This is a genomic window from Chryseobacterium sp. UF-81 (assembly GCF_058245105.1).
The window spans coordinates 115,344-173,014 of the sequence record NZ_JBSIBX010000002.1 but is presented as its reverse complement, the minus strand read 5'-3'; the positions used below and the strand labels follow the sequence as shown (position 1 = coordinate 173,014).

49 protein-coding genes (2 of these 49 cut by a window edge) are annotated in these 57,671 nt (G+C 38.5%); 30 read left to right on the top strand and 19 right to left on the bottom strand.

The genetic code is table 11. The features are described 5' to 3' along the window. Both AC4IFE_RS03845 and AC4IFE_RS03840 read left to right on the top strand, forming a co-directional pair. A protein-coding gene (locus tag AC4IFE_RS03845) for a glycosyltransferase family 2 protein (protein WP_490755039.1) crosses the window boundary here: on the top strand, window positions 1–262 show its 3' portion. 674 nt of this gene lie to the left of the window's left edge; the window shows 262 of its 936 coding nt (coding positions 675–936); its start codon lies beyond the left edge, outside the window; the stop codon is at window positions 260–262. 2 nt (window positions 263–264) lie between these two features. Then, a complete protein-coding gene (locus AC4IFE_RS03840; RefSeq protein WP_490755038.1) occupies window positions 265–1,203 on the top strand; it encodes a glycosyltransferase family 2 protein in 939 nt (312 codons plus the stop codon). Here AC4IFE_RS03840 and AC4IFE_RS03835 read toward each other — a convergent pair. The 9 genes from AC4IFE_RS03835 to AC4IFE_RS03795 form a co-directional block, all read right to left on the bottom strand. Beyond that, complete coding sequence (locus tag AC4IFE_RS03835; protein ID WP_490755036.1) at window positions 1,195–2,121, bottom strand: SGNH/GDSL hydrolase family protein; 927 nt, start codon at window positions 2,119–2,121, stop codon at window positions 1,195–1,197. The two genes, AC4IFE_RS03840 and AC4IFE_RS03835, sit on opposite strands and share 9 nt — an antisense overlap. A gap of 6 nt (window positions 2,122–2,127) precedes the next feature. Continuing rightward, window positions 2,128–3,156 carry an MBOAT family O-acyltransferase gene (locus AC4IFE_RS03830; protein ID WP_490755035.1) on the bottom strand — a complete coding sequence of 343 codons (1,029 nt, stop codon included), beginning with the start codon at window positions 3,154–3,156 and terminating at the stop codon, window positions 2,128–2,130. Window positions 3,157–3,548: 392 nt separating this feature from the next. Further along, a complete protein-coding gene (locus tag AC4IFE_RS03825) occupies window positions 3,549–3,926 on the bottom strand; it encodes a VOC family protein (RefSeq protein WP_490755033.1) in 378 nt (125 codons plus the stop codon). Beyond that, window positions 3,926–4,165, bottom strand: a complete 240-nt coding sequence (locus tag AC4IFE_RS03820) for an acyl carrier protein (RefSeq protein ID WP_490755032.1) — start codon at window positions 4,163–4,165, stop codon at window positions 3,926–3,928. Before AC4IFE_RS03820 ends, AC4IFE_RS03825 begins: the two co-directional genes overlap by 1 nt. Before the next feature lie 5 nt (window positions 4,166–4,170). Then, entirely contained in the window at window positions 4,171–5,079 is a 909-nt protein-coding gene (locus AC4IFE_RS03815; RefSeq protein WP_490755030.1) for a class I SAM-dependent methyltransferase, read from the bottom strand. Further along, entirely contained in the window at window positions 5,076–6,803 is a 1,728-nt protein-coding gene (locus AC4IFE_RS03810; protein ID WP_490755028.1) for an HAD-IIIC family phosphatase, read from the bottom strand. The genes AC4IFE_RS03815 and AC4IFE_RS03810 overlap by 4 nt, the downstream gene beginning before the upstream one ends. Window positions 6,804–6,812: 9 nt before the next feature. Continuing rightward, window positions 6,813–6,953 (bottom strand): hypothetical protein, encoded by a 141-nt coding sequence (locus AC4IFE_RS03805; protein ID WP_490755027.1) that lies wholly within the window; start codon window positions 6,951–6,953, stop codon window positions 6,813–6,815. 29 nt (window positions 6,954–6,982) lie between these two features. Beyond that, window positions 6,983–8,011, bottom strand: coding sequence for an acyltransferase family protein (locus AC4IFE_RS03800; protein WP_490755025.1), 1,029 nt, complete (start codon window positions 8,009–8,011; stop codon window positions 6,983–6,985). A gap of 97 nt (window positions 8,012–8,108) precedes the next feature. After that, window positions 8,109–8,879, bottom strand: coding sequence for a class I SAM-dependent methyltransferase (locus AC4IFE_RS03795; protein WP_490755023.1), 771 nt, complete (start codon window positions 8,877–8,879; stop codon window positions 8,109–8,111). Between the two features lie 105 nt (window positions 8,880–8,984). On the opposite strand from AC4IFE_RS03795, the gene AC4IFE_RS03790 reads away from it, so the two are divergent. Genes AC4IFE_RS03790 through AC4IFE_RS03780 form a run of 3 tightly spaced genes read left to right on the top strand, consistent with a single transcriptional unit; the run spans window position 8,985 to window position 11,539 of the window. After that, window positions 8,985–9,527 carry an acyltransferase gene (locus AC4IFE_RS03790; protein WP_490755021.1) on the top strand — a complete coding sequence of 181 codons (543 nt, stop codon included), beginning with the start codon at window positions 8,985–8,987 and terminating at the stop codon, window positions 9,525–9,527. 6 nt (window positions 9,528–9,533) lie between these two features. Further along, a complete protein-coding gene (locus AC4IFE_RS03785) occupies window positions 9,534–10,373 on the top strand; it encodes a glycosyltransferase family 2 protein (RefSeq protein WP_490755020.1) in 840 nt (279 codons plus the stop codon). Next, window positions 10,373–11,539 (top strand): glycosyltransferase, encoded by a 1,167-nt coding sequence (locus AC4IFE_RS03780; protein WP_490755018.1) that lies wholly within the window; start codon window positions 10,373–10,375, stop codon window positions 11,537–11,539. The genes AC4IFE_RS03785 and AC4IFE_RS03780 overlap by 1 nt, the downstream gene beginning before the upstream one ends. On the opposite strand, the gene AC4IFE_RS03775 is transcribed toward AC4IFE_RS03780, so the two are convergent. Genes AC4IFE_RS03775 through AC4IFE_RS03765 form a run of 3 tightly spaced genes read right to left on the bottom strand, consistent with a single transcriptional unit; the run spans window position 11,536 to window position 13,532 of the window. After that, window positions 11,536–12,294 (bottom strand): SDR family NAD(P)-dependent oxidoreductase, encoded by a 759-nt coding sequence (locus AC4IFE_RS03775; RefSeq protein WP_490755016.1) that lies wholly within the window; start codon window positions 12,292–12,294, stop codon window positions 11,536–11,538. The genes AC4IFE_RS03780 and AC4IFE_RS03775 overlap by 4 nt on opposite strands. Then, a complete protein-coding gene (locus AC4IFE_RS03770; RefSeq protein ID WP_490755015.1) occupies window positions 12,294–12,527 on the bottom strand; it encodes a hypothetical protein in 234 nt (77 codons plus the stop codon). The genes AC4IFE_RS03775 and AC4IFE_RS03770 overlap by 1 nt, the downstream gene beginning before the upstream one ends. A gap of 30 nt (window positions 12,528–12,557) precedes the next feature. Further along, window positions 12,558–13,532 carry a ketoacyl-ACP synthase III gene (locus tag AC4IFE_RS03765; protein WP_490755013.1) on the bottom strand — a complete coding sequence of 325 codons (975 nt, stop codon included), beginning with the start codon at window positions 13,530–13,532 and terminating at the stop codon, window positions 12,558–12,560. A gap of 44 nt (window positions 13,533–13,576) precedes the next feature. Between AC4IFE_RS03765 and AC4IFE_RS03760 the strand changes: the two genes are divergently transcribed. The 8 genes from AC4IFE_RS03760 to AC4IFE_RS03725 all read left to right on the top strand — a co-directional run bounded on the left by AC4IFE_RS03760 (window position 13,577) and on the right by AC4IFE_RS03725 (window position 24,896). Next, window positions 13,577–14,140 carry a DapH/DapD/GlmU-related protein gene (locus AC4IFE_RS03760; protein ID WP_490755011.1) on the top strand — a complete coding sequence of 188 codons (564 nt, stop codon included), beginning with the start codon at window positions 13,577–13,579 and terminating at the stop codon, window positions 14,138–14,140. After that, window positions 14,141–15,292 carry a glycosyltransferase gene (locus AC4IFE_RS03755; protein WP_490755009.1) on the top strand — a complete coding sequence of 384 codons (1,152 nt, stop codon included), beginning with the start codon at window positions 14,141–14,143 and terminating at the stop codon, window positions 15,290–15,292. Between the two features lie 10 nt (window positions 15,293–15,302). Further along, window positions 15,303–15,854, top strand: coding sequence for a serine O-acetyltransferase (locus AC4IFE_RS03750; protein ID WP_490755008.1), 552 nt, complete (start codon window positions 15,303–15,305; stop codon window positions 15,852–15,854). Between the two features lie 374 nt (window positions 15,855–16,228). Beyond that, entirely contained in the window at window positions 16,229–21,160 is a 4,932-nt protein-coding gene (locus AC4IFE_RS03745) for a T9SS type A sorting domain-containing protein (protein ID WP_490755007.1), read from the top strand. Window positions 21,161–21,490: 330 nt separating this feature from the next. After that, window positions 21,491–22,159 carry a carbonic anhydrase gene (locus tag AC4IFE_RS03740; protein ID WP_490755006.1) on the top strand — a complete coding sequence of 223 codons (669 nt, stop codon included), beginning with the start codon at window positions 21,491–21,493 and terminating at the stop codon, window positions 22,157–22,159. A 26-nt stretch (window positions 22,160–22,185) separates the two neighbouring features. After that, a complete protein-coding gene (locus AC4IFE_RS03735; RefSeq protein ID WP_490755004.1) occupies window positions 22,186–22,485 on the top strand; it encodes a hypothetical protein in 300 nt (99 codons plus the stop codon). Between the two features lie 138 nt (window positions 22,486–22,623). Then, complete coding sequence (locus AC4IFE_RS03730; protein WP_490755003.1) at window positions 22,624–24,216, top strand: SulP family inorganic anion transporter; 1,593 nt, start codon at window positions 22,624–22,626, stop codon at window positions 24,214–24,216. A gap of 44 nt (window positions 24,217–24,260) precedes the next feature. Next, the gene (locus tag AC4IFE_RS03725; RefSeq protein WP_490755001.1) at window positions 24,261–24,896 is read left to right on the top strand and encodes a carbonic anhydrase; all 636 of its coding nucleotides are present in this window, start codon (window positions 24,261–24,263) and stop codon (window positions 24,894–24,896) included. A 165-nt stretch (window positions 24,897–25,061) separates the two neighbouring features. Here the strand turns inward: AC4IFE_RS03725 and pth are convergent, their stop codons facing one another. From pth to mfd, 7 genes are all read right to left on the bottom strand, one after another. Next, window positions 25,062–25,625 carry an aminoacyl-tRNA hydrolase gene (gene pth / locus AC4IFE_RS03720; protein ID WP_490754999.1) on the bottom strand — a complete coding sequence of 188 codons (564 nt, stop codon included), beginning with the start codon at window positions 25,623–25,625 and terminating at the stop codon, window positions 25,062–25,064. Window positions 25,626–25,710: 85 nt separating this feature from the next. Next, the gene (locus AC4IFE_RS03715; protein WP_490754997.1) at window positions 25,711–26,643 is read right to left on the bottom strand and encodes a hypothetical protein; all 933 of its coding nucleotides are present in this window, start codon (window positions 26,641–26,643) and stop codon (window positions 25,711–25,713) included. 98 nt (window positions 26,644–26,741) lie between these two features. Beyond that, the gene (locus AC4IFE_RS03710; protein WP_490754996.1) at window positions 26,742–27,614 is read right to left on the bottom strand and encodes a hypothetical protein; all 873 of its coding nucleotides are present in this window, start codon (window positions 27,612–27,614) and stop codon (window positions 26,742–26,744) included. Window positions 27,615–27,766: 152 nt separating this feature from the next. Beyond that, on the bottom strand, window positions 27,767–28,510 hold the full coding sequence (locus tag AC4IFE_RS03705; RefSeq protein WP_490754994.1) for a hypothetical protein: 744 nt from the start codon (window positions 28,508–28,510) through the stop codon (window positions 27,767–27,769). Window positions 28,511–28,517: 7 nt separating this feature from the next. Next, complete coding sequence (locus AC4IFE_RS03700) at window positions 28,518–29,333, bottom strand: hypothetical protein (protein WP_490754992.1); 816 nt, start codon at window positions 29,331–29,333, stop codon at window positions 28,518–28,520. 3 nt (window positions 29,334–29,336) lie between these two features. After that, entirely contained in the window at window positions 29,337–30,158 is an 822-nt protein-coding gene (locus AC4IFE_RS03695; protein ID WP_490754990.1) for a hypothetical protein, read from the bottom strand. Window positions 30,159–30,513: 355 nt separating this feature from the next. Continuing rightward, a complete protein-coding gene (gene mfd, locus AC4IFE_RS03690; RefSeq protein WP_490754988.1) occupies window positions 30,514–33,882 on the bottom strand; it encodes a transcription-repair coupling factor in 3,369 nt (1,122 codons plus the stop codon). 256 nt (window positions 33,883–34,138) lie between these two features. Here mfd and AC4IFE_RS03685 point away from each other — a divergent pair, with 256 nt between their 5' ends. The 17 genes from AC4IFE_RS03685 to AC4IFE_RS03605 form a co-directional block, all read left to right on the top strand. Beyond that, window positions 34,139–34,531 carry a hypothetical protein gene (locus AC4IFE_RS03685; protein ID WP_490754986.1) on the top strand — a complete coding sequence of 131 codons (393 nt, stop codon included), beginning with the start codon at window positions 34,139–34,141 and terminating at the stop codon, window positions 34,529–34,531. A gap of 172 nt (window positions 34,532–34,703) precedes the next feature. Beyond that, on the top strand, window positions 34,704–34,952 hold the full coding sequence (locus AC4IFE_RS03680) for a hypothetical protein (protein ID WP_490754984.1): 249 nt from the start codon (window positions 34,704–34,706) through the stop codon (window positions 34,950–34,952). 131 nt (window positions 34,953–35,083) lie between these two features. Further along, complete coding sequence (locus tag AC4IFE_RS03675) at window positions 35,084–36,583, top strand: GH3 auxin-responsive promoter family protein (protein WP_490754982.1); 1,500 nt, start codon at window positions 35,084–35,086, stop codon at window positions 36,581–36,583. Window positions 36,584–36,651: 68 nt separating this feature from the next. Next, window positions 36,652–37,014 carry a hypothetical protein gene (locus AC4IFE_RS03670; protein ID WP_490754980.1) on the top strand — a complete coding sequence of 121 codons (363 nt, stop codon included), beginning with the start codon at window positions 36,652–36,654 and terminating at the stop codon, window positions 37,012–37,014. Between the two features lie 93 nt (window positions 37,015–37,107). Then, window positions 37,108–38,343 (top strand): MFS transporter, encoded by a 1,236-nt coding sequence (locus tag AC4IFE_RS03665; protein WP_490754978.1) that lies wholly within the window; start codon window positions 37,108–37,110, stop codon window positions 38,341–38,343. 91 nt (window positions 38,344–38,434) lie between these two features. Then, the gene (locus tag AC4IFE_RS03660; protein ID WP_490754977.1) at window positions 38,435–40,573 is read left to right on the top strand and encodes a T9SS type B sorting domain-containing protein; all 2,139 of its coding nucleotides are present in this window, start codon (window positions 38,435–38,437) and stop codon (window positions 40,571–40,573) included. Between the two features lie 101 nt (window positions 40,574–40,674). Then, complete coding sequence (locus tag AC4IFE_RS03655; RefSeq protein WP_490754975.1) at window positions 40,675–42,804, top strand: T9SS type B sorting domain-containing protein; 2,130 nt, start codon at window positions 40,675–40,677, stop codon at window positions 42,802–42,804. Window positions 42,805–43,073: 269 nt separating this feature from the next. Beyond that, window positions 43,074–44,663 (top strand): replicative DNA helicase, encoded by a 1,590-nt coding sequence (gene dnaB / locus AC4IFE_RS03650; protein ID WP_490754973.1) that lies wholly within the window; start codon window positions 43,074–43,076, stop codon window positions 44,661–44,663. Window positions 44,664–44,746: 83 nt separating this feature from the next. Beyond that, window positions 44,747–45,223: a ribonuclease HI gene (rnhA, locus tag AC4IFE_RS03645; RefSeq protein ID WP_490754971.1), complete on the top strand. Its 477-nt coding sequence runs from the start codon at window positions 44,747–44,749 to the stop codon at window positions 45,221–45,223. A gap of 158 nt (window positions 45,224–45,381) precedes the next feature. Beyond that, a complete protein-coding gene (locus tag AC4IFE_RS03640; protein ID WP_490754969.1) occupies window positions 45,382–47,634 on the top strand; it encodes a T9SS type B sorting domain-containing protein in 2,253 nt (750 codons plus the stop codon). 249 nt (window positions 47,635–47,883) lie between these two features. Beyond that, complete coding sequence (locus AC4IFE_RS03635; protein WP_490754967.1) at window positions 47,884–50,145, top strand: T9SS type B sorting domain-containing protein; 2,262 nt, start codon at window positions 47,884–47,886, stop codon at window positions 50,143–50,145. 126 nt (window positions 50,146–50,271) lie between these two features. Then, entirely contained in the window at window positions 50,272–50,898 is a 627-nt protein-coding gene (locus AC4IFE_RS03630; protein WP_490754965.1) for an NAD(P)H-dependent oxidoreductase, read from the top strand. Between the two features lie 29 nt (window positions 50,899–50,927). Next, complete coding sequence (nadB, locus tag AC4IFE_RS03625; protein ID WP_490754963.1) at window positions 50,928–52,499, top strand: L-aspartate oxidase; 1,572 nt, start codon at window positions 50,928–50,930, stop codon at window positions 52,497–52,499. A 10-nt stretch (window positions 52,500–52,509) separates the two neighbouring features. Then, window positions 52,510–53,370 carry a carboxylating nicotinate-nucleotide diphosphorylase gene (nadC, locus tag AC4IFE_RS03620; protein ID WP_490754961.1) on the top strand — a complete coding sequence of 287 codons (861 nt, stop codon included), beginning with the start codon at window positions 52,510–52,512 and terminating at the stop codon, window positions 53,368–53,370. A 209-nt stretch (window positions 53,371–53,579) separates the two neighbouring features. Next, complete coding sequence (locus AC4IFE_RS03615; RefSeq protein WP_490754960.1) at window positions 53,580–56,156, top strand: TonB-dependent receptor; 2,577 nt, start codon at window positions 53,580–53,582, stop codon at window positions 56,154–56,156. Window positions 56,157–56,240: 84 nt separating this feature from the next. After that, the gene (locus AC4IFE_RS03610) at window positions 56,241–56,681 is read left to right on the top strand and encodes a hypothetical protein (protein WP_490754958.1); all 441 of its coding nucleotides are present in this window, start codon (window positions 56,241–56,243) and stop codon (window positions 56,679–56,681) included. Window positions 56,682–56,747: 66 nt separating this feature from the next. Beyond that, window positions 56,748–57,671: the 5' portion of an aspartate-semialdehyde dehydrogenase gene (locus AC4IFE_RS03605; protein ID WP_490754956.1), read on the top strand. It continues 69 nt past the right edge of the window; only the first 924 of its 993 coding nucleotides appear in the window; its start codon is at window positions 56,748–56,750; its stop codon lies off the right edge, out of view.

Genomic DNA, 57,671 nt, shown 5'->3' with positions numbered 1-57,671 from the left:
TGATAATAACAGGATTACAAAAATTATAAGATATTCACCGCAATATAATCAGAGACAGTTTCTTTTATGGAAATCCTTATATGACTGGTCAGATGTCAATCCACTGCCTTCAGACTGTAAAAAAAAGATTTATTTAACTTATAAATCTTTTGATTTATCCTTAAAAACAGGATTAAATAAATATTTTTGTATCTTATTAGAGGTAATCAAAAACCCTCAAATATTAAAAACACAATATCGTTTTACGTATCTTAACCGATAATAATGAAAATATCCGTAATCATTCCCGTTTATAATGCCGAAGAATATGTCTCGCAGGCTGTAGAATCAGCTCTTCAGTTCGAAGAAGTATATGAAGTTGTTTTAGTTGAAGATAAGTCTCCGGATAATGCCCTGCAGGTTTGCCGGGAACTCGCTGCAAAATATGACAGGATTAAGCTTTATCAGCACCCTGACAAAGGAAATCACGGCGCGGGAGCTTCCAGAAATTTAGGAATGGAAAAAGCGACAGGAGATTTTATCGCATTTCTTGATGCAGACGATTATTATTTGCCCAACAGATTTGATGCGGAAAGAGAACTTTTTAAAAATCCTGATGTAGAAGGCGTTTATGGGGCAATCGGGGTAAAATATTATTCGGAGAAGGCCAGAGAACAGTATTATCCTATTTATAAAGATAAACTGGATACAGTCTATAAAAAAACCAATCCTGAAGATGTTTATCAGGGGCTGATAAGTTTACGCGGAACTTTCGGACTTATCCATTTAGATACTTTAACTCTAAGGAAATCCTCTTTGTCTAAAATGGACAGGTTTTTCGAAACCTCCCTCCGGCTCCACCAGGACTCGGAGATTGTGATCAGGTTCGCTTATTATCTTAAGCTCTATACGGGTATTAATGATAAAGCGATTGCCTTAAGAGGTGTACATGAGAATAACAGGATCACCAAAGTAGATTCAGGGAAAATAAATCCTGCAAAAACACGTGTTATGCTTTGGAGAGAATTAAATAAATGGGCTGAAAATGAGAAAACCGTTCCACAGAATGTAAAACTTCATATCAACAGAATGCTTCGCAGTTTTGAGATCGCTGTTGCTCCTCCAATCAAAAAATGGGGAATGATCGCTAAATATCTGATTACGGATTATCCAAGTATCCGCTCGGGCCTGTTCAATATTAATTTCAGGAAGAACTTATTTTAATATTTTCTTGTCCAGAAGAATAGAATCCGCTATCTGGGCAGTAAATACTTTCCCGGACTCTTTGTACATATGATTTCCGTCTGTAAAGATATATTGATCGGATTGCTTAGAAAAATCGAAGAATTTCACTCCTTTTTTTTGAGCAATTGATTCTATTCTTTTGCTGAAATCCGGAGAATATTTGTTCTCTATTTCCATAATTCCCTTAAAACCAGGAATTCTTACAATATAAACGGTTCCTTTAGTTTTAAGGTATTCAATGATATCTTCAAATGCATCCAGTCTATACTGGGATATTTTCTGGGTCTTTACAAATTCTATATAATCCTTTACCTTCTGGGTTTGCCTTCTCCTTAAAGTATCAGGCTCTACATTTACATTAACTTCCATCCATCCGTTTTTATGCAAATACGTATTGGATCTTGCTACTGCCTCCCGGTCTCTGTAAATATTAAACCAGCTATCAGGATAATGCTTCAGAAGATATTCATAATTAGGTTTTACATCATAAAAAATCATATCTGCCAAACCGGAAGCGTTTTCTGACAAATCTTTTGCTTCTTTCACGTTTTTATCTATAGATAAGTTCCAGGGATCAACAGTAAGAATAAAAATCCCGTCCTTTGTATCAGGATTAAGCTTTTTCTTTATGGCTTCAAAATAAATCTGTCCGTAAGGGGAATCCGTAATATTCAGGGAAAAATTGTTGAATTCCCTACCTTTCAGTTTATCATCTAAAATATTGGGGTTAACAGCCTGGGAGCCTCTGGAATCTCCCATAATCATATCAGAAGGTTTCGGGCCTGTAAAGTGTAAATAATTATCATCCGTATTGCCATCTGCATACGTTCCTAAAAACAGTAAAATGGCAATAATTCCAATAATGTAAAACGATATTTTGAATAAAAATTTTTTCATACCAGGTTAGAATTGTTGATAAATAAAGCTGCTATCTCCAAAAACTCCAAAATACATAATCATAAAAATAAGGAAAATGTAAAATGCTCTTCTTACTAAAGGTTTAAATCTGCTGATCTCTAATCCATGCTCCTGATCCTTATTAATCCAGTCAATCAGAATTACAATTCCTATCAGACCTAAGATTTTAATTTTCATAAACTGCGGAACGGAGAAAAGTGAAAGACTGAAAATTTTCCCATACATTCCGAAAGCGTCTTTTAGGCTTGGAGCTACAAACAAAACCAATGCAAAGCACACTAAGGTCATTGTATAGATAATATTTCCCAATTCTCTAAATGTAGGAATGGTTTTAGACAGTTTTTTCTTTTTATTGATCTGGTTATTAACGACTAAAGGAACATAGTAGATCCCCTGCAGGCATCCATATACTATAAATGTCCAGTTGGCACCATGCCAGAAACCAATGATCACAAAATTAAGAAAAACAGCAAGCATTAAGCCTTTTTTATCATAATCACGAAAAGCAATGACAAGGGGTGTAAATACATATTCTGTAAGCCATGATGTGAGAGAAATATGCCATTTCCGCCAATAATCTGCAATATTCTGAGCAAAAAGCGGAAAAGCAAAGTTCTTGGTGGTTTTAAAGCCTAAAAGCTTTGCAAACCCGATTGCCATATCAGAGTATCCCGAAAAATCTGCATACATCTGGAATAAAAACAATATAACTCCAAAAGCTATGGTACTTCCTGAAAGGTGCTCATATCCCTGGAATATATTTTCTGTAACAGGAGAAATAGTATTAGCGACCACCAGTTTTTTAAATGCTCCCAGAAGAATTTGCCTGGCTGCATCAGAACCATTTTCCAGCGTAAAACCCCTTTCTTTTTTCAGCTGTGGAAGCAATAAGCCTCCTTTATCAATCGGGCCTGATGTCATACTCGGAAAGAAGGTAATATAGTTGAAGAATGCCACTACATCTATTTCAGCCTTCAACTTATTATTCTTTATATCAAGCAGATAGCTAACCATTCTAAATGTATAAAAGCTTATACCGAGAGGTAAAATTATATTTAGAGTCAGATTATTTTTAATTCCAAACAAATCTGTAAAGGATTGAATGAAGAAATTAAAATATTTAAAATAGAGCAGTGTACCAACGGAAAAAATCAGCCCTAAATTCAGCCAGATTTTTTTTTCCGAACTCTCACTTCTGGAAATTTTTAATCCTAAATAATAAATAATCGCTGAACTTCCGATCAAAAGTATTAATAACCTCCAATCCCAATATGCATAGAATACGTAGCTGCCTAATAATAAAAATATATTCTGGGCTTTAAGATTTTTCCGGAGAAACCAGTAGACAGCAAAAAAAACAGAGAAGAAAAGTATAAATACCAATGATGTGAACTGCATATGATAACTTATTTATTTAAAAGTTCGACAATTCCATAGGAAAGCATTAAAAAAGCAACCTTTCTGTTGTTGAAAAGTATGGCTTCTTTGGGAGGGGAAATAAGCATTCCCCCATTTTCGATAAGGTTTTCAATTGACTGGTCAATATCATCCACTTCATAACAGATATGATAGTAAGATATTCTTTTTTTCAAAAGATTCTCCACGGGTGCACCTGAAACAAGTTCTATATTCAAGCCGTCTTCTACAGTGATCATGCAAAGTTCTGCCCGTTGATTTTCATCAAAGACAACAGGAGTTTCCTCAATGATCTTATGGAGCTTTCTTATATTTTGGAGTTCTGCCTGTATGTCCTTACAGGCAACTCCTACATGATGAAATTTCATTATAGCTTTGAAGCGATAGATTCTGCCATTTCACCTACATTGTTCCAGCTCTGAATTTCGGAAGAGGTAAAACGTATGCCAAAAGCTTTTTCCACAGCTACAATTAACTGGATATGAGAAAGAGAATCCCATTCTTCAACATCATTTGCCGTAGTTTCTTCAGTTAAAGTAATTTCTTCGTTATCCAGCTCTTCACGGAAAATTTCTGATAATTTTGATAAAATTTCGTTTTTGTTCATAATATTTATATGTTTTTTATTTTTAAAAATGATGCATACATTGTGGCAACTTTCCTTTTTTCTGCTTTCTCCAGTTCTATGTCTTCACTTACAAAATACCTTTCATCAACAATTTCAAGCCCTGCCTGATGAATTAAATCTCTGATTTCCTGGATATTATTAAAGAGATAAATATGATCCATAGAAGGTGCATTGGTGGGTGTGGTAATGAAGATTGTTCCGTCCGGCTTTATCAGACTTTTGATTTTATTCAGCAGTGATAGCGGATCTTCCACATGCTCCAGCACTTCTCCCATCGTAATAAAATCTTTCTTCTCATCTTCATCTGTATAATCGAACACGTTTTTAAGGTGATAAACAACCTTTTCACTTTTAATTAAACTTTTGGTAAGTTCAAGGGAAGATTCGCTGATATCAAGTGCCTCAAACGTACAGTTTTCTCCAATTTTCTCCATCGCGGCCTCAAGATATAAGCCATGTCCTGCGCCTATTTCAAGATAGGATTTCACGGGAAGACACTGTTGGATAGTAGTTTTAAAGTATTGATATACTTCATAATGATGCTTCCATAAAAACTGTGAAAGCAATAAGCCATGCATATGGGAAACCATTACATCAGGATTATTATACATTGCCTGATTTACCTCATCAAATGACGTATTTCTGTATTTATTGGTTCTTATAAAATCCAGCATTTCATCATTAAAATCACCGATCATTTTAAGATAATAATTAATAGAATCATTAAATGTCAGATCCTTTTTCTCAAGTATTACTTTGTATTTGCTGATGAAGGCATTATAATCTTTTACGTAATTTTCATCTTCTGAGAGAGAGGCAAAATTTTTCTGGAGCTTTTTACCATGAATAGCATTTTTTGCGGAAATACTTTCAATAAGGTGTTCTATTTTCATATTTTGGTGTTTATGTAGACTTCTTTTAGCTGGTAATCGTCAACATTCAACATCCATTTATCATTCTCGTTTACAAATCCTAATCTTTCATAATGATCTTTTACCATCTGGTTTTTTGCCGTAGGAAGGTATTCTCCCACAATCTTTTTAAATCTATGCTTTTTTGCGGTTTCCACAATAGTATTGAGCGTAAAATCTTCCATTCCTCTTTTCAATACACGACAGCTCATCAGCCAGGTATCTATGAAAAGGGTTTCGGAATCTTTCTTTTCAAGCACAATTACGCAGATCAATCCATTATCGCCATATTTATCCTCCAGGGTGAAAGAAATAGTGTGGTGCTCTTCGGAATTGATCAAGCGGTCAACATCCTGTTCCGTGTATCTCACCGTTCTTAAATTAAATTGGTTGGAACGTTGTGTGAGCTGTGAAACTCTAGGTTTTGAAAAGCTGTTGAAAGATTTCACATCTGAAACCATATTCATGCTTTTCAGGAAGTCTTTCACATTGGTAAAGCTGTCCAGATCAACTGCTCGCTGTGCCTCAACCTGGTATTGTTTGGTTCGTTCCGCATCATTCTCCGAGAAGCTGGATGTTTCAAAAAGATTCAGTCCATATAAATATTCCAGATATTCTGCCGGATCTTCAGGCAATTCGGGAACGCAGACTTCAGGAAGGTTTTCACGAACGATATTTCTTTCAAACGGGTTGTCATCAAGAAACACCATGGAATCAAATCCGATATTAAGAATACTTTGGATCTTTCTGATATTATCCGCTTTATTATCCCAGTTAGCTACAAAAACAGCAATATCATCCAGTTTAAGGACCATATCCGGATGCTTTTCGAAAGGCTCTTTAGCCTTATCTTCATCATTTTTGCTGCAAACAGCGAGGATTACACCTCTTCTCTGAAGTGCCTTGATCCAGTACTGAAACTCGGTGAACGCTTTTCCTATTCCCAGACTCCCTATCTGAATCTTTTCCAGTCCATCATCGCCAATGATTCCGCCCCATGTGGTATTATCCAGATCCAGAATCAGACATTTCTTAAACTTACCTTCCAAAGAAGAAATAATACCGGTGATATGGTGGGCAACAATCGGGAGAGCATCCAGTGAAAGCACCATTTCTGTGTTCACATAGATGTTTGGAGAGAACATAAAGTCTCTTCCCCATTTATTCTGGATTGAAAGAAGATCTGCAATAAAAAAGTTATCATTCTTAATCGCCAGCTCCGCCGAAAGCAGATAATTCAGCTTATTCAACTGGAAAACGAAGGATGACTCTACCTTATTGGAAAAGTTTCCGAAAATCTGATTGTTGATCGCCGGAAAATTACAGTAAATTACCCTGCTTTTGGTTCTGTTCTGAATGGTACGGTAAAGGTCCTGAATATAGGAAATTTTGGTTTCCGCAAAAGCAGTCTGCGTATCGTAAGATTTATAATACTGGCTTAATAATTTATGAGAAGATTCAAAGATGATGGTATAATCTGCATTGAACTCATAATATTCTGAGGCAGGATCCAGGATCTGCCGGGAAATCTGTCCGAAATCAGCTTCAAAGATTTCTAGTTCAAAGCCTTCATTCATAGCAGTTCCCTTCAAAGCAACATTGAGAAACTGTGTAGCAGTGTCGCCCAGTAATGCCACCTTGATCTTTTTAAGATGAGGAATGTCTCTGCGGAGCCCTTTTTTCAGTTCTGAAAACGTTTTGTACATGGAATTCCTCTATTTTATTAAAAATATAAATGTACCGGTTCTCCATACTGCCAGTTCCATATTATTTCTTTTAAAGGCTTCCGTAACTTCCGGATCTTTGGTGTATCTGTATGCTCTACATGCTTTGGGAACATTCGTGTTTTTTTTCATTGTGTTGTTTTATTACAAAAATAAAGATTTTATCTGAGATTTAATTTTTTAAGATGACTTCTAAGTGGTTTTTCAATAAATTGATAGAACAGCATCGAGATAATGATAAGTACAGCCAGATAAATCCAGAACACACTGTTAATATCGAGTTTATAATTTTGCCATTTCAGAATTTCCCTCAGGATATACAAAATAGGAATATGGGTAATATAAACCGCATAACTCGCTTCACCCAGGTATTCCAACGGCTTTAACGCCAAAATTCTTGTCACCAGTCCGTTATTCCATGAGATTAAAAGAATAAGCGGAATAAAAAGCACTGCCATAAGCCCGTTATGATAAAAAAGAGGAACAAAGATGAGGCAAAGCATTACGGCTGCAAAGACCAGAATGACGGGAATATCATAATTTTTCTGCTTAAAATTATTCACAAAGAATAATCCGGCAAGGTTTCCCACCAAAAACTCACTTACATGCATCAGCGGGAAATAATATAGAAATTCATGACTTTCTGTATGTGGACCTTTGTAGGATGGTGAAGCTTCATAGAGGTGGGAAAATACCTGGGTAATGATCCAAAGCACAATACCTGCGACCCAGATGCTTTTATTTTTTTTGGAGTAAAAATAATTATACAGCAGTGGGAAAATCAGATAAAAAAGAAATTCCACAGAAATAGACCATCCCGGAAAATTCAGGATCATTGCCTTACCCGGAATCCAGCTCTGCAGCCCGAACAGATATAAAAAAACGTTGATAATGCTGAAATTTGAATATCTGGTTACCAGATAGAGCAGCAGTCCCACTACATACAACGGATAAATCCTTGCAAACCTGTTTTTATAATATTCTACATACCCGATTTTCTCTTTTTTATGATAAGCTATAATCATAATAAACCCCGAAAGAATAAAAAAATAACTTACTCCAACATTGGCTTTTAAAAAGATATTTGAAATATAATCTGTCTTATAAACAAACATATCTTTATTAAAATGAGAAATAACTATAGCTATAGCTGCAAGGAATCTGGTAAAGGTAATCTGGCTTATCTTCATTCACAAGAACTGTTCAACAGCTTTATAATAGAGTTAGGGATAAAAAATATTTAGAGGCTTTCAAGCACTTTCCCACCCGTCATAAAATCTCTAAAAACTACTTGACAAAAACCCCGATATACTTCCCTTCATATTCCACTACCATTGTGTCTATGTTGTTTTTTTCACAGAAATCCTGGTAGGCCGAATTGTCACCAATATCGTCACTGATGAAAACACCTCCTTTTTTCAGATGTTTATACAGCTCATCATAGGCCCACATTCTCCCGTTGTAACTTTTATCAGAATCGTAGTGAAGAACATCAAAAACTGAATTTTCAGCAAAAATTTTAGGCAGCGATTCCTTATCTGCAAAACGGAATAATTTCCAGTTTTTTTTAAGGTTTTGCGGCACCACGTAGCCAACGTACTGATCTCCATCCTGCGCCAGGTACGGCATATCGGAACTGTACAATGTTCCATCCCTTTTTGTAAGAGACAGAAGTGAGGCCAGCGATGACCATCCATATGCTACACCTGTTTCCACAACATGCTTTGCATTAGAAAATTCACATGCATAATACATCAGCTCCAAAGCTCCGGGACCGCCCATTTTTACAGGACACGCCTTTTCCTTTTGTTCTGCAGTTTTTAATATTTCTGCATAATCTTTACGAAAAGCATCTATGCCAAACCCAAACAGTTTTGAAACAGCCTCTGCCTGAGAAACAGCTTTTCCGGCAGCCCAGGAATTTGTTTTTTCCTTTCCTTTGAAGGCATTACCCCTGTTGACTGTATTTTTAATTATTTTCCGGCCCAGTTCCGGATAAAGATCGGGTCTTTTCAAATACCCTATAAATGTCTTGAGAACCCTTGTTATTTCACTCACTGTGTTGTATTTAATACCGCAAAAATAAATATTTTTTTCTCATTTATGTAAAAACAGATTATATTTGTGAAGCCCAAGTGAAATAAAAAAATTAAAAACGCCTGTATGTTCTACAATTTTCTCGAAAAAATATACAGAAGGCAGCAGCTTTCTATCCTGAAAAAAAACCCTAAGGTATTTTTTGAAAATATCAGATTGGGCGTAGGTGGGCGCTTTATCCTGGATAAGGATATAAAAAGAATGAGCATCGGAAAGTCTGTGGAATTCAGAAACTACACTTGTATCCTGATGATGAAAGATGCTAGCTTAGAAATAGGTGACCATTTTTTTATGAATAATTTTTGCTCGATCAACTGCCTTGAACATATTTCAATTGGTGAAAATACCTTGTTTGGTGAAAATGTCAGACTTTATGACCATAACCATACCTATGATACTTCTCCGGCATTTAAGCTCCATTCGTCTAAATTTACCAAAGCTCCTATAAAAATAGGCAGCAACTGCTGGCTGGGAAGTAATGTTACAGTGCTGAAAGGGGTTACAATAGGTGACAACTGCATTATCGGAGCAGGGTGTACCATATTTAAAGATGTTCCTGCCAATACGCAGGTTGTTAACAAGCAGGATTTAGTATTCAATTCCCTTTAAATTCGGATGAAATTCTCCATACTTATTGCCCATTATAATAATGCTATGCTGTTCAAAGACTGTTACAGCTCATTACTGGCTCAGACCTACAAGAATTGGGAAGCCGTCATTCTGGATGACGCCTCGTCTGATGGAGAAAAGACACAGATAAAAGCCATCATTGCCGGTGACGATCGGTTTAAATTCTTCGAAAATGAGCAAAATTCCGGTGTTGGGGTTACCAAAAGTAAACTTATTGATCTTGCTTCAGGAGACATCTGCGGCTTTGTAGATCCTGACGATGCTATTCTTCCTCATGCTATTGAAAAGGCTGTAAGTGTATTCGCACAGAGAAAAAATGTAGTATTGGCCTATTCACGGTTTATGAGCTGCGACAAGGATCTGAAGCCTATCGCTCCGTTTAAATCTGCCATGCAGGTGCAGAATAAAGATCCGTATTTTTTTAATTATCCTATTCAGATTGCTCATTTTGTGACCTTCAGAAAAGATATTTATGAACAGACTGAGAAAATGAATACTTCGCTGAAAATCTCTGAGGATCAGGATCTCTATTTAAAGATGTATGAAAAAGGCGATGTTTATTTCATCGACGACACCAATTATCTTTACAGAACTCATACGGGCGGAATTTCACAAAACGATAATAAAGCAAAGTCTTACGAATATTTTGCCCAGGTGGTTTTCAATGCAATGAAACGAAGAAATATTAAAAGCATAAACGGAATGAAAATTCCGGAAACCTATACCGGACAGCAGGAAATTTTCAAACTATTGGAATACCAGAATTCAGTTCCATATAGGATAAAAAGAAAAATCTCCATTACTTTACAAAAAATTTTCAGGTAATGCCAGCAGAAAATCAGAAAATAAAACTCCTTTTCAGACACCGTTCCATGGAGATGGGCGGCGTGGAAAAAGTGATTCTCAGTATCCTCAATAATCTCAGTCCTGAAAAATTTGATATAACAGTATGTCTGAATCTGAATCAGGGTGAATTAAGGGACGAATTCCCCAAACACGTTAAAAAGGTATATTTTGTTGATGGAAAGGAAGATTTATCCCAAAATCCTTTGATCCAAAAAATCCAATTGATCCGCAGAAAGCTAAAACTTTCCCGCGCACTGAAAAGCCATACAATCTCTGACCATCTTTTGGGAAACAAAAAATTCGATATCGAGATCGCTCCTACTTACTCAGCATTTTCATCTGTTATCAATTCCAGCAACAAAGCCTCAAAGAAGTTAGGATGGTTTCACTCTGAAATTAATCTGCCCAAATTACAGCCGCTGGTTCCCGATATTCTGGACAATTTCTCACAGTTTGACCACATGATTTACTGTTCACAGAAAATCAAGGATCTGATGCATACCTATTATCCGGAACTGAAGTACCCTGATGAAAGTGTAGTGATCAATGCCATTCCTATTGACGAAATCAAGAGAAAAGCGCAGGAAAAAATAGAACCTCTTCCTCAGGGGCCTGTTTTTGTTTCTGTTGGACGTCTTCACGACAGAAAAGGATATCATAAACTGATTGATGCCCACAAAAGATTGATTGATGAAGGCTACCATCACAATATTATCGTTATAGGCAGCGGTGAGGAAATGAAAAATCTTACCGAGCAGATCCGGATGAATAATGTTCAGGATACATTTATTTTGAGTGGTAATAAAATGAATCCTTATCCTTATATGAAAAATGCAGACTATTTTATTCTGCCTTCCGAATCTGAAGCCTGGCCACTGGTAATCGCCGAAGCTTTAATACTTCAGAAGCCTATTATTGCTACCGATACAGGAGATGTAGGAGTAATGATCAAAGACAGAGAAACGGGCTATCTCATTAATTATGAGACCAATGAAATGTATGCTGCCATGAAGACTTTTCTTACAGATCCGGAGCTTATTGCCAGGATCAGAAAAAACCTGGAAACGATAGAAGACCAGTTTGACAATCAGAAAATCTTTAGTGCAGTGGAAGGAATTCTTGAAGATCTCTACAAAAAAAATTAATGGGCGGAATATCCTCCGTCCACCACAAGATTCGAGCCTGTAATCCACTTTGAGGCATCCGAAAGCAGGAAAATACAGGCGTTGGCGACATCTTCAGGTTGCCCTATTCCTAAGGGATGTTTTTTAACTATCTCTTTTGCAGCATCTTCGCCAACGTTTTCAAACATTTTTTCCAGTATTGGCGTATGTACCATAGCCGGACTTATGCTGTTCACCCTTATTCCACTTCTTGAAAGCTCCATAGCCATGGATCGGGCTCCTGCAATTACGGCGCCTTTACTTGCTGAATAGGCTGCTTTTCCTATTTCGCCCACCATTCCTGCTACTGAGGAAATGAAGACAAAACTGGCAGCCTCGCTTTTATATTTTTTAAGGGATAAAATTTTGGCAATTTCAAAACCTGACAGAACATTGACTGCAAAAATATCTGAGTAAAGTTGCGGAGTATGTTTTTTCAGCGGAAGTGTTTTTTCTATCCCTGCACAGTGGATGAATCCTGAGATTTTACCTAAAACCGATATTTTTTCAGCGATCAGCTCTTCAAGATTTTCAGCACTGGTGATATTTGCAATAATGGTTTCAGCTTTGCTATCCGGAGCCAGCATGGATACTGTTTTCTGCAGCTCCTCTTCGTTTCTGGCAATAAGGATAAGACCTGCACCGCTCTTGCTGCATTCTACAGAACAGCTTCTCCCGATACCGGAAGAAGCTCCTGTAATAAGAATTATTTTATCTTTTAAAGAAAACTGATTCACTAATCTTCGAAATTTTCTTTACCGATAATATTCATGAGATCAGAAACGGTCTCTATATCTTTAAAATAATTTGAATCAATCTTCTTATCGAAACTCTCATCAACAAATGCAATTACAGAAAGCAGGCTGATGGAATCATAGCTTTCCAGCTGTCTTAAGTTTGTTTCGGTTGTTAATGTCTCTTTTTCTTCTAATTCTTCTTGCAATTTCTCTAAAAAAACGGATGTCTTCATATATTTTATTTTACTACATTATATTCTATTTCAAATTTCCAGCACGGTTGCTCCCCATGAGTATCCTACTCCAAAACCGGCCATCAATACCCTGCCTCCTTCTTTCAGCATTCCCTTGTCCATCATATCTTTCAAGGCAATGGGAATGGTTGCGGAAACTGTATTTCCGGTGTTTTCCATATTGATATAAAACTTTTCTGCCGGTATTTTGGTTTTCTTCCTCAAATAGTTCAGCATAAAAGAATTGGCCTGATGAAAAACAAAATGATCAATATCTTCCATTGTCAGCCGATTGGTCTCCAAAGTTTCCTTTACCAGTCCCGGAATATTTTCAATAGTAAAATTAAAAATTTCGGGCCCGTTCATATAAAGATTCTCAGGGTCAAAATCATGGTCAGGATTAAGTTCAAAATCTTTTTTGAAGGCTCCTTTCTTTACAATAAGATTTTCGGCACCACTTCCGTCTGTCCCCAGGCAGAACTGATAATCTTTAGCATTTTCATCCTTCTCTACAATGACAGAGGCTGAAGCATCCCCGAATATGCTGCGGTTGGCTTTATCTTTTGGATTAATATGCTTTGTATAGGTTTCTGATGTGATCAGTAAAATACTTTTCGCAATACCGGCTGCTACTAAACCTTTAGCAAAAGCCAGTCCATAAATGAATCCGGAGCACCCAAGATTAAAATCCATTGCTCCGATATTCCTTCTAAGGCCAAGTCTGTCTTGAAGGATGCAAGCCGTAGTGGGAAGAAAATAATCCGGACTTTGGGTACAAAAGAGAATAAAATCTACCTTGCTCCTGTCATAGTTCAAGAAAAGTTTTTCTGAAGATTTTACAGCAAGCTCCAGAGCAGTTTCGCTGTCTGAGGAAATATGACGCTGTCTTATCCCTACTTTTTCATGAATTCTATCAGAACTCCAGTCAGGAAATTCTTTCTCAAGATCCTCATTGGTCAGAACCTTGGCGGGCAAATAATATTCTATTTTGGAAACTTTTATCATAGAAATTCTTTTTCTTTGTAAAAATAAAAAACAAATTCACAATAATGATGTTCCTATTCAGAATCATATTGAAGATCCGTTCCCTATATGAAGACATGGTGAAAAATGCGGCTATAAAAGTAGCAATTCATCGAGGTATGAAAGTTGGTGACAATCTGTATGTTCAAGGCATTCCAAACTTCGGGTCAGAATGTTTTCTTATAGAAATGGGTGATAACGTAACGATTGCAGAAGGTGTTTCTTTCATCAATCATGGCGGAGATGGCCGGGTAACCAAAAGAATTGAAAAGTATAAAAACGGAAGAACTTTCGGAAGAATAAAAATCGGCAACAATACTTTTATTGGAAAAGGCACTATTCTCTTACCCGGGGTTTCTATTGGAAGCAATTGTATTGTAGGTTCATTAAGTGTTGTCAGCAGTTCGATTCCTGATAATTCAGTTTATGCAGGAGCTCCTGCCAAACTTATTTGTACCATTGAACAGTATGGCGAAAAATTATTAGAAAACAGCACAATTTACCCTTTAGAGCTGGAAGCTGACCGATCTGCCCTAGAAAAATACCTCATCAAAAATCTCCCTCACACTTATAAACCTGTAAAAAAATAAATGTCACAAAAAAAGAAAGTTCTTATTCGTATAGGCTCTCTCCGGCATGGCGGTGCAGAAAAAGTTCTGATCAATTTTCTCAAAAACCTTCCGGAAGACAAATATGAAATAGATCTGCTGATCAACCTGTACACAGGGATGTACATCAAGGAAGTTCCGGCATGGGTCAATCTGCAGTATCTTCTTAAAGGTGAGATGATTACCACCAACAGGCCTCATGAAATTCCTGTGAAAGCATTCAGGGTACTTTATCAGAAACTATTTCTCTGGTTCCCTGCTCTTCTTTACCGTTTTATTCTTAAAAATAAAAAGTACGATGTAGAAATAGCAGCTATTCACGGAATGTACAGGGAGCTTCTGTCCAGCCCTCAAAAAGATTCGAAAAAAATTATCTGGATACAGAATGACATTTTTAATCTGAAAGAATATACGCCGGATGTGATCCGACAGCTTTTCCGGTTTGACAGGATACTCGTTATTTCCAATAAGCTGAAAGAGGAAATGCAGAAGGTTGCACAAACTGATACGGAAAAGCAGGCGGTTATTAAAATTTATAACCCCATAGATAAAGATGATACTCTCAACAAGGCAAATACAGTAATTGATGATTACCCTTTTTCCAATACCATCCCCACTTTTATCACGATAGGAACTGTGTACCCGCAGAAAGGTTATGACAGACTTCTGGATGTGCATAAGAAACTGATTGATGAAGGATTGAAACATCAGATCATCATTATTGGCGATGGTTTTGATTTTGAGAATATTCAGAACAAGCTTAACCAGTTGGGCCTTCAGGAAACAGTAAAAATGCTCGGTTTCAGAAGTAATCCTTATCCTTATCTGAAAAAAGCTGATTTTTATGTGATGTCTTCAAGACACGAAGGCTTCCCTACCATTATCGCGGAAGCCTTGATTTTGAATAAGCCGATTGTCTCTACGGATGTTTCGGGAATAAAAGATCTTCTTCAGGAAGGAAAATTAGGAGTCATTATTCCAAATTCAGAGGATGGAATTTATGAAGGAATGAAAAAACTTTTGACCAGCCAGGAGCTCGCCGCTCACTATGAAAAAGAAATTGCAACGGCTGATCTTCCCTTTGTGCTTCAGAAATCTGTAGCCCAGCTTCAGGAAATTATTGATGAATTATAAAAACACTAAAATGGGTTATACTGTCATACAAAAGGATTTTTACAGGGAAAGCGGAAAATGGCTTTCTTCATTCGGGATCTGGAAAAAATGTATCAATCCGAACCTGCATTTCATTTATGTTTTGAGAAAAGCTCAGGAATATAGCAAAAAGCCTGTTTTAGGAATATTCTGGAAATTTGTTCTCAGACATTATCAGATAAAATATGGCTATCAGATCTACCCTGAGACTGAAATAGGAGAAGGTTTTTATCTGGGCCACTGGGGAAGCTTGGTAATTAATCCCAAAGCCAAAATTGGAAAAAACTGCAATATTGCACAGGGTGTAACGATCGGTCAGCAAAACCGTGGCAAGCTTCAGGGATTTCCCACCATTTGTGATGAAGTATGGATAGGGGCCAACGCTGTAATCGTAGGCGGAATCACTATTGGAAACAATGTTTTAATTGCTCCCAATTCGTATGTTAATTTTGATGTTCCTGCCAATTCCATAGTCGTAGGAAATCCGGGAACCATCTATCCAACAGAAACAGCTACAGAGGCTTATATCAATAATAAAATATAAAAGTTTTTGTTATAAATTTATAAATCTATATACCCTTTTTCCTGAAAATTACATTATCTGTTGCAGAAAAAATTTTTTTTATCGACTTTTGCTTCAGGATAATTAAAATTAAGTTTGACTTAGTTTTTAATTATTACAAAACACAACAACATAAAAACACAATAACATGGAAAAAAATTATGCTCTAAATACAGGTAGTCTTCTGCATTGCCTCATCTTCGTTATATAACTTAACATACAATACCAGAATATTTTAAGGCTCACATAATTCAATCCAGGTAATCAACTTGGGATTGATACAACCGTAAACCGTATGTATTCAAATATCTTGTAACCATACTATTCATTCATAAAACACTTTTAATTCTACACGTATGAAAAAAAAATCGACATTAAAGATTTTTGCTGCAGTATTTTGTATTGCATCGTCTCATGCATGGGCAAAGGCAGCATCTGTCCCCTGGCCTGATGAGACCAGTATTGGATTCAAATACATGACACCTCTTCCTCCGAGTGTCTATGATCTGGATCCTCTTATCGTCATTTCACAAAATGTGAATGAGAAGGGATTGGTAGTAATGAAAGGAAACTTTCAAAAACCCACTACCGCCGGAGATGTAAAAGTTACCATCAAGTACAAGGATGCCCAAAACAACTGGGTCTCTTTGTGGTGTAAAACTTTTTCAGGTAACTATGAATACAATGAAGAGCTTACAGCTAATTTTGAATTACCTCAATCGGCTTTGAACACGCATTCCGTTAAGGTGGAATTAAGCTCGGACGCTACCATCACCAACTGGCAGTCCGTCACATGGGATAAAACCGTAAGCCATTACAAGCAATCGAATTATGCTTACGCCAATTGTGATCTGGATGAAAACCAGTACACGATTTTATTTACACCTAAAAAAAACGGAACCGTTTTATACAACTCCAACGGAACCGTTTCGGGAGTAAAAGACAGGGTGACCTCCCAGCATCTGGTAAGAAAACTGGATGACATTGTTTTATCTTTCCAGGGAAATGCAGCATTGGATAACGCCAACGCCAATTCACCGGTTGTTAACATTACCAACCCTAATAATCTCACTACCATAGCAAGTTCCCAAAAATTTATTTACCAGAACAGTGATACAAGTCCTTTCGAGTTCTCTTATCATGACCCAGTTTATATGTTTGCAGGAAAATTCTCAAACGAAAGTTTCTTTATTAACTTCAGTAACTGGTTTTTGCCTCCGGAAGAAGGAGGAGAAGCCTGGGGAAGAGGCTATCTGGATTTTACCAATCCTAATGCCCTTGTTAACCGGTATTATAATCTTTACAATTATATTAATGAAAAACTGGGTGATGTTTTTGCCAACCAGCAGCCTGTTGTTATTGTTATCAGTAAGATCACAGGAGTAAGAGTTTATAAAGCTAACGGACAGTATATTTCTCTTACTGCCCTAAGCAACTATAATACTACCGATGATTTCGGATATCCTCCACTTAATGACAAGCAGAGAGGTCCAGGTTCAGAAAACTTTTCTTTAAGCAATACATCTCAGGCCTCAATATACGGCGTGGGTGCCATCAGAAACAGAAAAGTGATCACCGGCTGGAATGGCCCTTCAAGACCTTTAGCGGATATAGAAACTGAGATCAATAAATTTATAAAGTATGTAGGAATTTTCACTAATCCGACTACGGAGGAATGTCCCGTTACCTGCTTTACCATCAATTCCGGCGCTCAGTCTGACTATGCCGACTGGACTAAAGCACCGAACAGCTATATCTTCACCGGTAAGGATAAGAAAAATAATAATGCCAATGTAGACGGTCTTTATATTCCTGTGAAAAAAGCTTATGAAATGTGGTCCAAAGGTGGCGATTTTATGAAGGATGACAGTGGCAATTACACTCCTATTCCCGAGCAGGGACTTACAAAAGCAGGACTATATTGGGAAGATGAGCCGGGACTTATAAAATCTGTTGCTTTAGAAGGCACAGGAGAAAACGCCAGGATCAAAGTAATGGTCAATAAGGTAAAAGAAGGTAATGCAGTCATATCATACAAAGTAAATGACAAGATCTACTGGTCATGGCACGTATGGGTTACCGACGATCCTGAAGACGGAAGTACTTACCACCATGGTTTCGAAAAAGATAAAAACGGAAATGTCGTAACGAACTGGAAATGGATGGACAGAAACCTTGGAGCAACCAATGGAAGTTTCGTAGGAAATGAATGGCACAAATCCGCCGGACTGCAGTATCAGTGGGGAAGAAAAGACCCGTTCCCGCCATTCGGACTTAAGGACTTAAGCCTGTACCCTATTAGCGGAGAGATCAATCTAAATTATAATGATCCGGCATTCCAGTCCAAATTCATCAAGGTAAGAGGTAATAAATACTCTTCCCAGATCAATACCGGAACGGATACTCCTAACGGAAACATCAGATTTTCTATCCAGAACCCGATCAGCTTTATCGCAACCCCAATTTATGTGGCTAAAAAAGATCAGGCATTATTAAATGATGGTGAAGACTTTTTAAAGCAAAACAGCAATGACAGCTGGACATCGGTAGGAATCACCACATGGTTCTCAAAACAAAAATATAAAAAATATGAACCTCCTTACCGTGAAAACATCATTGCGTGGGACCTTTGGGGAGATATACGGCAGGGTAACTATTCCGATATAGACGATGCTGTTGTTGGGGAAGCCAGTACCAGATACGCATTGAAATCACCATATGATCCATGTCCGTGCAACTGGAGAGTCCCTTCAAGCTACTTCTCAGGAGGAAGAAACTCCTCTACTCCAATGCCTGATGAAAACAGATACAGCCCTTGGGGAAAACATACCGGCAATACTGTTGATCCTGAATTCAATGCAACTTCATTGAATGCCGATTATCCGGGTATAAAGGTTTATCCTCAGTTTGGGTTTGATTTCTCAGGAGTTTCCGGAATGAATCTGGGCAAATTCCCTATCAACGGAAATTATGAATCTTATCCTAACGGGACCAGCCCTCTAAAATATGGAACCGGATGGATTACACCTGTTCTCAATTTCCAGGACCAGAGTGCTGATGGAGGTTTATTAACTTCTACATTTATGACTGCATCCGAGGTTATCAATGGGGTACGTTATCCTTCATTTGGAGCTGCCGGATTGGCTTTAATATCAGATCCTTTAAGTGGATCCAAACCAAGACCGGGATGGCATAGATTCTCAAGCAGTGCTTATACAGGCAATGGTGGCGTTCGTTGTATTTATGACCCTAACGCCGCTTCTATGTCGCAGGAATTTGACACTCAATATGTTTATTCAGGAAGCGAGATCTATTCTACTGAAACTTTAAAGTCATGGACCAAACTTCCAAACAGTTATGTAGAATATACCAATTCTGACCTGGTAACACCCAATCCAAGTGGAAATAATATAGATCCAAACAGGGATAATGACAGAATTATTGATATCCCTTTAAGAAAGGCCTATGCAATGCATAAGCTCCATTTAAGTACGGACTTCTCTTTCCCTGCAGAGGGCACAAAAACCTCATCTGTGGTTTGGACCACCAATACGAGTCTGATCAAAACAATGGAAATTATAGGTGGAGACGGCCCTATAGAGAGCGCCATATTAAGAGTTACCTTAAATTCAAAAACATATGGTAATGCTGTGGTTGCGTTCCACATGGGTAGCGGAACCTGGTCAGCAAACAAGCATAATGATCCGGTATTATGGAGCTGGCATATATGGGCACCAAGATCTGTCATCACAAAGTATGATGTAGATCCTGAAAACGCAGGGAATGGAGGGGTTATTCCTGCTAACGAGCAGTTTGTAGATCCGATGACCAGTGCAGGTGTTCCTATGAAAACGACCTTTATGGACAGGGATCTCGGAGCCAGAGATAAGCTGGTGAATGAGCATATTTATGAACCTTCCGGTTCCGTATTTGCATCAGGTCTGGCTGCTCCTACTACAGCTAGCTTTCCTACAGGAAATCCTGCCACACTAGCCAGATTAGCTCAAATAAGTGAAAGTGGTGGTTTACACTATCAATGGGGCAGAAAAGATCCATTGCCAGTGTTCTACAATCCGGGACCGTCTTATTATAACTATGGAACCAATTACGCTGCATATAATGTATTCAGACAAAATAACCCTGCCAATGCTACTACCGGGGCAATACCTTATACAGCCAATATGCCTGAATCAGATTATTTAACTTCTTATACTCAGGCCTACCCTACATATTCAGCTGCAGCTAATGTTTCTACATCCGATTCAAAAGCAGATAAACTGAAGAAAATAGTAAAGTATTCTGTTAATAACCCACTAAATTATCTATATCAAACTGATACAGCAAAATTAGACTGGGTTTCTGATGAGAATGGAAACATGCCGGAAAGATGGGGTCATGCTACCGAAAAATCTGCCTACGATCCATGTCCTGCAGGCTGGAGAATAGTAGATCTTGAAAGCGTTTCCACTGGAATTATCCTTGGTAATTTTATTTCAAAAGGTAATACACCTTGGTTCTACAACAAGCAATTTAATAATGCTTATGGTATAGATCCGGGAGATATTAATGCATTGGTGAAGTATGAAAATTATGACCCGGCTAAATATAACTATATCGGCGGTACTCTGTATGCCTATTATTCAGGAAAAGGAGCCGTAGCTTACGGATATATATTAAACAGACCGGAATACAATATAGGCCTATTTCCTAATACGGGTATAAGAGGTTTTAACGGAGGTAATGCGATGAGCGATTATCTTAATGGCACCTCAGGTTTAAAAGCTTTCCAGTATTCTGGCATCTGGACATCTGCCAGCCAGGGTAGCGGTGGAAGCTCTTTAGGGATGCTATTTAAAACAACTTCCAATCCTTATTATTTCTTAACGCCAACATTCGGTTTCCGTCCTCAGGCAGCTATGTCCTGCCGTTGTGCTGAAATTAAATACGATGCCAATGGAAAAGAAATCGGAAGATATGAGCCGTTCGCCATTCCTGTTGCGCCAAATGCTTTAGCTAGAGCAACAAATGTTCTTACAAAATCAGTGATCGTAGAAAAAGTAGCTCAGAACAAACTTGAGTTCTTCCCGAATCCTGTGAAGAATATGCTGTATATCAAAGGAAATGATATTGCTAAAGAATACTATTATCAGATTTACAACCTGTCCGGCCAGCTGGTAAAGTCAGGGAAGTTTGAAAACGAAAGTACAGATCTTTCATCTTTAGTATCAGGAGCTTATGTAGTACGAATCAACAATTCTGAAACAGTAGTGAAAATTATTAAGGAATAACAGCCAATAACTGTTTAAAATTTGAACCGTCTCAGTTTTGAGGCGGTTTTTTTAATAGAATTAAGAATATTTTAATCCCAGGTTTTAATTTTTATCATTTATAGTTTGTAATTTTATACAAAGTTTCGGTTTGAATATTCGTTTTTCAAATAGAAATGCCGGATAACAGCCTTTTTGAACATGATTTTAAGCATATTTTAATATTAAACTTTGTTAAAACTGTCTGTCTTTTCGGCAAAAATTATATTTTTGCATGGTTATTGATTTAATCTATTGAATTTGAAAATAATTTAAACGAAATAAATAATTACAACCTTTTAATTTTAAATTATGTCACAATCGTACGAAATTATTTTTGAAAATAACAGAAAGTGGGTAGAGTCTAAAATTTCACAAAACCCGGAATTCTTTCACGAACTGGCAAAAACTCAGAATCCTGATTATTTATATATCGGATGTTCAGACAGCAGAGCTACAGCGGAAGAGATCATGGGCGCAAAACCTGGAGAAGTTTTTGTCCACAGAAATATAGCTAATGTTGTCAATACTTTAGACATGAGTTCCACAGCGGTCATTCAATATGCTGTAGAACATCTTAAAGTAAAACACATTATTGTTTGCGGGCACTATAACTGCGGCGGCGTAAAAGCAGCGATGACCCCTCAGGATCTTGGATTATTAAATCCATGGTTAAGGAACATCCGCGATGTTTACAGATTGCACCAGACGGAATTAGACGCTATCGAAGATGAAGGAAAACGTTATGACAAGCTTGTAGAACTTAATGTTCAGGAACAGTGCATCAACGTGATCAAAATGGCCTGCGTACAGGAAAGATACATCATCGATGAATATCCTATTGTACACGGCTGGGTATTTGACCTTAGAACAGGTAAGATCATTGATTTGGAGATTGATTTCGAGAAAATTCTGAAAGACATCCAAAAAATCTACAACCTTACAAGTTCTGACTGGGTAATGAGCAGAAAAACAGACTAGTTTTTCTAAAATGAATGTAAGATAAGATGAAACTCTGGAGTATTATTGTATTGACCTTTTTCCTGAACTTCACAGCACTGCCAGGCATTGCTGCGGTTGCGGGCTGGGATATAGCAAGAACCAATGTAATCATCAATGAAGAAGAGCCCCATTCTCACCCATCATCTTTTATTGTTTACGAAAAGACACTTCCGAAAACTTTGGACGTATTCGATTATGTGAAGTTTTCCGAACCTGATCTTCAGGGCGTATCTTTTGAGCTGATAGATGATTCCTTTCATCTGTCGCCCTTACTCACCATATTTTCTCCGCCTCCGGAAGCTTAATCTTAAGTACAGTTAGATTTTTATAGTATTCATATCACAGGCTGATATCGGATACGTGTGCTTTAAATTAAATTTCCAATCTTTTATAATTGATTATCTGAAGATAGATCAATCGGTTATAGTATTTTTCAAAACATCATGAAAAAAACATCATTTATAGGAGGAATCAAGGAGAATTTCCCTTCCGGACTCGTTGTATTCTTAGTTGCGCTTCCACTATGTCTCGGAATCGCTTTAGCATCAGGGGCACCGCCTTTGTCAGGTGTAATTGCCGGTATTGTAGGAGGAATAGTAGTAGGATCTCTGAGCAATTCAAATGTATCGGTATCTGGTCCCGCAGCCGGTCTTACAGCTATTGTTTTAACAGCTATTACAGATCTGGGGGCGTTCGAACTGTTCCTTTGTGCAGGCATCATTGCAGGCCTTATCCAGTTAATCCTGGGATTCATCAGAGCCGGAAGTATATCCAATTACTTTCCTAATAATGTCATTGAAGGAATGCTTGCCGCAATCGGTATCATCATTATTCTGAAACAAATTCCTCACGCCATGGGATTTGATAAAGACTACGAAGGCCATGAAGCTATTTTTGATAACGGTCTTAATTTCGGATACTTCACAGAATTATTCGGAGCCATACATATGGGAGCTATCGTAGTAACATTGGTTTCTGTAGGTATTCTCATTGCCTGGGACAAAATTCCGGCGTTAAAAAGAATGAAAATGCTTCCCGGAGCATTGGTGGCAGTTGTGGCAGGAATACTTCTGAATGAAGCATTCAAGCTGTCCGGCAGCTCTTTGGCGATCAATACTCAGCATTTGGTTTCATTACCGGTTCCGCAGTCTTTGGATGACTTCAAAAATCTTGTTACGATGCCTGATTTTAATGGATTCACCAATCCTAAGGTGTGGATAGCAGGGGCAACTATTGCCATTGTAGCCTCTATTGAAACCCTGCTTTGTATTGAAGCCTCAGACAGGTTGGATAAGCAGAGAAGAATTACTGATACCAATCTTGAGCTTAAAGCACAGGGAATCGGAAATTTAATAAGCTCGTTTATCGGAGGACTGCCAATGACATCTGTAGTGGTGAGAAGTTCGGCCAATGCTAATGCCGGCGCCACTTCAAAACTTTCCGCTATAATCCATGGGGTGCTTTTACTGGTATGCGTGCTTACTATTCCGTTCATACTGAACCTAATACCGCTTGCTACACTTGCAGCAGTACTGATCCTTGTAGGATATAAGCTGGCAAAACCTGCGACATTCAAACATTTCTGGCACCTGGGCAAATTCCAGTTCATTCCGTTTGCTGCTACCGTGGTAGCTGTGGTGGCAACCGATCTTCTTAAAGGGGTTGGTATCGGTCTGGCTATTTCCGTATTCTATATCCTTCAGGGTAATATGAAGCGTGCTTATTATCTGAGCAGAGAAAAGCTGAATGATGCCGATGAAATCAACATTAAGCTTGCAGAAGAAGTTTCTTTCCTGAATAAGGCAGCCATCAAAAAAACATTAAAAAATGTGAAGTCCAATTCTACCGTGACCATTGATGCAAGAGGAACTTCATATATTGCCACGGATGTACTGGAAATGATCCAGGATTTCGCCAATATCCGGGCCAAAGAAGAAGATATTAATGTGGAACTTTTAGGCTTCAAAACTTCATACAAAGATTATGAAACAGACGAAGATTCCCACATCCTGATCACGCACAGAAGAGCTATGTAAGCTCATTACAATAACTTTAATTTTTAAAAAGAATAAATCATCATATGAAAGCACATACATACGAAACCCAATCTACCATTAATCCTGAAAAAGCATTAAATTTTTTAAAAGACGGAAACCAAAGATTTGTGAATAACCTAAAAGCAAACAGAGACCTTTTAGAGCAAGTCAACGCAACACGTGAAGGCCAATGGCCATTTGCAGTAGTTTTAAGCTGTATAGACAGCCGTACTTCTGCAGAACTTATCTTTGATCAGGGATTAGGAGATATTTTCAGCATCAGAATTGCCGGTAATTTTATAAATCAGGACATTCTGGGTTCAATGGAATTTGGCTGTAACGTTGCAGGTTCCAAACTTGTTGTCGTTTTAGGACACACAAAATGCGGGGCATTAAAAGGTGGTCTGGATGCTGCACAAATCCAGGGAATGGGGATGGATAATCTCAACCACTTAATCAATCATTTCGATCCTATCATTAATGAAATCATTGAAGAAGGAGAAGAACGTTCATCAAAAAACGGCTCGCTTTTGGAGAGGCTGAATCAGCAAAATGTAAAAAATGCCATCGAAGATATCCGTACACAAAGTTCAACACTTAAAAAGCTTGAAGACGAAGGTAAGATCAAAATAGTCGGAGCCAATTATGATGTTGAAACCGGAGTGGTAACCTGGCTTTAAGAGACAGGGATCTGCTACATTTTCATTATACGTAGATAAAATCATGTTATAGTTAGATTGGAAATTGATTTTAAAGTATACAGCAAGACCATCGGAAAATCCGATGGTCTTGTTTTTTGGAAATCATTAAAGTAGAAATCAATTGATTTCTGTTGTAACTTCTATTTATTTTCCGTTGAATGCTGACATTGTATTATTGATACCGGCAAACACAAAAGACAGGCCGGCTTTAGAAAATTTTTCAATCCTTTCACCCAGCTTTTCAGATTCTTCTTCATTCCAGGTACCTAATACATAATCTACCTGTCGGCCTTCGGAAAAATCTGCAGAAATCCCGAACCTCAGCCTTGCATAATTCTGGGTATTGAGCATTTCATTAATGCTTTTCAGTCCGTTATGACCTGCATCAGAACCTTTCATCTTCATTCTTAAAGTCCCGAACGGAAGGGCAAGATCATCTGTAATGATCAGCACATTTTCTAATGGAATATTTTCTTTCTGCATCCAGAATCTCACTGCATTTCCCGAAAGATTCATATAGGTATCCGGCTTCAGAATGAAAACCTTTCTTCCTTTGTATTTCCCTTCTGCCATCCAGCCGAAATTAGTTGTATTAAATGGAGCTTCCAGTGTTTCGGCAATTTTTTCAGCTACTTTGAATCCTATATTGTGGCGTGTATTTTCGTATTCAGGACCTTTATTTCCAAGCCCGACTATTAAATATTTCATTCAGAAATTTTTTGCAAAATTAAGGGATAAAAAATAAAAAGCCCAATCTTACAAAAGATTGGGCCCGTATATTTTAAAGATTCTTTTAAAAAGGCTTATAAATGTAGTTTACACCAAATCCTTTCGTCATATAAGTCTGCGGATCGTAGCTGTAGTTGGTTGTCCAGTTAATCGGAGACGGGATAGGAGGTATAAGATCCGTTACCGATCTTTTCTTAGGGTTATTCGGAGATAAGATATGACTCTCTTTATCATTAATTTCAGTTGATAAAAGTCTTGAAATTTTGTATACTGAAGGAAGCAGTGTAAATGGACTGATCTCAGTATCGTAATTTACAAAGTCATAGGCAAATCTGGTCGTAGGTCTTCCAAATGCCCCTCCAGCCATCGGTCCATAATTTCTTACTACTCTGGAAACGTTATCCCCCAAATAGGTGTATCCTGTTTTAGAATAGCTGATAAACGCAAACGGTGTTCCGGAAACATCAGGACCGTTTTTCATAATGATGGAATCCAGCTTTGCTGTAGAAGCGTTATATTTTAAATCGTAAAGCGTCTTTGTTTTTCTCAAAAGAGTCTGTGGTCCGGGATTAGTTGCCGGCGGTACAGGTGGAGGCCTTCTGAAAACAGAACGGTTTTCAGAAATAGTTACCAGTTTGTCATTGGGTCCATAAGTAAATAACTGACTGTAAGAAACACTGTCTTTATCAAGCTTTCCGTTTCCATCTAGATCCAAAAATCCGTTGAAGTCAATTTCGCTTATTTTGTCGCCACTGTACGCAATATTTGTGATTGAAGCACTGTCTGTGATTACTTTCGTTACCAAAAGCCCACTGTAGTGATATTCTGCTAATGTATCCTTGTCTGTAATTTCTCTGTATAATGCTCTTGGACCGATCAGCCCTCCTGTTTCATTCAGGTCCAATAAAGGATCCCCGTCTTCGTCTAACATGTCTTTACAGGAATGTATTGATGAAAGTCCTGCTATTAATAAAATAAAGTAGAAAAGCTGTTTCATTTCCAGGTAATTGTTTATTTTTTGACAAATATAACTTTTTTTTGAACAAAAGTTATGTTTTTATTTATATTCCAGTAAAACTGATAACCAATTGGGCTTTATAGAGTTCTGTAAGTATATTTAAGAAGCTGATCCTTATCCGAAACCGGATAGTTATAGGCATCATACAGATAAGTCATGGGTGTATTCACTGCCGGTGCAGGAGATGGCGGCATCACATATACCGAGGTCGGGTTATTCGGAGAAATTCTGTAGAAATTCTCAGGGCGGACCAGGCTCCAGGCAGTAAAGAATGTTTTAGGAAGCGTTGAGAACGGATTAACTTTAGAGTCATAGTTCTGGTAGCTATAAACAGTCATTTTTGCAGTAGTCATATTAGGCGCTCCGGTTGATGTAAGTGTTCCTTTGGCACATTCAGCCTTGAAAATATTATCTCCCATATAGGTAAAAGTCATTTCCGTGAATAAGCTGTACGCTGTATTTCCGGCCACCTTTCTTTTTTCAAGAATTTTTACAAGCTTTTTACCGCTGGCATCATAAGTAAATATATAATCACTTACAAAAGAGTCTATTGCAGCAGCAGCCGTACCGGTACATGTTGCACTGTAAACATTGCCTTTACTGTCTTCGCTCACGCTAAAATCATAAGTCATGCTTCCTGCCAGGCTCCCAAGGAACTTTATTTTCCCGATTTTATTACTGATATAAGTTACGGTACCGGTATAATAATTACTGGTATTTCCATCTCTAAGCATTCCTTTCTGAAAAGCAGTACCGTTGACTGTATATTCTTCCTGAATAGTACCGTTTACTGTAATTTTCTCCAGAACTCTGGCTGGAGGGGGCGTCGTATTCCCATTGTTCCCGGTATTTGCACTGGGCTCGAATTGATCTGAAGAAGAATTGTCACATGAAACCATAAGTCCGAAAAATACCCCGGCAATGATTTTAAAAAGATAGTTTTTTCCCATGAAAAAATATTTTAGTGAGTTGACAAATATAATTCATTTTTTTGATGAAAACATTTACTTATTCAACAAATTCATAACAATCCATATCTTTTTTACAAAAAAACCTAAAAACATAATGTCTTCAGGTTTTTATTTATGATATATCATGAAAATTAATAAGGCTGCAGGACGGATGTCGTTAAAACAGACTGAGACATTTCATTGTTCAGGTAATCTGTGTTTACTGCTCTTCCTATTCCCAATGTTCCTGAATTAAGGTTCCTTTTCGTACAGGCTACCTTGACGCTGTAATTGTTTTTAGGCATAAGTTTGGCAAGTGTTGCATTAAGGTTGAAAACCTTATAACTTCCCTCCGAACCTATTAAAACATCTGTTCTCACTGCTCTGAGTGTATTATCCACAAAGATACCGCATGCAAAACCTGTTGAAGCATTTGAATTTCCTGTTTTCTGAGCGGTGGTCTGAAAGGTAAAAGCCACTTTATTCACAGCATTGGTAATGGAAAAAGTATCAACAGTTCCCGGGAGAACCGTCCAATCAGAGGTAATCGTCATCCCTTCCGAATAAGGAGAGGTAGAACCGTTAGGATTGGAGAAGCTGACTCCGGTCTGGTCTGCAACGGTATTCAGTGAAAATACCGACATACTCCCCTGCCCATCGGCAATTTTTATACTTTTCCAGTCGTTCACATTCAGCTCTGAATTGTTATGAAGAATAGTCCCCGCAGATCCGGCAGATCCTCTCAGCAGATTTGTTCCCCCGGTTCTGATTTCTCTCGCAACGTTTAAATCGCCGTTTATATCCAGCATGTTGACAGGATTTGACGTATTCACTCCCACTTGTGCAGTTGCCCACACAGCAAAAAATAAAGACTTTATGATAATAATTTTTTTCATAGTCTGATTAATTTATAATTGGATTAAACACCTGAGGAATTTCGTACACATCAACTTTCAGAGAAGACTGAGTAATAAAGCTGTTAATGTTGGTATCTGCGTTTATTCCAATAGCCAATACCACATCGCTTGTTGTTCTATAGGATCCAAGTCTTGAGCAGGCAACACTTACATCGTGCTGTCCTTTGGAAAGATTGGTGACTATCCCGATCTGATTGTGTGTAATAAAGGTACTTGCTGCACTACTTGCCTTTAAGTTTCTCTGTCTGAGGTTAACCAGCTTGTTATCTACAAAAATACCGCATGCATAATCTATGGAAATATCAGGTGTTCCATTTACAGGAAGATTAGCCTGCACCACAGTTTCAAACTGAAAATAAGTTTTGCTTTCCGTGCTGAATACACTGATCGGCTGGGACAGACCTGTGATCTTCTTAAATCCCGGAAGGCTTGAGATGTCTGCTCCTTTGGTAAAAGCTGTATTTTTGGCAGCAATGCTTGACTGCTCGCTGCTCGTAAATTTTATTCCCGTTGTATCTGAGAAAGAATTATTGAATATCAGATAAAACTTATTCGGTTCATATTCCGGAATACGAAGTGACTTCCATATCGGAGGATAGCCTTCTCCCTGAGAAACAAGAATCTGATCATTATTACCCTGGGATAAAGTATTGTCTGTAACGTTAAGGACAACGATTTTATTTCTTAGATTGATATCACCATTCACATCAAGCTTCGCATTTGGTATATCAGTTTTAATTCCCACTTGGGCAGAAAGAGACAGCCCTGTCATAAAAAACAGGATCGAAATAATATTTTTCATCAATTAATTGCTTTTATAAGTTACATATTCAATAACATCGATCTTCATAACAGATTCAAGAGTAAATGCATTGGAAACCGTATTGGTATCGGATACATTACGTCCGATTGTAAACTGTGAACTTAGATTTGAGGTATTGATTTTTCTACAGGCTACCTCAAGCTTCTGTGCACCTACCGGAACATTCTGCTCTGTATAATTGAGGGTGAAAATATAATCCTGAATACCAAGCTTTTCCGTGTTATTGTTCGAAACAATCTTATCCGGACGTACCGCCACCAGTTTGCCATTTCTGAAGACCCCGCAGGTAAAAGTAACAGACTGGGAAGTTGTTGCAGACGGAGCCTTCATTTCAATACCTGTCTGAAACTGATAGGTGAGCCTGTTTCTTCCGTTTTTGATAATAAAATTGTTTTCAAGTCCGGGAATTTTTGACCATTTCCCTTTCGTCACATCGGTAATGTCATCCCCAACATTGTTTTTATAGACATTATCTGCCGCAATGCCGTCTGAAAGTGCTGTAATACCAGCCTGATCGGATGACAGGTATGAATTGATCAGTTTATACTGCCCTTCCTCCATAAAGGAAACATTCAACGATTTCCAGACCGGAGGCAGACCTTCTCCCTGTGAAACCAAAACCTGGCCGTTCAGTCCTGCATTTCCAATCTGCGCGGATGTACCGCCTACTCTAAGTTCTTTTCTTAAGGTGGTCTTCCCGTTGACATCGAGAGTAGATTTAGGAGCGGATGTCCCAATTCCCACCTGCGCGTTCACACAAAGCGATAAAAGCCCGGTTGTGCAACAATAAATAATTCTTTTCATAATAAGGGCTGCAAAGGTATGAATTTAAATTATAAAAAACCATTTACATGCTCGTAAACCCGTACTAATAAAGCGATTATGATGTAGAATTTAATGTAGGAAAAAGTAGAATTATTACTACAAAATACACTTTTTCAATCTGTGTTACCGGGAGTGCAATGCCCAAACCCAATGTCAGCCGATGATACAGCATTATTTTTTATCATCACATTGTGACTTCAAATGCTTCTAAATCCGTGTGATACCACATTTTTTTCGTGTAAAAATCATGTTTTTTTTCAATAAAAAAAGACCTTAAAAAGTAAATTTTTAGGTCTTTATTATTTTTTGATTATTAAAATGAGTTATTTTCCTACTAATGATGTCCGATAATCGTTTTCAAAAGTACATTCACTTCATCCACATTTTTCACTTTTTCTTTTCTCATCATCAGCAGATTTCCATCTTTACCGATCTTCTCTTTAAGCTGGGCTTCCTTCGGATTTTGTGTTAAATAGCTGATGATATGCCTGAACCGGTCTGTCTGATAAAACTTATCCTGAGGGTTGGCAGGGAAATAACCTAAAAATACTCCGTTTTTCATGACGATCTTTTCAAATCCTATGTCCGAGGCAAGCCATTTCAAGGCAACACTCTTCAATAGATTCACCGCTTCTTTCGGCAAAGCTCCAAAACGGTCGATCAGCTCAAGTTCAAATTTATAAAGATCTTTTTCATTATTAATTTCTGCAAGCTTCTGATAGAGCAACAGCCTTTCTTCGGTATTGGAGATATAGAAATCCGGAAGCATCAGCTCCAGGTCAGTATCAATATTAACATCTTTTACAGATTTAAACAGCTTCTGCCTGTCTTCCTCATTGTCGAACAGGTTTTCAAAATCCGCATCATCTTTTAATTCTTCCAGAGCTTCCTGCATCAGTTTCTGATAGGTCTCAAAGCCCATTTCATTAATAAAACCACTCTGCTCTGCCCCAAGAAGATCTCCCGCTCCACGGATTTCAAGATCTTTCATAGCAATCTGGAAACCGCTTCCAAGATCCGAGAACTGCTCAATAGCCTCAAGACGTTTTCTGGCATCAGAGGTAATCATATCATAAGGAGGGGTAATCAAATAGCAGAAAGCCTTTCTGTTGCTACGTCCTACCCTTCCCCTCATCTGGTGAAGATCTGCCATTCCGAATCTTTGGGCATCATTAATGAATATGGTATTCGCATTGGGAACATCCACTCCACTTTCGACAATCGTTGTTGAAACAAGAACATCGTATTTCCCCTCCATAAAATCAAGCACATTCTTTTCCAGCTGCTTGCCTTCCATCTGCCCGTGTCCTGTAATAACTCTTGCATCCGGAACCAGCCTCTGGATAAGTCCGGCAATATCCTTAAGGTTCTCAATCCTGTTATTGATAAAATAGACCTGCCCGTCTCTCTGAATCTCATAAGAAACAGCATCCCTGATGGTTTCTTCATTAAAACCTATAAGCTGTGTATCAACAGGCTGCCTGTTGGGCGGTGGTGTTTTGATCACTGAAAGATCTCTTGCCGCCATCAGCGAGAACTGAAGTGTTCTCGGGATAGGAGTGGCGGTCAGCGTAAGGGTATCCACATTACTTTTAAGTGTTTTCAGCTTATCTTTCACCGAAACTCCGAATTTATGTTCTTCATCAATAATCAGCAGTCCAAGATCTTTGAACTTGACGGAACTGCTCACCAGCTGATGGGTTCCGATTATAATATCCACTTTCCCGTTCTTAAGACCGTCTAAAGCTTCCGTCTTTTGTTTGGCTGTTCTGAATCTATTGACATAAGAAACGTTCACCGGAAAATCTTTCAGTCTTTCTTTAAAACTTCTGTAATGCTGAAAAGCCAAAATCGTTGTAGGAACCAATACAGCAACCTGTTTACCATCCGTTGCCGCTTTAAATGCTGCCCGGATCGCCACTTCAGTTTTTCCGAAACCTACGTCACCACAAACCAGTCTGTCCATTACCGTATCGGCTTCCATATCCCTTTTTACATCAATGGTTGCTTTTTCCTGGTCCGGAGTATCTTCGTAAATAAAGCTGGCTTCCAGCTCATTTTGCAGATAAGAATCCGGAGTATAGGAAAATCCTTTTGCCGTTTTCCTTTCAGCATATAATCTTATAAGGTCAAAAGCAATTTGCTTTACTTTTGCCTTTGTTTTCTGCTTTAATGATTTCCAGGCCGGGGATCCCAGCTTACTTAGCACAATTTCTTTTCCGTCCGGACCGTTATACTTTGAAATTTTATGCAGGGAGTGGATACTTACATACAATAAGTCTCCGTTTTTGTAGGTCAATTTGAAGCATTCCTGAATTTTCCCGTCGTTATTTACCTTGACAAGTCCCATGAATTTCCCGATTCCGTGGTCGATGTGAGCAATATAATCGCCTATTTTCAGAGACATCAGATCTTTAAGGGTAAGCTGTTCCGATTTTGCAAAGGTGTTTTTGGCTTTATATCTTTGATAACGGTCGAAAATCTGGTGGTCGGTATATACTAAGAGCTTATGATCATTGTCTACAAAACCTTCGTGCAGCTCAGATTTGAAGCTTTTAAAGGGAAGCTCATGTTCAAGCTCTTCAAATATAGATTCCAGCCTTTCCTTCTGTTTTTCTGTAGAAAAAGAGATCCAGGTATCAAAGCCTTGGTCCTGTTTTTCTTCGATATCTTCTATCAGCAGTTCAAAATTTTTGTGAAAGGAGGGTTGCGGAACCTGCTCAACTTTTATTTCTGTGAATTCTTTAAGTCCTTCAATAGGAATACCGGCAAAATCAATCGTTTTAAATTTCTTAAAATCAAACAGAAAATCCTGATCTGAAATAAAGAGTTCCTGTGGGGCCCTGTGAGCAATATCTTTGTTCAAAGTATCATATTTTTCCAATGCTTTCTCATAGAAAGTTCTGATTTTCTGCATTCCGACGGCACCATTTCTGGAAACAACAAAGCTTTCTTTAGGCAGCAGCTCCAGCAGCGAAACCCTGGTTCCGGTTACTGAAAAATTCATATTGGAAACCAGCTGAAAGTCTTTTACCTTATCTATGGAAAGCTGTGTTTCTATATCAAAGGTTTTAATATTTTCCACTTCATTTCCAAAAAAGGTAAGACGGTAAGGCTTTTCGTAAGAATACGAAAACACATCAACAATTCCTCCTCTTACCGAAAATTCTCCCGGCTCGGAAACAAAATCAGCCTGCTGGAAATTATAATGATTCAAAAGCTCATCTACAAAATCAAAATCCAGCTGATCACCTACTTTTATATGATGGGAGATTGCCTTAAAGTCTTCTTTTTTCAAAACCTTTTCAGACAAGGCACCTGCATAAGCCACAATAACTTTAGGAGCTCTTCCTGAATTGATCTTATTGAGAACCTCTGTCCGGAGTACCAGATTTGCGTTCTGTGTCTTTTCTACCTGGTAAGGCTCAAGATGGGTCGCCGGAAAATACAGCACTTTGTCCTTTCCAAGCAGATCTTCCATTTCAGTATTCGCATACAGTGCATCTTCTTTATCGTCCACCAGATAAAGAATAGTCTTCTTCTGAGTTAAAAAAAGTTCAGCAACAAAAATAGAAACCGAAGATCCCGCACTTCCCTTTACGGAAATATGCTGGCTTTTCTCTAACTGGGTGAAGATTTCTTTTCCAAATTCTTTTTGAAGCAGGTCGGGAAGAAACTTTTCGTGAATAGGTTTTAACTGCATAAATAGTAATGGTATAAACGACAAAAGCGATTTCGGGAGTGTTCCGAAACCGTTTGCTTATAACAAAGATAAGGATATTTTTTTCTTCCTCCGGAAATCAAGGATTACTAAAATCATATTCAAAGCCACTTAACACCTACCCAAATCTTAATTTTTTACCAATTTATCTAATTAAAAGTTAAAAAAACACTGATATTCCGGCATGGCATAGTGTTTGAAAATTCCATCCTATCAAACTTTTTAAAGAAATAAAATTATGAAAAAAGCAATCAGAATCTTAGGAATTTTTATGCTGGTCTTTGTTGCCGCATTATCTTTTGCATCATGTAGCAATGATGATGATCCTGTAGACAACGACTTCTTCGCAGGAACCTATAAAGGAAGTATTTCGTATAATGACGGATCTACCAACAACAGCACGGATAATGGAAGTGTATTTGTAACCAAGATCGCGAGCGGTACAAAATATAATTTCGCATTTTCGAATGGTATCCCGGACCTTAACGGAGTAGAATTTCAACAGCAGGGAGACCATACGCTTGTAATGGTTGGTTCCACTGCTACATCTTATATTAGAATCGACAATAATGAGTTGAAAATTCTATACGCCAAGGACGGTAAAACCTGGACTGCCAACTGTACACGTTAACCCAACTATTCATACATACGAAAGCCTGCTTCAATGAAGCAGGCTTTTTTTCTTTAAAAGCTGTTATTAAGTTTTTTTTAAGCAGTAATAAACTTTAGTTAAGGTTGAAAATCCGTGATTTCCAGCCTGCTTTTTGTATATCTTTACTCAAGGAAAAACAAACCGTACACCTATGAAAAAATTATTAACAGCAATGTCCCTGGCTCTTGGACTAGGCTTTGCAACCGCTCAGCAGACTGCTCCGGCAGCACCTGCGGCCCCTCATCATCAGACAGCAAAAACAGTAAAGGCTCCCGAAGCTAAAACTGCAAAACCTGCAGCGAAAATGAAAAAGGACGGAACTCCTGACAAAAGGTATAAAGAAAACCAAAAACTTAAAAAAGACGGAACTCCAGATAGGAGATACAAAGAAAACAAGTAAACTTTAACATATAGTTGTTATTTTCATAATCAAATTTCGAAGAACCGGTGAAACTCATTCACCGGTTTTTTTGTGGCATATATGGTTGAAAAAATGATTTCATATTCTATACTTATTTATAAATTTGGAGCATGTTAAATTTCTTCAAGAAAAATGCGGCACTTGTCTGGGCAAAAAAACATGTTCAGAAAACCGGGGAATTCAAAAAAAACTCAGTGAAAAATCAGGAGGCCCTTTTGCTGTCTTTGGTGAAAACGGCTCAGAAAACTCTTTTCGGAAGGGAACATGACTTTGAAAACATTCAGTCTATAAAAGAATTTCAGGACAGAGTTCCTGTTGCAGATTATGAAGATTTGAAACCTTATATTGAGAGGGTAAAAAAGGGTCAGGCCAATATTCTATGGCCGGAAACGCCTGAATATTTTGCAAAAACTTCAGGCACAACCTCCGGTTCGAAATATATTCCCATCTCAAAGGAGGGAATGCCTTTTCAGATTGCAGGTGCACAGAGCGCCCTGTTCCATTATATTGCCCGGAAAAACAATGCTGATTTTGTCAACGGAAAAATGATCTTTCTGCAGGGAAGTCCTGAAATGGAGGAAGTTTTCGGAATAAAAACAGGACGGCTTTCCGGAATTGTAGCACACCATATCCCAGCCTATCTCCAAAAGAACCGTCTTCCGAGCTGGAGCACAAATATTATGGAAGACTGGGAAGCGAAGGTAGATAAGATTATTGAAGAAACGGAACACGAAAATATGACATTAATTTCCGGAATTCCGCCATGGCTGATCATGTATTTTGAGAAGCTTACTGAAAAACACGGTAAAAAGATCAAACAGCTTTTCCCCAACCTTCAGCTTCTTGTAACGGGAGGTGTCAACTATGAGCCATACCGTGATAAAATGAATGACTTACTCGGCGGAAAGGTGGATATCATCCAGACGTTTCCTGCATCTGAGGGCTTTTTTGCATTTCAGGACGATTACACTAAGGAAGGGCTGCTTCTTTTAACGGATCATGGAATTTTTTATGAGTTTATTCCTCTGGAAGAGTATGGCAAGCCTGATGCAAAAAGATTAACATTAAAAGATGTGGAGCTAAATAAAGATTACGCACTCATCCTCACTACAAATTCAGGATTATGGGCTTATTCAATAGGTGATGTAGTAAGATTCATCGATAAAGATCCGTATAGAATCCTGGTGAGTGGCAGAACCAAACATTTCACCTCTGCTTTTGGAGAACATGTGATCGCCTTTGAGGTAGAGGAAGCGATGAAAGCTACTGTAGAAAAGCACCCATCACAGATCACAGAATTCCACCTGGCCCCACAGGTAAATCCTACAGAAGGTCTTCCGTATCATGAATGGCTGATTGAATTTGAAAAAGAACCTGAAAATTTAGAACTGTTCAGGAATGAGCTGGACCGCCAGCTTCGGGCAAGAAATACTTACTATGATGATCTTATTACCGGAAATATCCTTCAGCCGCTGCATATTACTCCACTGAAAAGAAACGCTTTCCACGAGTATGCAAAATCTCAGGGCAAACTGGGAGGTCAGAATAAAACACCAAGACTTGCCAATGACAGAAAAATTGCAGATCTGTTGGAAATTTACAAACTTTAGAGATATTTTTTCAATTCCCAAAACATATATTCGAAAAAAATTATAAATTTGAAAAAATAAAAATAATAATGAAAGCATCTGTACTTTTAAAGTCATCTTTACTAACATCCTTATTTGTAATTTCATCCTGCGCTACCACAAAATACAGCGAGGATATTTCAAAAAACAACTACTCTAATCTTCAGGCCGGGAAAATGTATGTTGTTACTATGAAAGATGGCTCCGCCAAGCAGAAAATGCTATTCCGAAACATAGATGGTGATAACCTTATAGGAACTGCAGGAAAAAAGGACAGTACAGAGGTAATTATCCCGAAATCCAATGTGGCAGCTGTAAAAGACAGGTCTAAGGCAAGAGCAACAGCAGGCGCTACTGTGATTGGTGCAGCCGGTGTTGCAGCCATTGTGATCAGCTCATTGAGGGCAGACTAAAATAGATTTTGTCTTTCGGACCTTATTTGATTTATCATTCAAAAAAACAGTATATAAGCAGCCTTAAATAAATATTTAAGGCTATTTTTGTGCATGATTTCCTTTACACCGTTAAAAACATTGCAAAATGTTGAATTCAGGAATCTTCTTACGGGAAGATTTTTTATTGTTTTAGCCTTCAGAATGCTCGCAACTTTATTGGGATGGTGGGTATACCAATTAACAAAAGATCCTTTTTCAATTGGCCTGATCGGGCTTTCGGAAGTAATTCCTGCGGTGAGCTGTGCTTTATATGCAGGCCATGTTATTGACATGAATGAGAAAAAAAGGCTGCTCCTGATCTGCAATTATGCATATATTTTCCTGATCGGCCTGCTGCTGATCCCGGCATTTTTCAATGTGGAAATGCATTTTAACGGACATGAAATCACTTATTTTATATACACCGTTATATTTTTCACAGGAATTGCCAGAGCCTTTATCGGGCCTATTGTTCCTTCAATGATTCCTAAAATAGTAAAGAAAGAAAATCTTCCGAATGCAGTAACCCTGAACCAGGCTACGTTTCTGATTTCTTCTGTATGTGGGCATGCCGCAGGAGGACTTCTTATAGGATTCTTCGGCGTAAAATGGACATTGGTGGTTATTATCTCTTTGATATTTATCGCCTCTCTGTTCTTCTGGCAGCTGAAACAGCAGCATTCCGAGTATAAAAAGGAGAATGTAAATGTGGTGGAAAGCATGCGTGAGGGGATTTCTTATATTTTTAAAACGAAAGAAATTTTAGGGGCATTATGTCTTGATATGTTTGCTGTCCTGTTTGGTGGTGCCGTTGCTATGATCCCGGTATTTGCCACGGACATTTTAGATGCGGGAGCGGAAGGTTTTGGTCTTCTGAATGCAGCTTCAGATATAGGTTCTATGTGTATTATCACTCTTCTGGCGGTTATTCCGTTAAGAAAGAATCAGGGGAAAATTCTTCTTGCCGTTGTTGCAGGATTCGGGCTTTGCATCATTGGTTTTGGCTTATCCAAACTTTACTGGCTCTCATTTATGTTCCTTGTCATGAGCGGAATGCTTGACGGAATTTCAGTGGTAATCCGAGGGACCATAGTACAGCTGAAAACCCCTGACAATATCAGAGGACGTGTACTGAGCGTCAATTCTATATTCATCATGTCCAGCAATGAAATGGGGCAGTTTGAAAGCGGACTGATGGCAAAACTACTCGGTGTGGTGCGGTCTGTGATCTTTGGAGGAACCATGACGGTACTTGTAGCTCTTCTTGTAGCGAGCACAAATCCCAAGCTGAGAAAAATGAATTATTAGGCAATAATATATTGATTCTATTAAATATATCACAAAAACTTTAATTTAACTTTAATAATTTTTTATATTTGTCTTTTTTAAATCCCCCTTTATGAAAAAAGCATTACTCGTTTTCCTAATCATCTGCTCACGCATCTTATATGCCCAATCAGATTGTATTAGTGCAATATCTATTTGTGGAAACTCGGATATCTCTTATACACCTTCAGGACCGGGAAATGTCCTGGAAGGCATTGGTCTCAATTCGTGTCTGAGTGATACGGATAATGAGCACTTTTCTGTATGGTACAGCTTCACAGCATCAACATCAGGAACATTAGCATTTGTGATTAATCCGACTATTGATACCGATGACTATGACTTTGCAGTTTATGGTCCTACGACAAACGGATGTACTTCTTTAAATAACAATAACATTTTTGTTACGCCACTCAGATGTAATTTCAACGGTACAGGTTCATCTCAGGGAAATACCGGTTTACTTCTGACGATACCGCCGCCGCCGCCGCCAAACACCAACGGAAATGCCGGAAATCAAGCTGAATGGAGTCCACATATGGTCGTACAGGCTGGTGAGACTTATTATCTTGTGGTGGATAACTATAGAAGCTCGCCAGATGGATTCTCACTTACCTGGACAGGTACGGCAAGTTTAAGTTCTGCATTCAACGATCCTACCCTGGCTCCGTTTCCTTTTGTTACCCCGGGACTTCCTGCTGCCAATCCTGCAGATCCGAATGAAGTAACGGTATGCTCACTTGCTACTCCATTCAATTTTGCCTCATTGAGTACGGGAATTATCAACGGGAACAGTGCAAATTTCAAAGTATCTTATCATAAAAACACCAATGACGCTATTACAGGAGGAAATCCTGTTACGTCAGAAGTAGTTAGCCTTACACAAGTTTACTATTACAGAATTGTATATCAGGACCCCGCGAACCCTACAAACCCTATGAACGGCTGTTTTATCACGGGGAAATTTAAATTCAGGGACGGCAGTTTTACTTTAAATAATGCTACGCTTACCAGCTGCAGCAATAATGGCTCAGGTACAGCAATGTTTGATCTTACTACAGCCACTATAGGAGCGGGACCAACACATACATTGAAGTATTATCCTACCATGTTTGATCTGAATGCAGGAACGAATGAGATTACAAGCCCTGCCATATATCAGTTTGTTTCAGCTCAAGGAAAAATATATGTAAAAGCAACCAATGAATTCGGATGTACAGCAACAGCTGAAATTACCCTGAAATTCCATCCTCTGGTACCGGTTACTGACGCTTCTTTAAGATCTTGTTTCCTTGAGACCAACCCTTCACTGGGAACATTCAACCTAAGCAATGCTCCAGTAACTACTCTGACAGGTGCTACTAAAAAATATTATCCTTCTTTAACAGATGCGGTAAACGGAACCAATGAAATTTTAAGCTTCCTGGCTTACACGGCACCATCAGGAGTTATCTACGTAAAAGTATTTAATGCACAGGGATGCTACTCTATTGCAAAAGTAACATTGACTGTACTGTCTCCTGTTTATTCGAATGTTCTTCAGGATAAGATCATCTGTATTGAAGATAAAACTACACTGGATGCAGGTCCTGGATTCAACGGTTACGAATGGAGCACGGGAGCAACTACGCAAGCGATCAATAATGTAGGTGTGGGAACATATTGGGTTAAATTAAAAACCGGCGACTGTATAACTCTACAGGCTGTAAAAGTATACGCTTCTGAACAACCGGTTGTTTCAAGCATTGATATTTCCAACAATACCATCACTGTAAATGTTATTGCCGGGGCACCTGCATATAAATATTCTATGGACAACACCAACTGGCAGGATTCCAATGTCTTCACCAATGTTTCAAGAGGAGACCATACGGTATATGTAAAAGACGCTTATGACTGCGAACCTATTGAGATAACAGTTGTAGTACCTAATCTTATCAATGTAATCACTCCAAACGGAGACGGTGTAAATGATGTAATAGATTATTCTGCATTATCCGGTAAAAACGGACTTATATTCAGCATCTTCGACAGATACGGAACCAAGATCCACCAGGCAGATAAGTCCAACGGATATAAATGGGACGGAACAGTAGCCGGCAAAAGGATTCCTACAGGAACATACTGGTACTCTGTCACGTGGAACGAAAATGATAAAAAGAATACTCCATTCAAGTTCTCAGGATGGGTAATGGTAAAAAATAGAGAATAAATCTTGTTAAAATAAAAACCGCTCTACGGGGCGGTTTTTTCAACATAAATGCTGATAACTTTATTTTACTCAAATCTTGTTTCACAAAAATCATTTTAAACATGAAAAAAACATTACTTCTTTTAATTTTATTTATAACACAGGTGTTTTATGCACAGTCTGATTGCGTCACAGCAATCCCTCTTTGCGGAAACTCCGAGTTTTCATACACACCATCAGGACACGGAACCATAGATGAAGGTATTGGTGCAAATTCATGCCTCAGTGATACGGATAATGAACATTTTTCTGTATGGTATACTTTCACAATAGCAACATCCGGAACATTAACATTTGTCATAGATCCTAATGTTAATACAGATGATTATGATTTTGCAGTATACGGGCCTACAACCAACGGGTGTACTTCTTTAAGTACCGGTAACGTTTTTGTAACACCTATCAGATGTAATTTTACCGGTACAGGTAGCTCTCAAGGAAATACCGGACTATTGGCAACTCTACCTCCGCCCCCACCGCCAAATACAGACGGTAGCGCAGGAAACGCAGCTGAATGGAGCCCATATATGCAGGTACAGGCTGGGGAAACCTATTACCTGATCATAGATAATTACAGAAGTTCTCCGGATGGATTTAAAATGATCTGGGGCGGTACTGCTACATTAAGCTCAGCATTCAACGATCCTGTTCTGGCACCTAATCCTTTTATCCCGCCGGGTATTCCTGCGGCTAACCCGACAGATCCTTCAACGGTTATGGTATGCGGGCTTCCATCACAATTTAACTTCACTACGCTTACGCCTGGTATTATCAATGGAAATAACCCCAATTTCTTAGTTACTTACCATGATAATACTAACGATGTTGTAACAGGAGAAGATCCTCTTACCATTGCTACAGTAAATGGAACGACCACTTATTACTACAGAATCCGTTATTTTGACCCAAACAACCCGAATAGCGCTGTCAATAAATGTTTTATCAGTGGTAAATTCAAATTTGTAAACGCCAGCATTACCGGGAAAAATGCCAGTATCTTCGCCTGTAACAATTATGGTGAAGGAACAGGGAAATTTGACCTTACAACGGCAGATGTATTTACCGGTCCTGTTACTAAAAAATACTACCCTACTCTTGCTGACCTGAATGCTGACACTAACGAAATCACCAATCCTACTGATTACATTTCTGCTCCCGGAACAGTATATGTTAAGCTGATTTCCGCATTCGGATGTACAGCAACAGCAACAATTACACTAACATTCCATCCGGTGGTGACCCTAAGGGATGCCCTACTGGAAGAATGTTATATTGAAAATGATATTATGCAGGCTAAATTTGACCTGACAACAGCTAATGTAGGCGCCGTAGCAGGACAGATAAAAAAATTCTATAAGACATTAAACGACGCTAAAGCCGAAACCAATCCTATTGCCACTCCGGCTGCTTATCTTACGACAAGCACTGAAGTGTATGTAAGAGTTACCAATGCCAATCAGTGTTATTCCATTGCCAAAATTACACTAAAAGTTCTTCCTCCGGTAAAATCTGCTGTGCTGAAAGACAAAACGATTTGTGCGGAAGGAAAAACAACATTGGACGCAGGGCCTGGATTTGATGGATACGAATGGAGCACCGGTGCTACAACACAATCTATCAGTAATGCAGGAATAGGAGTGTATTGGGTGAAGCTGAAAACCGGGAAATGTTTTACGCTTCAGACTGTAACTATTTTTGCCTCTTCGCAACCGGTAATCTCCAGTGTAGATATCAGCAACAATACGATCACAGTAAATGCTTCAGGCGGAATGCCACCTTATATGTATTCAATAGATGGTACCAACTGGCAGTCGACCAACACATTCAGTGGACTTCCTAGAGGAGACAATAAAATATTCTTAAAGGATTCTTACAACTGTAATCCTGTTCAGATCACCATTACTGTACCGAATCTGATTAATGCGATCACTCCAAACGGGGATAAGATCAATGATGAGATCGACTACTCTGCCCTGTCTTATAAGAAAAATCTTGTTTTCATCGTATATGACAGATATGGAAACAAGCTTTATGAAGCCAATAAAATGAGAGATTATAAATGGGACGGAACAGCTTCCGGCAAGAAAATTCCTACCGGTACATACTGGTACACCATCTCATGGAACGAAAATGACAAAAACAATACTGAAACTAAATATTCAGGATGGATACTTTTAAAGAATAAAGAATAAGATTATTTTTAGCTATAAAAAAAGACTGCCAGTTGTGGCAGTCTTTTTTGTATTTCATTACTAACCAACCATTCATTCCATCATTCTATAAAATTCATTGACTATTTTCATTATGATGAATAGTACTTATTGAAATTTTTCTATTTTTGACCCCCCACTTTTTACTAACATTCATTTATGTTCTGCCGTTGTAGGCTAAGGCAGGATTGCTGATAACTTGTTAGTTACTATTTTTTAATTATTTTTTTTAAATAAACTATCTTTGCATTATGGCGCAGAAAGAAACATTATCATCCCTGACACACGGAAATTTTGCAAGAGAACTGTCTATTGCGGATGGAAAAATGCCACCCAATGCTGTAGATTTTGAAAGACTGGTTATAGGAACTTTTTTAATAGACAAAAAAGGTCTCGATCATTCTATTGACCTTCTTACTCCTGAAGTATTTTATGATCCCAGACATCAGGTTATTTTTGCTGCGATTTTAAAGCTTTACGAAGGCAACCATCCTGTAGATCTTATGACGATTATCCAGGAGTTAAAAAAAGAGGATAAATTAAGCCAGGCAGGCGGCGATCATTATATCATTGATCTTACCATGGGAGTAAGCTCCTCTGCCCATATTGAATATCACGTCCGCGTTATTCTTGAAAAATATATCTTAAGAAGCCTGATCAATGTTTCCGCCAACGTGATCGATTCATCGTATAAAGAATCCACAGATGTATTCGAACTTTTGGACAAGGCCGAACAATCTTTCTTTGAAATTACCAACGGGACGATTAAGAAAGGATTCGACACTGCCAATTCATTGGTAAAGCAGGCGATTGATACTATTAAATCGTTGAAAGATAAAGAAGGACTTTCAGGAGTTCCTTCCGGATTCAGGGATATTGACAAAGAAACAGGAGGCTGGCAGAATTCCGACCTCATCATTATTGCAGCCCGTCCAGCAATGGGTAAAACAGCATTTCTTCTGTCCATGGCCAGAAATATTGCCGTAGGCCACAAGATCCCCATGGTGCTTTTCTCTCTCGAGATGGCATCCGTACAGCTTATTACGAGGATGATTGCTTCGGAAACTAGAATTTCTTCCGAAAAGCTGAGAAAAGGAACTTTGGATGATGAAGAGTGGCAGAGGCTATTCTCCAATGTATCAGAGCTCGAAAATGCACCGCTTTTTATTGACGAAACCCCTTCCCTCTCTATATTCGACTTCCGGGCAAAGTGCCGTAGACTGGTGATGCAACATGGCGTGAGGCTGATCATGGTCGATTACCTTCAGCTGATGACCGCAGGAGGCGGAGGAAAAGGAGTCGGGAACCGTGAACAGGAAATTTCCATGATCTCACGTTCATTAAAAGCCATTGCCAAAGAACTTAACGTACCTGTTATTGCACTTTCGCAGCTATCGAGAAGTGTGGAAGCCCGTCCCGGAAAAAGACCTCAGCTTTCTGACCTAAGGGAATCCGGAGCAATTGAGCAGGATGCCGATATTGTATCCTTTATCTTCAGACCGGAATACTATAAAATAGCCGTTTGGGACAATGATGAAGAAGGACAGGAAACTCCAACGGAAAACCAGGCCGAACTGATCATCGCAAAGCATAGAAATGGTGCTACAGCTGACGTAAGGTTATCATTCTTAAAGCATTTTGCAAAATTCGGGGATATTGAAGCTGCATTAGACGGTGGTATGGGAGGCTATCCTTCTAATTTCGGATCTAATGAGCCCAGTGGTTTTGATAAAATAAGGACTACTATTCAACCTGGAGCTGCATTTGACTTACCAGACAGCTCAAAGCTTTCAGGATCCTCAATGAACGATCTTGATGATGATGATGATTTCCCATTCTAGAACCCACGCTATCTAATTAATAACAGTCTGGTATTCTTCAAACTTAGTTTACACAGAATATCAGTTTATACAGACCTAAACTTTTGAGAATAGAAATATATACCGACGGTGCATGCAGCGGAAACCCCGGAAAAGGAGGTTATGGAATTCTTATGCGCGTTCCTGAAAAAAATTATCAGAAAACATTCTCCAAAGGGTTCAGAAAAACCACCAATAACAGAATGGAGCTGCTGGCCGTTATTTCTGCAATGGAAAAACTAAAGTCTTCGGAGAACGATATTCACATTTATACAGACAGTAAATATGTAGCGGATGCCGTGAACCAGAACTGGATTGCAGGATGGATCAAAAGAGGCTGGAAAAATGTAAAAAATCCTGATCTCTGGAAAAGATTCATTGAGATGTATAATAAGCACAAGCCCCAAATGCATTGGGTAAAAGGCCATGCGGGACACTTTGAAAATGAACTCTGTGATAAACTTGCTGTGGCAGCTGCAAGCTCACCTGATCTGGAAATCGATACCTATTTTGAAGGACTGGAGAGTAATTCTCTTTTTTAATAATCTAAACTAACATCTATATTATTTTCTATTCCCTTGTTCATTTTGAAATTTATTGATAAATCATTATCATATTTAGTAAAATTAACATTAAATACATATTAATCGCTTAGGATTTAATATATTTACAGTGTCTAAATAAAAGCAATCCTACTTCAATGAATAAATCTTTATTGTCTTACCTTTCTCTCTTTCTGCTTTTTTTATCAGGAGGAGCATTTTCCCAAACCTATCAGTTAACCGGAAACCCTGTAAATACCACCGGCTGGTCCATGGTTGCTCCAACACAGGTGCTGGGCGATTTTGTTCAGCTTACTCCGGACACCAACAATCAGTCCGGGTCCATCAGGCTTAATGACCAGATCAACTTAAAATATTGTGATAAGTGGAGAGTGGAATTCGATTTCAGAATGGACTCTAATCAAACGTTCAATGGAGACGGAATCGCATTTTGGTATCTGGCGAATCCGCCTGTTGCAAGCGTATTGGGTTCCGGTCTTGGAGTTTCCCAAAATGCAGTCGGTTTTATTGTAGGTTTCGATACTTATAACAACACAACTACAGCTACAATGAGTAAGATACATGTTGCTTACGGGCAGGTTGCCAATACAACAGATAGCAACAATGTAGAATTCTTCAATGTTCCGGGAAGCTCTTTTCACTCACCGGACCTGAATACCACCCAGCCTTTTCAGGGAACAGCTTATAAGCATGTTGAAGTAACTGCTCAGGTAGATCCGGCTATTCCTACCAATTGGATTGTAAAAATAACCCTTGACGGTACGACAATCTGCAACCAGTCTTTCGCCCCGTCAGGTGCGGCCGCTGCTATGACCATTGGATATTTTGGATTTTCAGCTTCCACAGGTGCAGCAAGGTCAAGACATTCTATTAAAAATGTAAAAATCTACACCGATAAAGTTCCTATTTTACAAAGTACAGCGACACAAACTTTCTGTCCAAATCCGACGACAGGATTCGCATCTGTAAATTTAACAACCTTCAACTCTCAATTTGTAAGTAATCCTTCCAATTATACATTCACATACCTGCAGGGCTCAACACCCATTACCAATCCTGCCAATTTCCAATTCAATGCCAATACCACGGTTACCGTGATCGTAAAGGACAACGCAGGAATATTATGTGATAATCCGGACGGGAAAATACAGCTGGTCCTGGCTCCTCTTACACTTCTCGATAAAACTTTAACGACATGTAACAATAATAAGGCAGGAACAGGAATATTCAACCTCAACACTGCAGATGTAACAAATGTACTTGGCGCCACTAAAAAATATTATAAAACACTGAATGATCTGAATGCCGGAACCAATGAAATCACGAATCCCAACGCTTATACTTCCGCTCCCGGAATTGTCTATGTAAAAGTGACTACTCCGCAGGGATGTACCGGTACGGCAAAAATCACCTTAACCTTCTATCCTGAAACTCCGGTAAAAGAGGCTACACTCCAGTCATGTTTCCTACAGGACAATATTACGAATGCCATATTCGACCTTACTTCTGCTAATGTGACGACACTGACGAGTGGCTTTACCAAGAAATATTATTTAACTGTAGCAGATGCTTTAAGCGGAACCAACGAGATTGTAAATCCATCTCAATACATGTCCGTGAGCACTGCAATCTACGTAAAGGTAACAGACTCAAACGCATGTTTCGCTATAGCAAAAGTAAATCTTGTAGTACTTCCACCAGTGAAATCTACCGTTTTAAAAGATAAAATCATCTGCATTGACGGAAGGACTGATCTGGATGCTGGTCCTGGTTTTGACGGCTACGAATGGATTACCGGAGCAACCACTCCTTCTATACAGGGAGTAGGCGTCGGTCTTTATTGGGTAAAGCTGAAAACAGGAAACTGTATTACACTACAGACCGTGAAGGTTATTGCTTCGGCCAATCCAGTTATCTCAAGCATTGATATTAACAATACAACGGTAACTGTGAATGTTTCAGGAGGCACTCCGCCATATCGATATTCTTTAAACGGTATCGACTGGCAGGATTCGAATACATTTACAGGCCTGCACAGAGGAGAAGTAAAAGTTTTTGTCAAAGATTTTTACAACTGTTCACCTGTTGAAGTTCAGATTACGGTTCCCAATCTGATTAATGCGATCACTCCGAACGGCGATAACGTTAATGACTTTATTGATTATTCTGCACTGGCCTATAAGAAAAATCTGGTTTTTATAGTATATGACAGATATGGCAATAAACTTTACGAAGCCGATAAGATGAGAAACTTCAAATGGGACGGAACTGCTTTCGGCAAAAAGATTCTCACAGGAACTTACTGGTATTCTATTTCGTGGAACGAAAATGACAAAAACAATACGGCTACAAAATATTCAGGCTGGATATTGGTAAAAAACAGAGAATAACAATTTATTTTCATATAAAATCACTCCTTACCGGAGTGATTTTTTAATATTATTTATCATATAGAATATGTTTATCTGAATTTTAATTATCAAGGAAAAACATAAGCCCTGATTTTAATTATTTCTTACTTATACTTAAAATTAATTACAAAATTGACAATTTTTACTAATCAATTGACAATTATACATTATATACAGAAGAATAAAACAAATATATTTACAAGAATAACCACAAACTAATTGCTTCACATGAAAAGAAAACTACTTATTTATTATTTAACTATTTTACTAAGCTTTTCAGGACAGCTGTTTTCACAAACTTATCAGCTTGCAGGAAATCCCGTCAACACTACAGGCTGGGACCTTGTTTCAAATGCAGCTGTTGATACAGATTTTATCAGGCTTACAACTGATAACGGCAACCTGTATGGTGCTATAAAACTGGCTACTCCTATCACATTAAGTTATTGTGACAAATGGAAGGTGGAGTTTGATTTCAGAATTGATGGAAACGGAACCACCCAGTTCGGAAGAGGAGATGGATTTACTTTCTGGTATCTTGCCAATCCTCCGACAGGATTTGTATCCGGAGGCGGCCTAGGAATTCCAGGAAATGCTTCCGGACTGATGGTAGGTTTTGACATTTTCAACAATACCACAGAAGGCCAGATGAGTAAAGTACACGTTCTTTATGGCACCAACAACACAGCCGGAAATAATATTGAATACAACACCACACCCGGCAGTACGTTTCACTCTCCCGACCTCAACCCTACCCAGCCGTTCGTAGGCCCGAACTACAAACATGTAGAAGTGAATGGTGAAACAGACCTCACAAACCCTACGAACTGGATCATTAAAATAAAAATTGACGGTACCCTTATTGCAGACCAGTCGTTCGCTCCTTCAGGTGCCGCCATTGGGATGTCACAGGGATATTTTGGCTTTTCTGCGGCTACAGGAGGTGCCAGTGCAAGACATTCTATTAAAAATGTAAAAGTTTTCGTAGACAAAGTTCCAATCCTGAATGCTACGGTGACTCCATTTGTATGTACCAATCCTGCAACCGGAACCGGAACTGTGGATCTAACGTCTTTCAATGCTCAATTTGTCAATAATCCGGCAAATTATATATTCACCTATTATGTTTTAGGAAGCTCAACACCTATTGCCAATCCTTCAAATTTCCCGTATTCGGGCAACACTACAATTAAGGTGGTTATTAAAGATCCTAGTTCTACGCTCTGTGACAACGGAGACGGAGTTATACAGCTGAATCCCACTCCGTTTGCAGCAACAGATGCCTCGCTTACCGGATGTAATAATAACAATGCCGGCACTGCAACATTTGACCTTACTACAGCTGCTTTAACAACAGTGCCCGGATGTACGATGGAATTTTACAATACAATGTCTGACCTGAACGCAGGGATCAACCAGATTCCTAATCCTACAGCTTACGCATCAGGAGCAGCCGTATTATTTGCAAAAGTGACCACGCCCCAGGGATGTGTGAGTGTGGCAAAAGTTACCCTGAATCTCAACCCGGTTGTGGTGGTTACGGATGCATCATTAAGATCGTGCTTCCTTGAAACCAATCCTTCACTGGGAACATTCAATTTAAGCAATGCACCGGTAACAGTATTGACGGGAGCAATAAAAAAATACTATCCATCCCTTACAGATGCTGAAAACGGAACGAATGAAATTTTAAATTTTCTGACCTATACTGCTCCATCCGGAGTAATCTATGTAAAAGTCTTCAATGCGCAGGGGTGTTATTCAATTGCAAAAGTAACCCTGACCGTTTTAGCTCCGGTTCTATCCAGCATACTCCAGGACAAGATCATTTGTATTGAAGACAAAACCACACTGGATGCAGGTCCAGGGTTCAATGGTTATGAATGGAGCACAGGCGCAACCACCCAGACTATAACCAATGTAGGTGTAGGAACTTATTGGGTAAAATTAAAAACCGGAGACTGTATTGCGTTACAGAATGTAAAGGTATATGCTTCCCAGCAGCCCGTGGTTACCAATATTGACATCTCAGGAAGCACAGTAACTGTCTTTGTTAATGGAGGAACACCGCCTTACCAATATTCAATGGATAATATACAGTGGCAGGACTCCAATATATTCTCTAACGTTCCCAGAGGCGAAACTAAGATTTACGTAAAGGATAGCTATGATTGTGAGCCTATTCAGATTGACATCACGGTTCCCAATATTATTAACGTGATCACTCCAAACGGCGACGGTGTAAATGATGCTATTGATTATTCAGCACTTTCCAATAAAAAGAATCTGGAAATCGGAATCTTCGACCGGTATGGCTACAAGCTTTTCCAGGCCGACAAATCCAACAGATATGTCTGGGATGGCACAACCAACGGAAGTAAAAAAGTTCCAACTGGAAATTACTGGTATTCTATCACATGGAATGAAAATAACAGCAAGAGCACCCCGATCAAATTCTCTGGCTGGATCATGGTAAAAAACAGAGAGTAATTAAAATTGATTATTTTTTTTAATACAAGATCACTCCAAATTTGGAGTGATCTTTTTTAGTTGTACAAAAGGAGATATTTCATTATAAACACACTTTATTCGCATTCTATTCTTAAATTTGTTCCCATGAATTATTTGGAAGCTTTAAGCAGAAGATATTCTGTGAAGAAATTTAATCATGAGATTATTCCTCAGGACATCCTGCACAATATTCTTGAGTCGGGGAAGCTGTCTGCCAGTTCACTTGGGCTTCAGCCGTACAAAATACTGGTAGTGGAAAGTGAGGCAATGAAGCAGAAATTAATTCCGGCTTTTTATAACCCTTCCCAGATTTCCACCTGCTCACACCTTATAGTTATCATTTCAAAGAAAACTATTGAGGAAAGCTATATTCACGGTTATTTTAATCACATTTCCGAGGTAAGAGAAACTCCTGTTGAGAAACTCGACCTTTTCAGAAAAAGCATTAATCAGCATATCACCCAAAAAACACGGGATGAAATTTTCAACTGGGCAGAAAAGCAGTCCTATATAGTACTGGCCAATCTGATGTATGCCGCTGCTATTGAAAATATAGACTCCTGTCCCATGGAAGGCTTCCGGCAGGACCTGATGGAAGAGATCCTGAACATCAATCCTGAGATCGAGAAAGTAACCGTCACTCTGGCTTTAGGCTACCGTTCTGAGGAAGATCATTTTCAGCATATGAAAAAAGTAAGAAAACCAAACGAAAAATTGTTTAAATTTATTTAATATTAAACGATCGTACCTAAAGCAAGCATATGATAAAAGCGGATGTATTAGTAATTGGTTCCGGCATCTCGGGACTTTCCTATGCCATTAAAGTTTCTGAACAGCTCCCTGATGCCAAAATCATCATCGTAACAAAATCCGACGAAGACGAAAGCAATACCAAATACGCACAGGGCGGACTGGCTGTAGTCACCGACCTTAAAAACGATAATTTCGAAAAGCATATCGAAGATACCATGCGTGCCGGGGACGGAGAAAATAAGCGCGATGTTGTAGAAATGGTTGTACGGGAAGCTCCTACAAGATTCAATGAAATTGTAGAATGGGGCGCCAATTTTGACATGAAAAACGGAGAATTTGCTTTGGGAAGAGAAGGCGGCCACACTGAAAACCGTATCGTTCACCATAAAGACATTACCGGATTCGAGATTGAAAGAGCTCTTCTGGCGACAGCCAACAGCAGCCCGAATATCGAAATCCTCGACCACCATTACGTTATCGATATCATTACCCAACACCATGTACCGGGAAAAGAAGTAAGTGAAGGCGAAATTAACTGCTATGGGGCCTATATTTTGGATGAAAAATCAAAAATCATCAAAAAAATTACTTCCAAAATCACTTTAGTTGCTACAGGAGGTGCAGGACATGTTTATAAAAACACAACAAATCCTACCATTGCCACCGGAGACGGGATTGCGTTTGTAGCCCGTGCAAAAGGTAAGGTCTCCAATATGCAGTACTATCAGTTTCATCCAACAGCGCTGTACAGCAAGATTAACGGAATGCTTTTCCTTATTTCTGAAGCAGTCCGGGGAGATGGTGCTAAATTAAGAACCAAAAACGGTGAAAAATTCATGCATAAATATGATGTGCGTGAAGAATTAGCCTCAAGAGATATTGTAGCCAGAGCCATTGATAATGAAATGAAGATCTCAGGTGATGAATTTGCCGGCCTTGACTGCCGCGATATGGATCATGAAAAATTTCTGGAACATTTCCCGAATATTTATAGAAAATGTAAAGAAGAAGGAATTGACCCTTTCATTCAACTGATTCCTATAGTACCGGCATGCCATTATCTGATGGGTGGTATAGAGGTCGACAAGGATGGTCAGTCTTCTATCCGGAATCTTTTTGCAGTGGGAGAATGTACCAATTCCGGATTACATGGTGCGAACAGGCTTGCATCAAACTCACTATTGGAAGGTTTAGTCTTCGGACATAATGCCGCTATAAAAACGGTTGCTCTCCTTAATGAAAACAACTTCAACTTTGATGATCTTAAAGCCGTTCCGGAATGGAATGAAGAAGGAATGAAGATTATGGATGAAATGGTTATCATAAGCTATCTCAGAAAACAGCTTCAGGAAATGATGAGCGATCTGGTAGGTATCGTGAGAAGCAACAGACGTCTGAACATGGCCTTACAGAAACACCAGGAGATTGCAGCAGCTGTGGACGAGATTTATCACTATTCTATTCTTTCGCCACAGCTATCTGAATTAAGAAACCTGACAACCGTTGCCCACCTCATCATTACCCAATCCATGGAAATGACCGAAAATAAAGGAGCATTTTACAATAAAGACTTAGCTTAAAACATATATAATGAAAAGACCAGCCTACGCTACGGATAAAGTATTAAAAACATTCATCAAAAATGCCCTGGAAGAAGATATTCAGGATGGTGACCACTCTACCCTTTCCACAATCCCAAAGGATTTGAAGCAGAGTGCCAAACTTCTGGTAAAGCAGGACTGTATTTTAGCAGGTGTTGAGCTGGCAGAAATTATTTTTAAAACTTTTGATAAAGATCTGAAAGTTGAAGTTTTCATCAAAGACGGAAAAGCGGCAAAAGTTGGTGATGTAGCTTTAACAGTAACCGGAAGCGCAAGATCAATTCTATCAACGGAAAGGCTGGTCCTGAACTGCATGCAGAGAATGAGCGGTATTGCTACCCTTACCCACGACTGGGATTCCCGATTGGTAGGAACAAGAACAAAGCTTTTAGACACCAGAAAAACAACTCCTAATTTCAGAGTGTGCGAAAAATGGGCCGTTGCTATAGGTGGCGGAACCAATCACCGATATGGTTTATATGATATGATCATGCTGAAAGATAACCACATCGACTATAACGGGAGTATTACGAATGCCGTAAAAATGGCAAAAGATTATGTTAAAAGTACTAAGAAAAAATTAAAGATCGAAGTTGAGACAAGGAACCTGGAAGAAGTAAAAGAAGCCATCAAAGCAAAAGTAGACAGAATCATGCTTGATAACATGAGCACACCTATGATGAAACAGGCAGTAGAAATGATTAACGGCTCTTGTGAGTCTGAAGCTTCAGGTGGAATTACCCGTGATATGTTAAAAGAAATTGCTTCTACCGGGGTCACTTATATCTCTGCAGGAGCCCTTACCCACTCGGCTGAGAATATCGATTTGAGTCTCAAAGCCGTGAAATAGCGTTATATTTTTAATAAAAACAGCCCTCATTTGTTAAAAACTCAATAATATGATTTTTTTCATGTAAAAATTCAATTTTTATTTATATGACTGAAATTCAGAAAGTTAACTCTTATTAAGATTGAGTAAAAATTAACATACAGTTAATATTAGTTAAATTTTATTTCGCGAATTTTGCAGAAAATTAAATCTAACTATTACTAACGATTATGAAATTAATCAACAAATCGATGCTATCCGTAGTGATTACTTTATCTACAGCCAGCGTCTATTATGCTCAACAGGTTCAGGATACGGTGACAACTAAATCCAATGACATTGAACAAGTTGTATTAACTGGTGTTGCCGATATCGCCAAAGATAGAAAAACACCGGTAGCAGTTTCAACAATTAAAGAAGCAAAAATTGTTGAAAAATTAGGAAATCAGGAATTTCCTGAGATCTTAAATACGACCCCGTCTGTTTATGCTACTAAAGGCGGTGGAGGTTTTGGAGATGCCTCGATTAGAATTAGAGGTTTCGGAAACGAAAATATCGCCGTAATGGTTAATGGTATGCCTGTTAACGATATGGAAAACGGAGCTGTTTACTGGTCAAACTGGGCTGGTATGTCTGAGGTAACATCTGCAATGCAGGTGCAAAGAGGTTTAGGTTCTTCAAAATTAGCAATTTCTTCTGTTGGAGGTACAATCAACATCTTAACAAGAGCAGCTGATAAAAAAAGACAAGGTACTGTTTCATTAGGATTAGGTAATGATGGTTATTTAAAAACTTCATTTGCTTATAATACAGGAAAATCTGCAAAGGGATGGTCAACGTCATTTTTAATGAGTAGAACTGCAGGAGCAATGTATATTGATGGTTCGGATTTTGAAGGATACAACTATTATTTTGCATTAGGTTATCAGCCAAATGAGAAGCATGATTTTCAATTTACATTTACAGGGGCTCCTCAATGGCATAATCAAAACTTCACCAATTCTATTGCAACTTATTTACAATATGGTCAAGATGGAGAGCCTAACAGAAGATATAATTCAAACTGGGGAACTCTAAATGGTGAACAATTTACTACTAACAGAAATTACTATTCTAAACCTGTTGCATCCATTAACTGGGATTGGAAAATTTCTGAAAACTCTAAATTATCAACAGTTGGTTATGCATCATTTGGTAGAGGTGGTGGTACCGGAGTACTAGGATCAATAAATGGTAAAACTATTTTTAACCTACCTAAAACAGCTGATGGGCAAATACGTTTCGACGATATTGTAAGATGGAATCAAGGAGCAAATGTTGCTGACTTTGGAGCAAACAATACTTTTCCAGCTGGGCCTGGTATAAACAGAAGCAACAATGGTATTACCATGAGATCAAATGTTAATTCACACGATTGGTATGGTTTATTATCAAGCTTCAACCATAAAATAAATAGCGAACTTAATTTCTCAGTTGGAATTGACACTCGTTATTATTATGGTTACCACCCAGGAATCATAACAAATTTACTTGGAGCTAATGGATATTTAGAAAGAGGAGATTTCAATCGTCCTGCAGGATACATTGTTAACGAAGCTTATAACCCTGTCCCTTCAGCAAATCCTTTTGTAAAAGCAATTAAGGATAAGAGTCAAATTGCTAATAGAAATTATGATGGACAAGTTTTATGGTATGGGGCTTTTGGACAACTTGAGTATTCAAAAGATAACTTTACTGCTTTTATCCAGGGAGCTGTATCTAATCAAGCTTTTAAAAGAATTGATAACTGGATTGTAGATGGCGTAACTGTACAAAATGGTCAAACGGTTTACAGAAAAACAGACTTTAAAAACATACTAGGTTACAACATTAAAGGAGGTGCTAATTATAACATTAATGCAAATCATAATATATTTGCTAACGTTGGATACCAGTCAAAACAACCATTTTTCACAGCAGTTTTCCCTAGTAACAAGCAGCCTTTAAATCCTAACTTAACAAATGAAAAAATTGTTGGTTTAGAATTAGGTTACGGTTTCAGATCACAAGCTTTCAGAGCGAATGTTAATCTCTTCAGAACTTCATGGGCTGATAGATTCCAAAGAAGAACCGGTCTTACAATTGATCCAGATAACAACCCGGCAACAAATAATTCAGTTACTAATGCCTACGCAGAAATATCTGGAATTACACAAATACACTATGGTGCTGAACTTGAAGCATCATATACGCTAAATAGATTATTAGATTTAGAAGGAATGTTCTCTTGGGGAGATTATAGATACTCAGGTAATGCTTCAGGTACTGTATTTGATGACAACAATAACCCTGTAGTTGTACAAAATGGAAACAACACCGCCACATTAGCTTTAGACAATGCAAAAGTAGGTGATGCTCCACAATTAACAACTTCATTAGGTGCAACTTTCAAACCAGTAAAAGGATTAAGGATCAATGCAGATTGGAGATTTGTAGGTAATCTATATAGTAATATAACTGTTACAGACTTTATGGTTAACATGAATACGGGAGAATTACCACCAGCAGCAATTAATGGTACACTAAAGTTACCTGATTATAATCTACTTGATGTTGGAGCTAACTATACTTTCGATTTCGGATCTAGAGAAAGCTTAACAATCGGAGCAAATATCTACAACTTATTAGATACTACTTATATTTCAGAAGGAAGATCTAGTATTTACGCAGATGGGTCACAGCCTACTTACAAAGGAATAGATGTACGTAATCAAGTTTACTTTGGATTTGGAAGAACTTGGTCTGCAAACATTACATTCAGATTCTAATAACATCACAATATTAGATTTTATAAATATCTATCCCGGCTTTTCGCCGGGATTTTTGCTATATTTGTGTACAAAAAATTGAATATGGATTTTTATAAGATTTTTCTTAGTGCACACAAAGGATTCGGGTATCTTGAACTTCTTTTGGTCTCATTATTTATTATTGCCCTTTTGGCCACTATGTTTGGCTTCAGTGGTAAAGTGAACAAATTTTTAAAGAAGACGACTCTCTTTACGATGATTTTCTTCCATGTTCAGTTTCTGATAGGAATATGTTTGTTATTCATATTTTCTCCTGGTTTCAAAGCGGCATTAGATGCAGGGACCTTAATGAAGGATCCCTATAGCAGACAGACATTTGTAGAGCACCCATTTTCTATGTTAATCGCAGCAGTATTGATGACCATCATCAACAAAAAAGTGAAGTCCAATGATACTATTTCTTTAGGAATTGTGATCATGGGTCTTATCGCTGCAGGTTTATTTGCATTCGCGTTCCCTTGGACAAGAGTCTTTGGGGCCTAAAACATAAAATACAAAGTTGAGTTGATAACTTTGTAAAAGTTTAACCTTAAATTTTTAATTAAATCAATGAAAGTAGCTGTAGTCGGTTCAACAGGAATGGTTGGACAAGTTATGCTTAAAGTTTTGGAGGAGAGAAACTTCCCTGTAACAGAATTAATCCCGGTGGCATCCGAAAGATCTGTAGGTAAAAAGGTGAAGTATAAACAGGAAGAATTTACCATCGTAAGCATGAAAGACGCTATAGCTGCCAAACCGGATATCGCCATTTTCTCTGCCGGAGGAGATACTTCTCTTGAATTCGCCCCTCTTTTTGCTGAAGCTGGTACCACAGTGATCGACAATTCTTCAGCATGGAGAATGGATCCTACCAAAAAACTGGTTGTTCCGGAGATCAATGCTAATGTTCTTACCAAAGAAGATAAGATCATTGCCAATCCGAACTGCTCTACCATTCAGTTGGTAATGGTTCTGGGACCATTGAATAAAAAATATGACCTGAAAAGAGTGGTTGTTTCAACCTACCAGTCTGTAACAGGAACAGGAAAAGCTGCCGTGGATCAGCTCAATGCTGAAATAAACGGAGACGACAGCGTTGCCAAAGTATATCCTTATCAGATCTTCAAAAATGCACTTCCTCACTGTGATGTATTCAGTGATGATGATTATACGAAAGAAGAGATTAAATTAATGAAAGAACCTAAGAAAATTTTAGGTGACAATACATTCAACCTTACAGCCACTGCAGTGAGAGTTCCTGTTCAGGGAGGCCACTCAGAAAGTGTAAATATTGAATTTGAGAACGAGTTTGACCTTGACGAAGTAAGAAAGATCTTATCCGAAACACCGGGCGTTGTGGTAATGGACAATGTGAAAAACAACGAATACCCAATGCCGCTGTACTCCGAAGGTAAAGACGAAGTTTTCGTCGGCAGGATAAGACGGGATCTTTCACAGCCCAAAACGATGAACCTCTGGATCGTAGCAGACAAT

Bases quoted from the DNA above. Each gene is read 5' to 3' on its own strand.
- nadB (WP_490754963.1), top strand. From the start codon at position 50,928: ATGATAAAAGCGGATGTATTAGTAATTGGTTCCGGCATCTCGGGACTT.
- AC4IFE_RS03820 (WP_490755032.1), bottom strand. From the start codon at position 4,165: ATGAACAAAAACGAAATTTTATCAAAATTATCAGAAATTTTCCGTGAA.
- AC4IFE_RS03630 (WP_490754965.1), top strand. From the start codon at position 50,272: ATGAATTATTTGGAAGCTTTAAGCAGAAGATATTCTGTGAAGAAATTT.
- AC4IFE_RS03785 (WP_490755020.1), top strand. From the start codon at position 9,534: ATGAAATTCTCCATACTTATTGCCCATTATAATAATGCTATGCTGTTC.
- AC4IFE_RS03705 (WP_490754994.1), bottom strand. From the start codon at position 28,510: ATGAAAAAAATTATTATCATAAAGTCTTTATTTTTTGCTGTGTGGGCA.
- mfd (WP_490754988.1), bottom strand. From the start codon at position 33,882: ATGCAGTTAAAACCTATTCACGAAAAGTTTCTTCCCGACCTGCTTCAA.
- AC4IFE_RS03815 (WP_490755030.1), bottom strand. From the start codon at position 5,079: ATGAAAATAGAACACCTTATTGAAAGTATTTCCGCAAAAAATGCTATT.
- AC4IFE_RS03825 (WP_490755033.1), bottom strand. From the start codon at position 3,926: ATGAAATTTCATCATGTAGGAGTTGCCTGTAAGGACATACAGGCAGAA.
- AC4IFE_RS03745 (WP_490755007.1), top strand. From the start codon at position 16,229: ATGAAAAAAAAATCGACATTAAAGATTTTTGCTGCAGTATTTTGTATT.
- AC4IFE_RS03685 (WP_490754986.1), top strand. From the start codon at position 34,139: ATGAAAAAAGCAATCAGAATCTTAGGAATTTTTATGCTGGTCTTTGTT.
- AC4IFE_RS03665 (WP_490754978.1), top strand. From the start codon at position 37,108: ATGATTTCCTTTACACCGTTAAAAACATTGCAAAATGTTGAATTCAGG.
- AC4IFE_RS03755 (WP_490755009.1), top strand. From the start codon at position 14,141: ATGTCACAAAAAAAGAAAGTTCTTATTCGTATAGGCTCTCTCCGGCAT.
- AC4IFE_RS03680 (WP_490754984.1), top strand. From the start codon at position 34,704: ATGAAAAAATTATTAACAGCAATGTCCCTGGCTCTTGGACTAGGCTTT.
- AC4IFE_RS03695 (WP_490754990.1), bottom strand. From the start codon at position 30,158: ATGAAAAGAATTATTTATTGTTGCACAACCGGGCTTTTATCGCTTTGT.
- AC4IFE_RS03830 (WP_490755035.1), bottom strand. From the start codon at position 3,156: ATGGTTAGCTATCTGCTTGATATAAAGAATAATAAGTTGAAGGCTGAA.
- AC4IFE_RS03725 (WP_490755001.1), top strand. From the start codon at position 24,261: ATGAAAGCACATACATACGAAACCCAATCTACCATTAATCCTGAAAAA.
- AC4IFE_RS03750 (WP_490755008.1), top strand. From the start codon at position 15,303: ATGGGTTATACTGTCATACAAAAGGATTTTTACAGGGAAAGCGGAAAA.
- AC4IFE_RS03800 (WP_490755025.1), bottom strand. From the start codon at position 8,011: ATGAAGATAAGCCAGATTACCTTTACCAGATTCCTTGCAGCTATAGCT.
- AC4IFE_RS03770 (WP_490755015.1), bottom strand. From the start codon at position 12,527: ATGAAGACATCCGTTTTTTTAGAGAAATTGCAAGAAGAATTAGAAGAA.
- AC4IFE_RS03655 (WP_490754975.1), top strand. From the start codon at position 40,675: ATGAAAAAAACATTACTTCTTTTAATTTTATTTATAACACAGGTGTTT.
- AC4IFE_RS03640 (WP_490754969.1), top strand. From the start codon at position 45,382: ATGAATAAATCTTTATTGTCTTACCTTTCTCTCTTTCTGCTTTTTTTA.
- AC4IFE_RS03835 (WP_490755036.1), bottom strand. From the start codon at position 2,121: ATGAAAAAATTTTTATTCAAAATATCGTTTTACATTATTGGAATTATT.
- AC4IFE_RS03760 (WP_490755011.1), top strand. From the start codon at position 13,577: ATGATGTTCCTATTCAGAATCATATTGAAGATCCGTTCCCTATATGAA.
- AC4IFE_RS03790 (WP_490755021.1), top strand. From the start codon at position 8,985: ATGTTCTACAATTTTCTCGAAAAAATATACAGAAGGCAGCAGCTTTCT.
- AC4IFE_RS03730 (WP_490755003.1), top strand. From the start codon at position 22,624: ATGAAAAAAACATCATTTATAGGAGGAATCAAGGAGAATTTCCCTTCC.
- AC4IFE_RS03635 (WP_490754967.1), top strand. From the start codon at position 47,884: ATGAAAAGAAAACTACTTATTTATTATTTAACTATTTTACTAAGCTTT.
- AC4IFE_RS03765 (WP_490755013.1), bottom strand. From the start codon at position 13,532: ATGATAAAAGTTTCCAAAATAGAATATTATTTGCCCGCCAAGGTTCTG.
- dnaB (WP_490754973.1), top strand. From the start codon at position 43,074: ATGGCGCAGAAAGAAACATTATCATCCCTGACACACGGAAATTTTGCA.
- AC4IFE_RS03660 (WP_490754977.1), top strand. From the start codon at position 38,435: ATGAAAAAAGCATTACTCGTTTTCCTAATCATCTGCTCACGCATCTTA.
- AC4IFE_RS03610 (WP_490754958.1), top strand. From the start codon at position 56,241: ATGGATTTTTATAAGATTTTTCTTAGTGCACACAAAGGATTCGGGTAT.
- AC4IFE_RS03710 (WP_490754996.1), bottom strand. From the start codon at position 27,614: ATGGGAAAAAACTATCTTTTTAAAATCATTGCCGGGGTATTTTTCGGA.
- AC4IFE_RS03740 (WP_490755006.1), top strand. From the start codon at position 21,491: ATGTCACAATCGTACGAAATTATTTTTGAAAATAACAGAAAGTGGGTA.
- AC4IFE_RS03840 (WP_490755038.1), top strand. From the start codon at position 265: ATGAAAATATCCGTAATCATTCCCGTTTATAATGCCGAAGAATATGTC.
- AC4IFE_RS03715 (WP_490754997.1), bottom strand. From the start codon at position 26,643: ATGAAACAGCTTTTCTACTTTATTTTATTAATAGCAGGACTTTCATCA.
- AC4IFE_RS03805 (WP_490755027.1), bottom strand. From the start codon at position 6,953: ATGAAAAAAAACACGAATGTTCCCAAAGCATGTAGAGCATACAGATAC.
- AC4IFE_RS03700 (WP_490754992.1), bottom strand. From the start codon at position 29,333: ATGAAAAATATTATTTCGATCCTGTTTTTTATGACAGGGCTGTCTCTT.
- pth (WP_490754999.1), bottom strand. From the start codon at position 25,625: ATGAAATATTTAATAGTCGGGCTTGGAAATAAAGGTCCTGAATACGAA.
- nadC (WP_490754961.1), top strand. From the start codon at position 52,510: ATGAAAAGACCAGCCTACGCTACGGATAAAGTATTAAAAACATTCATC.
- AC4IFE_RS03675 (WP_490754982.1), top strand. From the start codon at position 35,084: ATGTTAAATTTCTTCAAGAAAAATGCGGCACTTGTCTGGGCAAAAAAA.
- AC4IFE_RS03735 (WP_490755004.1), top strand. From the start codon at position 22,186: ATGAAACTCTGGAGTATTATTGTATTGACCTTTTTCCTGAACTTCACA.
- AC4IFE_RS03780 (WP_490755018.1), top strand. From the start codon at position 10,373: ATGCCAGCAGAAAATCAGAAAATAAAACTCCTTTTCAGACACCGTTCC.
- AC4IFE_RS03670 (WP_490754980.1), top strand. From the start codon at position 36,652: ATGAAAGCATCTGTACTTTTAAAGTCATCTTTACTAACATCCTTATTT.
- AC4IFE_RS03810 (WP_490755028.1), bottom strand. From the start codon at position 6,803: ATGTACAAAACGTTTTCAGAACTGAAAAAAGGGCTCCGCAGAGACATT.
- AC4IFE_RS03615 (WP_490754960.1), top strand. From the start codon at position 53,580: ATGAAATTAATCAACAAATCGATGCTATCCGTAGTGATTACTTTATCT.